Source organism: Pseudoalteromonas sp. NZS100, assembly GCF_015864815.1.
Lineage (GTDB): Bacteria > Pseudomonadota > Gammaproteobacteria > Enterobacterales > Alteromonadaceae > Pseudoalteromonas > Pseudoalteromonas distincta.
This window is the reverse complement of sequence record NZ_JADYWM010000014.1, coordinates 57672-115092: the sequence shown is the minus strand read 5'-3', so window position 1 is coordinate 115092 and position 57421 is coordinate 57672. Positions and strand designations below refer to the sequence as shown.

The following is a 57421-nucleotide window of genomic DNA, read 5'->3' as shown; positions in this document are numbered from 1 at the left end:
TTCAATCTGAGCCATGATCAAACTCTTCAATTAAAAAGTTTTATGTCTTTCGACAGCTCAATGAATTCTGAATTTTTTAATATCTTTCGATATTGAATTGACTGTGCCGAAGCAACTTATAAATAAGTTACTTCTGTTGGTCACTCAGTTTTCAATTGAGACTCTAATTTGTTTGCCTCGCTACCTAAGTAGTTTGGCTGTTAGAACTCAATCTGTACGAGTGCCCACACAGATGATTGCTTTATATTGTTAAAGAACGTTGCGATTATAAATTTAAACTTTATCTCGCTAGGGCTGCGCATATTACGCTTTCCTATTTTTTTGTCAACACTTAAATTTAAACTTTCTAAAAAGATTCAATCTAAGTTTTACTTAACACCCTGAGTTGTTCGTGCCTCGCTATGCGTTGGCGTTTCCCGTCTCAGTGGGGTCGCATTATAGGGAGATCCGAAAACAGATCAACCCTTTTTTGAAGAAAACTTGAAATAATGTGCTGTTAGCACATATTTACATCGAAATGGTTACTTTAAACACTAAAAAGGCCCTGATGGGCCTTTTTAATTAGTTTACTATGAGCTTCCAGCCAAGTTTTCCTTGCTGTTTAGACTCTTGTTGCAGCTCACTGGCCATTAATGGATGATCTTTTAACCAGTTACTTTCAAACTTAAGGTCTAAGACTTCATTTTTAGCAGTTAACTCAAACTTAGGCAGTACATCATCTTGTCTGCGCATTGATAAAATGACTGCTATTCGTAGTAATCTCACTATATATTGCGCTAATAGACTATTTACGCCGAGTGAATTAAAACAACCTTTTGGAAAATCAGATCGATGTGCATCTGCTACCGCTACTATTAATTTATGCTCTGACTGTGAAAAACCAGGCATATCGGTATTTTCCAAAATATAAGCGGTATGTTTATGGTACTGCTTATACTCTATTAGTAATCCAATCTCATGAAGCTGCGCTACCGCTTTTAATAGTGGTAACCCATTTAAGCTTTCAATCGGCCAATCTTTATCAATACTCAGCGCTAACTGCATTGCCAAGCTTGAAACTCGACATGCTTGTTTTTGATCAACATGATAACGGCTCATAAACCCATCAACAGTGCGTTTGCGAATGTCGTTATTATGAAACTCCGGAACCATGCTATATAAAACACCTTCACGCAGTGCTCCACCCGCCAATCCCATTTTTTCTATTTCAAGAGATTCAAATAGTGCGATTAAGATTGCGAGTCCTGATACAAATACCAGTCGACGGTCTTCACTTAACCCTGGAAGGTCTAGCGCTGCAATAGTGCTAAATGCAATTGCTTGATCTTTTATAGTGTTGAGCTTTTCAAGTGTAAGTAAGTCGTCAAGATTTTGCGCGACCATAATTTCTTGAATTGCTTGTACTGTACCAGAAGCTCCAGATGCAATTTGCCATCCAGCTGCTTTATACTCTGGAGAAATTTCATCAATGACTGTACGAGCCGCTTTTATTGCTGCGTTAAAGTTACTCTTACTTAGTTGGCAATCTTTAAAATAGCGTTCAAGATAGGTAACACACCCCATATTGAGGCTTTTGTAATGTAGGGCATCAAATGCTTTACCAATTACAACTTCTGTACTTGCACCACCAATATCAATAACAAGCTGTTTGCCAGTACAAGATGAAGTATGGGCAACACCTTTATAAATTGTGCGCGCTTCTAATTCTCCGCTAATAACATTAATGTTATGACCTAGAATTTTTTCGGCATGATTTTTAAATACGTCGGCGTTAGTTGCTAAGCGTAAGGTAGCTGTTGCTACTATGGTGATGTTTTTGTCTGGGATATCTTGTAGACGCTCAGCAAAAAGGGCAAGGCATTCCCAGCCTCGCTGCATTGCTTCAGTGCTTAATACGTTTCCTTTATCAAGCCCTGCGGCTAATCGGACTTTGCGTTTAACACGTCCAATTGTTTGTAGACCGCCAGCAATTGATTTGGCAATAAGCATATGAAAGCTATTTGAGCCCAAATCAATAACTGCGTACACATTTTTTTGCGGTTTAAGTTGCCCCACCGTTCAAAAACCTCTAGTTACTACTACTTATACAAACGGTCGCTTACGACCGTCCTTTTTGGTAACTATTATTTGGGCGACGTCCGCTGTTATTACTACGGTTACGTGGACCTGTTGAATAGTTGCGCTTTCTTTGAATAATAGGCTGAGTTAAATCATCTAGCAATGCTGTTTTATCATAATGTGATAAAGGAATGCTGTGCTCTATATATTCTTCAATTTCATGCAGGTTGTATGCATATTGCTCACATGCAAAACTAATTGCGTGGCCTGATGCACCAGCGCGGCCAGTACGGCCAATACGATGAACATAATCTTCACAATCGTCAGGTAAATCAAAGTTAAACACATGACTTACTTCTGGAATATGAAGACCACGCGCTGCAACATCGGTCGCAACTAAAAAGTCTAAATCACCTTTGCTGAATTGCGCTAATATAGTTTGGCGTTTTTTCTGGTTTACATCACCAGTAAGCATACCTACACGATGACCGTCTGATTTAAGCCAAGCATATACTGTTTCACAACTGTGCTTGGTATTTGCAAACACGATTGCTTTCTCTGGCCATTCTTCTTCAATTAAGGTTAACAACAGCTTAATTTTATCTTCTTGCGAAGGATGAAATAGCTCTTCTTGAATACGTTTACCCGTTTTAACGTCAGGTTCAATTTGAACATGCTCTGGGTTTGTCATGTGCTCAAAAGCTAATTCTTGTACGCGGTACGATAATGTGGCAGAAAATAATAAGTTTAAACGCTTTGATGTATCTGGCATACGATCGAACATATAGCGAATATCTTTGATAAAACCTAAATCGAACATACGATCGGCTTCGTCCAGCACGACTACCTCAATTTCATTAAGGGTGTAACAGCCTTGCTTATACAGATCAATTAGGCGACCTGTAGTACCAATTAAAATATCAACGCCTTTTTCTAGTTGTGCACGTTGTTTTTCGTAATCTTCGCCACCATATACTAAACCTAAGTTAAGATTACAGTGCGGCGCTAAAATTTTAGCATCTTTGTGTATCTGAATCGCAAGCTCCCGAGTAGGGGCCATGATCAGGGCTCTTGGATGTTTACTAGGTGCTTTGCTAGATTGTAATAACCGATGGCACGTGGCGGTTAAAAACGCCAACGTTTTGCCTGTACCCGTTTGAGCTTGGCCCGCGATATCGCGTCCATCACAAATAAAAGGTAGGCATTTTGCTTGAATAGGTGTGCAATATTCAAACCCATTCTCGGTTAAACCGGCAACCACTTCCGGTGCGATAGCAAAGTCTGAAAACTTTTTATCGGTTAAATGTGTCTTAGTCATAGCGTTTAAGCATAACGTTTAAACTTGCAATAAGAAACAAGAGTGTTTAAATACGCACTAAATATTTCGCCTAACTAAATCGGAGAGCGCAATGAGCGAGAAAATAATCCAAATTACTGACGATAGCTTTGAAGCTGACGTATTACAATCAGACAAACCAGTACTAGTAGATTTCTGGGCTGAATGGTGTGGACCTTGTAAAATGATCGCCCCTATTCTTCACGAAGTTGCTGATGAATACGACAGCCGTGTGACTGTTGCTAAATTAAATATTGACCAAAATGCTGGCACACCGCCAAAGTTTGGTATTCGTGGTATCCCTACTTTACTTCTTTTTAAAGATGGCCAAGTAGCTGCAACGAAAGTAGGTGCTCTTTCAAAAACTCAACTTATCGAGTTTTTAGAAAACAACATCTAACGGTAAGCTAGAACAATAAAAAGGGCTTTTTTGCCCTTTTTTAAATTTATTTTGTATAAAGACTGGACGCTTTGCCAGTGAACTGCTAGTTTATAAAGCCAACTAATCCTTAGTTATATTCAACAAACCTCACTCAACGATCAAAGCGATTTTGAGTATGACAACTGTAATAAAGAACCCACCAATATGCATTTACGCGAATTAAAAGACAAGTCGATTAAAGAGCTTGTAGACTTAGCTGAGTCCATGGGGCTCGAAAACGTAGCCCGCTTAAGAAAGCAAGATATCATTTTTGCCATTCTTAAATCCCATGCCAAAGGCGGAGAGAATATCTTCGGCGGCGGTGTATTAGAGATTTTACAAGATGGTTTCGGCTTCTTAAGATCATCAGAAGCCTCTTACTTAGCTGGGCCAGATGACATTTATGTTTCACCTAGCCAAATTCGCCGTTTCAGCATGCGTACTGGCGATTCAATTTCAGGCCTTATTCGTCCACCTAAAGACGGTGAACGTTACTTTGCTTTACTCAAAGTAAATGAAGTTAACTTTGATAAACCTGAAAACTCTCGAACTAAAATTCTTTTTGAAAACCTTACCCCACTACATGCAAACGAACGTTTTCGCATGGAACGTGGTAACGGCAGTAAAGAAGATATTACAGCCCGTGTACTTGATTTAGCATCTCCTATTGGCCGCGGCCAACGTGGCTTGTTAGTAGCTCCGCCAAAAGCGGGTAAAACAATGCTACTTCAAAACATTGCACAATCAATTACGCATAATCATCCTGATGTAACATTAATGGTTTTACTTATTGATGAACGTCCGGAAGAAGTAACAGAGATGCAACGCCTAGTAAAAGGTGAAGTTATTGCATCAACGTTCGATGAGCCAGCTTCTCGTCACGTACAAGTTGCCGAAATGGTTATCGAAAAAGCAAAACGTTTAGTTGAACATAAAAAAGATGTTGTTATCTTATTGGATTCAATCACTCGTTTAGCACGTGCTTATAACACCGTTATTCCTTCATCAGGTAAAGTACTTACTGGTGGTGTTGACGCTAACGCATTACATAAACCTAAGCGCTTCTTTGGTGCTGCACGTAACGTTGAGGAAGGTGGTAGCTTAACAATCATAGCTACAGCGCTTATCGACACTGGCTCTAAAATGGATGAAGTTATCTACGAAGAGTTTAAAGGTACTGGTAACATGGAACTTCACCTTAACCGTAAAATTGCGGAAAGACGTGTATTCCCTGCTATCGACTTTAATCGTTCAGGCACTCGTCGTGAAGAATTACTAACAAAACCAGATGAGCTTCAAAAGCTTTGGATTTTACGTAAAATTGTTCATGACATGTCAGAAATTGATGCGATGGAATTCTTAATCGATAAACTATCGATGAGCAAAACCAATGATGAATTTTTTGATTCGATGAGACGCCAATAAAGCGTCTTAGCTGAATAAAAAAAGCGCCTTAGGCGCTTTTTTTATGTCGGGATTAAACACAGTTTAACTTTCATTATACTTTTTAAGTACACTCTGCAACGTATCAACGAGCGCTTTAAAGTCATTCGCACTACTTTTTTGGGTCCTGCGTAAAAGGGCTCTATCTAAACTTTGAGCTGATTGCGCAATTTCATCTAAACCAAACATTTGCGCCGCTCCTAAAATGCGATGGCTATCTTTTTGTAGCGCGGCTAAATCTTCACTTATAAAATGCTGAGTAATCGTTTCACTCTCCAAAGCAAAGCTTTGCTTAAAACTAATGACAAGATCGCTCATATCAACTTCATTTTGCTTTGTAATTGGCTGATCTTCTGCACTATATAGGTGGCTGGAAAGCGCTTTATAAAATGACTCTTTATCTATCGGTTTACCTAAGTAACCACTAAACCCTAACTCTAAATAGCCATCCACTTCATGACTCATAGCATTTGCAGTTAAAGCAAAAATAGGCTGCTCAAAACCACACTGTTTTAATAGCTGAAAAGCAGAACGCCCATCCATCACAGGCATTTGAATATCGAGTAGCACTAAATCAGGATACTCTTTTAAGCACTGCTCTACCGCTTGCTCACCGTTTTCAACGGCAATAACCTCGAGCCCCATTGAACGTAAATAGCGGCTTATTAACCTTCGATTATCAGGGTGATCTTCTGCAAGTACAACACGCCCTGCCAATTGCTTATTTACCTTTGGAGCACTTTGAGTTTCAATCAGGCTTTGCGATTTATTTACTTCTGCGCACGGTAAAAAGAACGAAAACTGACTGCCCTTTTTGTATTCGCTTTGTACACTGATATAACCGCCCATCATCGCGGCTAATTGTTGCGATAAGCTAAGGCCTAACCCTGTCCCCCCAAAGCGACGGCTAATACTGTTATCAGCTTGGCTAAAGCATTCAAAAATAAGCTTTAACTGTTTAGAGCTCATACCAATACCGGTATCTTTTACAATAATCACTAGCCCTTGTTCACTCTTATTTAAAGCAATAATGATTTGGCCAGCGTGAGTAAACTTAATAGCATTAGCACATAAATTTATAAGAATCTGTTTTACGCGTATTAAATCCAGCTTAGTGTAAAACTCATTACCCACTTGATTGTCTAAAATGAGGCGTAGATTTTTTGCTTTTGCTTGAGTGATAAACATTGCATGTACGTCATTTACAAGCTCTACAATATCAAAGCACGAAATATTTAACTCTAATCTATTGGCTTCAATTTTACTTAAATCGAGCACGTCGTTTATTAAGCTTTTTAAATGGTCACTGTGACGCTGAATTACTCTTAGTTCATCTTTAAGTGACTCAGGCTCATATAATTCATTAATTAAAGCATCTGTTTGCCCTAAAATAGCCGTTAGTGGAGTGCGGATTTCGTGGCTAATATTGGCCAAAAACTGGCTTTTAACATCGTTAGCTTCTCTTAGCTCCTGTGCTATTGCCTGTAACTCGGCAGTGCGCTGCGTAACTTGCTCTGTTAACTGCTGCTTAGCGCGTTTTTCTGCGCCACGGCGGTAAAGCGCAATACCAGTTACAACAACCAAAAGTAATAGTAAAAAAGAGAATAAAGTAAGCTGAGAACGCTGCGACATTTTTAGCTCTTGCACACGTCGATCTTGTTTAAGTTTTTCTATCTCTTGGTTTAATTGGGTTGCTTTAAATTGATGCTGAAGTACCGCTAGTGCATTTATAATTGCTGTACTTCTGAGCTTTCGTAGCTCACTAATATATTCTTGTTGCAAGGCCATTGCGCTTGAATAATCGCCTTTACTGGCTTCAAGTAGTGCTTTAGTCCCTAAACCCTCCCTAATTATTCGCTCACTGCCATATTCGTGGGCAAGTGAAATAGCTCTATCTAAACTTATTTTCGCCTCTTCTAAGTTGCCTTTAACAAACTGAATTTTACCAAGTGCATGTAGCGCATTAAGCTCTAAATTATGGTTACCTATTTTAAGCGCATAGTACTCACCTAATTTAGCTTGCTCGTACGCTTCATCTACTTTTTTTAACACTAAATTAGTATTTGCCAAGTTGGTATATTGCGTAGATAACTTATTGTAATCATTGGCTGAAATATAATAACGCAGCGCTAGCTGGTAATAATGAAGTGCCAAGTCAAATTGATTACTCTCCATATGAGCAACACCCATATTGTTGTATACCTGCGCAATACCGCTTTTATCATCTAACCGCTGATAAACTTTAAGTACATCTTGATAAAGACTAAATGCACTATCGTAGCGTGATAAGCGTATATAAACGCCTGCTATATTAAGTAATATGTCGGTTTGATCTTGCTCACTACCGTGCGCTTCGTAAATAGCTTTTGCCTTTAAGTAAAACTCTAGGGTATCGCCTAGCTTATTCATATTAAAATAAGCCAAACCAATATTATTTAGTAAATTTGCTTGTTCAAGTAGTTGTTCATTTTTTTCAGCTAATACTAGGGTGCGGGTATATTCACTTATGGCCTTTTGAAATAAGCCTTGGTAAAAAAGTGCTACACCTTGCATTTTTATTGCACGAAAGTGCTCGTCAGGAAAGAAAGTATCTGAAGTGTTTTTTTCTAATAATTTAAAATAGTGTAAAGATTCTTTAAAATTATCAGCCGATAACGCACTATTACCTAATGCCGAATAAACAGCGACACGCTCTTTTTTAGAAACGTTTTTATTAGCAAGTAACGTATTTGCTAATTGTAATTTAGGCTCCCACTGCACTTCGTTTTTGAATTGCTCAAATAACGAATCACTATTTTGGGCATAGCTAGGAGCTATTAGTACACAGCATATAGTAAATAAGAGGCATTTAAACTTGCCCAGCATAATTTTAATCCTTCAAACCGTTACTTATATCAGTGTAATCTTTATTGAAGATACACTAACTACTAGGGCCTAAACAATGCTTAACCCACTGATTGATGAGATTTTTGAGCTGATATTAACAAGGCAGGTTTGGCAAGTTCATACTTTAGCAGCAGAACTGACAAACCGCAGCGCAATAACAACACTCGATAAAAGCCCTGAACGTGATTTATTTAAACGTAACTTTTTAATTATGAATGCATTGTACCAACTGCAGGCACAATTACGCCCTCAAAGTTTACTCATTTCAACTCTGCATATCGAGCTTTTAGAAAAAGAAGATAATAGTTTAGTAACAACGAACGAAAATTTGCGAGATTATTATTTAGATTGGCGTAATTACGATACCGGTGAAGAGAAAATTGATGAGCTTTTGAATAGTTTTTGGCGTCAGTTTAAAACGATATCACCACAACAAGTATTAAATGACAATGAATTTAAAGCGTTGGCTTTAGAATGGAAGTTACCTGAAAATTTCACTCTTAAAAACGTTCAAAAGCGCTGGAGACAACTTGCATTACAGATGCACCCAGATAAACCAAATGGTTGTGAAGTTAAGTTTAAAAAAATAAAATTACAATACGAGCAGCTAAAGGTAGCTGCTCGCTAATTTGTTAATTTAGCTATTTAAATTAACGAGTAAGGCGACGAGCGCGTATTTTACGCCCTTTAATGTTGCCTTCGGTTAGTTTGCGAAGTGCTGGTTTTGATGAGTTACGTTCAACAGCAACAAATGCTACGTTATCAAGTACGTTAATTTTACCTACTTGACGACCTGCAACCCCATCCTTACCTGTCAGAGCACCAAGAATATCGCCTGCACGTACTTTTTGCTTTTTACCTGAATCAATCATCAAAGTAACCATTTCAGGGCGGTACGGCGGTTTATCTAATAAATTAAACGGCGGCATTTGCTCTGGAGTAATATCACGCTCGTAATGATCGCCAATTTGTGCAATTTTAAACGCTTCAGCTTCACCGTAAATAGAACAAGCAATGCCCTTTTTACCAGCACGTCCAGTTCGGCCAACACGGTGAACATGTGTTTGCGTGTCATGTGCTAAATGGTAGTTAATAACCATATCCATGTCATCAATATCTAAACCTCGTGCAGCAACATCGGTTGCAACAAGTATTGAAGCACTTTTATTTGAAAAGTGAATTAGCGTACGTTCACGATCGCGTTGCTCTAAATCACCGTGCAATGCAACAGCGCTGAAGCCTTCGTCAGCTAAATCATCACACACTTGTTGAGTTTCTACTTTGGTATTACAAAATACAACACAGCTTTGTGGTGTAAATTTAAGAAGTAATAACTTAAGCGTTGGATAGCGCTGCTTATTGTTATCCATTTTGTAGAAGTACTGCTTAATTGTGCTTTTGGCTTGCTCTTCTTCTACTTTAACCATTTCTGGATTTTTAAGTACACGCTTAGCAATTGCTTCAATAGCTCTTGGGAAAGTAGCACTAAATAACAATGTTTGACGATTTTGTGGAATACGCTCAATAATTGCATCAAGTGTGTCTTGAAAACCCATATCAAGCATTTGATCAGCTTCATCAAGCACCAATGTTTCCACATCATCTAAACGTAGAGTACCTTTACGAATATGGTCATCAACACGCCCTGGCGTGCCAACAATAATATGCGCGCCATGTTCAAGTGAACCTATTTGCGGGCCAATTGAAACACCACCACATAACGTCAATATTTTAATGTTATGAATGCCGCGCGCTAATTTACGCATTTCTACCGCAACCTGCTCGGCAAGTTCGCGAGTCGGACACAAGACTAAAGATTGAATACGAAAGCGTTTTACGTTTAATTTAGCTAACACACCCAAGCTAAACGCAGCAGTTTTACCTGAACCGGTTTTTGCCTGAGCAATGATGTCTTTACCAGCAAGTACAGGCGGCAAACTTTGCGCTTGTACAGGTGTCATGTGGGCATAGCCAAGTGTTGATAAGTTATCAACGAGTCCAGCCGGTAAAGCCAAAGATGAAAAAGCAGTTGAAGTCACAGTAAGTTCCATAGCAATAAAATAACATGGGAGAAAGCCCCACTAATATGCAGCTTATAATAGCAGAATTCGTAATTGGCAACCATTAACAAACACATTATAAAACATGTTAATGAAAGGCGTTGAAAATGATAGTAGTTTGCATTAAGATCGCGATTGTTTTTTACATACCTGCGCTGGAAGCAATTAATGAAACTGAATTCTATTTACATAGCACTATTAGCAAGCATTACAACAAGCACATATGCAAACACTACCGACCTTGAACGCATAGAAGTAAAGGGAAGCTACTTTAACGATTACAAAGTAGATAACGCTAATGGCGCAATGAGAACATCAGCTTCATTACTTGAAACTGCACAATCTGTCACTGTAATAACCGACACTATTATTAGCGAACAGCTTGCCACTACACTTGGCGAAGTACTCACAAATGACGCAAGCTTAACTGCAGGCTCACAACAACGAAATCGTGAAGTATTTAACTTACGCGGCTTTGAGCTAAGCTCATCGACAGGTTATTTACGCGACGGTCATCAGCATTGGTCGCACTATCAGCAACCAATCGAAATTTTGCAACAAGTTGAAGTAATTAAAGGCCCATCAAGCATTTTATATGGTCAGTCAGGCCCAGGTGGCTTGGTTAACATGGTAACTAAAAAGCCTACAGCACAAACATTATTTAATGCCAGTGCCGATGTAGATCAGCATGGGTCAACGCGCTTTATGGTTGATGCTGCAGGTGCATTAACTGAATCAGAAGATTTACGTGCTCGCGGGATTTTAGTAAAGCAAGACGTTGACTACTGGCGTGAATACCAAAATGGTGAAAACCGTGAGCGTGACCGCTTTTTAGGTGCTTTAGTTGTAGATTACGATATTAGCGATAACGCATTAGTACGTGTGCATTACGACCGCACAGATGACGAAGCAGGTTTAGATACTGGTGCATGGATAGATGATAATGCTAATGTAATTGGTAGCGATAAAACAATCCGTGATATGTCTTGGGCGTTTACCGATATTACCGTAGAAAACCTAGGTGTAGACCTAGAAGTATTTTTAACCGATAACTGGCAAGTAAAACTTGGCTATAACGAACAAACGTTTGAGCGCCAACGCTTTGAGTCAGCACCTCGCATGCCTAGTGGCTTTGCTGAAGGTGACAGCTATGAATCTCGTCCTTACGACCGTTTTGACGATTGGCAATTTAAAACTGCATTTATTGATTTTATTGGGGAATTTAAAACAGGTAGCTTACAGCATCAGTTTTTAATTGGCGCAAACTCGCTAGATTACTACTACGGGCAACGCCGTACTTCTGCTGACTACTTTGATTTTTCTGCAGGACAAGCAGAACCATCACGCCCATCTGTAAGTTATAAAACAGATGATACAGTAAGCGAAACTGAATACGACTATTACGGTATTTACGTTCAGGACTTAATTTCGTTCTCACCACAATGGCAATTATCGCTAGGTGGCCGTTACGATAAACAAACACGAGAAGGTGCAGATAACGAGTCATTTGTACCAAAGGTAGGTGTGCTTTATCATCCAAATACTTCGGCAACTATATATGCTAGTTACTCAGAAGGTTTTGAGCCTCAAGGTAGTGAAACTCTGATTGATGAAACCGATGTAAATAATGGCATGAAGCTAGATGCCATTACCTCAGAGCAAAGAGAGATTGGTATTAAATGGCAATTATTTGATGACCGTTTACTGCTTACAGGTGCAATTTTTGATATTAGTAAAGAAGGCACACTTGTTAGCGAACAGCTTGAGACACCTATTGGCTCATTCACAAGTGAAACAAACCAAGTGGGTGAACAACGCCATAAAGGTGTTGAAGTAAGCGCACAAGGTGCTGCTACCGACCGCTTATTTGTTATGGCATCAACTATGTATCTAGATGCTAACTTTGAACGCGATGAAGTATTGGAAGGTAAGCGCCCTACCGATGCACCAAAATGGTCGGCATCTCTGTGGACTCGTTATGAATTAAACGACGCCATTGCCATTAACGCTGGCGCTTTTTACGAAGGCGAGCGCTTTGCAGATAGCGATAATACAATTACTAAAGATGCATATACACGTGTTGATGTTGGCGCCACTTATAAGTTTAACTTAAGCAATACCGATATTAACTTACGCCTTAACATCGAAAACTTATTTGATAAAAGCTATTTAGGTGGTGGCGGCACGAGTAATGTAACTGTTGGCGAGGGCACAAATCTTCGTTTAGCAGCGCAATTTAGCTTTTAATTAAATGCTTAAATAACAGCTTTAAAATATAGCCCGCGTACATTTACGCGGGCTTTTTTATATCTAAACGTTTATACCTAACAGCATTAAACCTATTACAAAGCCTATTCATCTCATCTATTTTTTATCATGTTTGTTACATGTTCTAATAGCGCTAATTATTAAAAAGGCTTACCCAAATGAAAAAATTAATTACCGCACTGCTGCTTACTAGCAGTATGGCTGCAAACGCTAACAACGCCGAATTTACCCAAAAGCAATTACAACAAGTCAATGAAGTGCGCACCTCTGCTCTAAATAGTGATTTAAGCTATAAATTACTAGAGTCATTAACAACTGAAGTAGGACCTCGCTTACCTGGTACTGAAAATGATAAAAAAGCAGTGGCATGGGCTAAATCTAAATTTAATGAGCTTGGTTTTGATAAAGTATGGCTTGAAGAAGCGACTTTTCCTGAATGGCGCCGTTATAGCGAAAGCGGAAAAATACTAACACCAAGCGAGCAACCTCTACATTTAACTGCATTAGGTAACAGTATAAGCACGCCTAAAGGTGGGATCACTGCATCAGTAGTCTTGTTCGAAACACTTGATGAGTTAATTGCAGCACCAGCAAATAGCCTAAAAGGTAAAATTGCGTATATTAATTACCGCATGAACCGCGATATAGACGGGAATGGTTACGGACCTGCTGTAAAAGCACGTGGCACAGGCGCTATAGAAGCGTCTAAAAAAGGGGCTGTTGCCTACATGATGCGCTCGGTAAGTACTGGTCATCATCGTTTTGCACACACTGGCGGTAGTTACTACAAAGAAGGTGTTACAAAAATACCTAATGTAACCATTGCTAATCCAGATGCCGATCAAATAGCACGACTCATTGCTTTAGATAAAGACGTATCGGTAAATATTAATGTGCAAACCGAAAGCCTTGGTGAAGGCACTGGTTATAACGTTATTGGCCAATTTAATGGTACCGAAAACCCTGAGCAATATGTATTAATTGGCGGGCATTTAGATTCTTGGGACTTAGGGACTGGCGCACTAGATGACGGTGCAGGCGTTGCGCTAACAATGGCAGCCGCTAAACATATTAGCGATGTAAAACGTCCTAAGCGAAGTATTCGTGTGGTACTTTTTGCAGCTGAAGAGCTAGGTCTTTGGGGTGCAAAAGCTTATTTTGCAGAGCATAAAAACGAGCTAAGCAATATTGTTGCAGCCGCTGAGTCTGATTTTGGCGCCGATGTTGTATATGCTTTTGAATCGAACGTAAGCGCAGAGTCACTTCCTGTAGTTCGCGCTATAGCAAAAGAACTTGCGCCGTTAAATATTGAGCACATTGGTAAAAACCAAGCGAATGGTGGCCCCGATCTAATTCCACTTAAAGCAGCAACGTCAGCGCCTATTTTTGAACTTGCTCAAGATGGAACAGATTACTTTGATTACCACCATACAGCTGACGATACGCTTGATAAAGTAACACCTGCTAAGCTTCGTCAAAATACCGCTGCATATGCTGTATTTGCTCTAATGGCTGCCGATGCAAAAACCACTATCAAGCCTAAAGCTCAAAATAAGTAATAACAGACATACTTACTTACAGTTTGTAGCTTTAACTAACACGCTTCTTGTTTTACCTTTAGGTAATTAAACAAGGAGCGTGCTTTATGTTACTTTTCAACACGAGTGAATCATTTCCACATTTTGCACAAACAACACGCTGCCCTCATTGTCAAAGCGACGCCTACCATTTAGTAAATAAAAGCCGCTATTTACGGTTTAGTATTTTACCTATGCTTGCCTTAAAATTAAGTTATAAACGCGAGTGCTATCAATGCGGAAAAAGCGAACCTGTAAAAATAACGCAACTACCGTTAATAGAAAAACTAAGCCTACCTAAATACTTTATTGGTGTATTTTTATTACTTTGGATTGTTTTATTTGTTTATCAACAGCACCTTAATAGCGAGACTCAAAAGAAAAACTATTTAAATACGCCTAAAATATATGATACCTACTTAGTACACGCCGACAAATTTACACACGAGCCCTGGACCCTAACCAATTTAAGAATTGCTCAAGTTTTAAATTTTGACGAACAATTTATTACCTTTCAGATAAGCAACTACAGCTATAAACGTAATAATAGTATTACTTTGGCAATGCGTACTAGCCAGCTAATTCAAGACAATTACTTTTCCACTAAAACAATCACCCTCCCTCGCGATGAAGTAAAGCGTTTGTATAAAGACGAAGCTATTTACGACGTACTGCGCCCTTATGCCAACATCCTTTATGGTGGGTTTGTGATGCATCCTCCCAAACCTAAGCCACTATATAAAGGCTTAAAGCTCGATAAAAACAATCAACAAGGCATTATTTACTTTAAAGATGGTTTGTTTGTTGAAGCATTTAATAGCTTTAAACAAGCTGCTGAAGCGGGCTCTCAATGGGGGCAATTAAATTTAGCGCAAATGTATCGTGATGGTCAGGGAATAGATCAGGATCAACAGCAGGCTATTTATTGGTACAAAAAGGCTATTGAGCAAAAAAATACTAAAGCACAATTTGAATTGGAATCTCTTTGTAAAATAGCTAGCTGTGAATGAGTGAATTTAAATATAGCTGGCGCAACAAGTACGCCAGCTATAAACTATTTTTTAAATAACTTTGTATAACCTACATGTATAAGCACAACAACTAAGCCGGCAATAACACCTAGCAAACCATCAAACAAGAGAGGCGCTAATACTTCTCCTGTGCCGCCAGCAACAGACTGAGCATAGCTCGTTACATCGACTTGAGTATGATGCAGTAACTCAACACCATGCACTAAAATCCCGCCGCCTACTAAAAACATTGCAATGGTGCCCGCAAATGCTAAAAACTGCATCAACCTAGGCGCTGCTGCGAGCAAGCCTTTACCAAGTAACTCTTTAAATTTATTAGCTGACACTTTAGATTGGTTGAGTAAATAAAGTCCTGCATCATCCAGCTTTACAATACCGGCCACCAAGCCATAAACGCCAATCGTCATTATAATTGCGATAACACAAAGCACTAAAGCTTGATTAAGCAATGTAGCACCTGCCACAGTACCTAAAGTAATCACAATAATTTCGGCAGAAAGAATAAAGTCGGTTCTTATTGCCCCTTTTATTTTTTGTTTTTCGTACTCAACTAAATCTAATTTCTCACCCTCGTCTACCGCTTCACTGTTATGAGGCAAAAACTTAGCAAATACTTTTTCAGCTCCCTCAAAACATAAAAACAAACCACCCATCATTAAAAGCGGTGTTATTAACCAAGGCAGCCATACGCTTATTAATAAAGCAGCGGGTACGAGTATCGCTTTATTTAAAAATGAGCCCTTTGCCACAGCCCAAACAACCGGTAATTCACGCTCTGCTGCTACACCTGTAACCTGCTGTGCATTGAGCGCTAAGTCATCGCCTAATACACCCGCTGTTTTTTTTGTTGCTACCTTACTCATTGTCGCAATGTCATCAAGTAAAGTGGTTATATCATCTAATAACGTTAAAAGGTTAGTGCCTGCCATAAAGCTTCCGAGCTCAAGAAATATTGCTATAAACATAACTTAAAGCGCTACTTTCACCAACGGTTAATTTTGCTTTGTTATTCTTACATTAGATTAAAATTTTGCCCTGTGTTTTAACTAACGTTTAAAGAAGATGGGAGGAAAAATGAAAGTATATTTAGCATTAATCGCTATTTTACTAAGCTTAACCGCATGTAGTGATTTAAAAACCAGTACTGCTTACCAATGCGATGATGAGAGCGTAAAACTCAATATTATTAATAATTCTGAAGCCGAACTTATCTTTAACAATAAAGTGCATGTACTTAATCACGAAAAAAGTGCATCAGGGAATAAATATATAAGTGAAGAGGTACTGTTTTGGGGTAAGGGCAATGAAGCCATGTTAATCATTGCAGGTAAAAAAAGACAGTGCACTAAGGCTTAACATAAAAGCAACCAACAAATCACAATAATGCTACAATAATTAAAGACCCATTATTGTGATGAAGTTATGCGTTCAATTGCGATCAAACATAAAATAATTTTAGCCTTTACAGCCATTGGCATATTGGTGCTAACAAGTAGTGTATTTTTTTATTGGTCATTAAACAAAATTAGCGTTAACAATACCCGTACCGAAAAATTAGCGGTTCCGGTACAACAGTTCAGCAAAGATTTAAGGCTATCATTACTGTCTATTACCAAATTTAACGCCTTAGCTTACAGCCAAGCAAACCTTGATTTACTTCAACAAAATAAAAAACAGGCGCAAGTTGAGCAACAACAATTTAGCGATATGCTCAATTTGTTAAGCACCCAACTAAATCAACAAATAACAATGCAAAATTTACTCACCAGTACCAACGCAGGTTTCGAGCAACTGACTGAAGTAAGTGTCGCAATGTTCAGCGCTAAAGAGCTTAAGTTTGTAGCGCAAAATTCCACCATAGAATTATCAGCAACGTTTAACGAGCAACTTTACAATTTAAGTTCTAACTTACTTGATATAGAACTTTTAGAAGTGCCTGTAAAACAGCAGGCATTACTTAATGCTATGTTTGGAACAGCGACCCGTATAGACGATTTATTGTTTAACTTAAGTAATAATATAAAAAGCATTACTCAAACTACAAGTATCAATGATTTAAATAGCCATCAGCAAGATACCCTATTTCTACTAGATAACATCCAACCTAATTTCACCTATTTAGAGCAACAAGCGCTACCTTTTAATAATGCGTTTAATGCTAAAAATTTAACGGCTAAGTTTAATCAATTAAGAGAGTTACTTAACAACGATACAGGAATTTACGCCCAACAAAATAAAGTACTCAAAAGTGCTATTGCTGCGGCTCAAAATTTTGAACACTTTCAACAGCAATTTATAACAACAGAAGGTCAGCTTATTGAACTTAATAAATTGGCTGATGAGCGCTTTAATGCCTTACAAACTAATGCAAAGGCCGCCATAAATACAGGGATTAGTTCTGTAGTAATTATTACGATTGTTTTAATTATATTGATTATCGCTATCTCTATTTTTACAACTCGCGCAATGCTAAAACCGCTTAAAAAAGTAAACAGCGATTTAGCCCGAATCGCCTCAGGTGATTTATCAAAGCGAAGCCGCCCACGTAGTAAGGATGAATTTGGTACTTTGCTAAATAACATAAATAGACTCAGTGAAGACCTTACTAACCTAATTGGTGCAATTAGTAGCGACGCCCACGAACTAGACAGCAGCGCTATTAAAACCAGTGAAAAAGGTCAGCAAATGACGGTTGTTGCACAACAGCAGTTAAAGCGAAGCGCGCAGGCAACATCGCTTGCACAAAATATGCTAATCAACTCACAAGCGGTTTATGAACAAGCAGATAAAACATCAAGTGAAATAACAAACGCATCGCAATTTGCAAATGATGTAAACGAGATTGCTAATCAAAATAGTCTAAGTATAGAAACTTTATTACAGCGTCTTGATAAAGCAGTAGGCAGCACAGAAGAGCTCGCACAGTACACTCAGCTTATTGAAGCCATTGTTGAAACAATTAGTAGCATTGCAGAGCAGACTAACTTACTTGCACTTAATGCTGCAATTGAAGCAGCGCGAGCGGGTGAAAACGGACGCGGGTTTGCTGTAGTTGCTGATGAGGTTCGATCATTAGCTGCACGTACACAAACCTCGACTAGCGAAATAAACACCATGATCCAAACATTGCAACAACACACTAAAACAACTCAAGAACACATTACTGATGGCCAACACCAAGCCAAGCAATGTGTTAAAAACAGCACTGAACTAAATAAAGCCGTAGAGCGTATTAAAAGCACATTGTTGTCTGTTAATCAGATGAGTGAGCAAATTGCTCATGCATCACATGAGCAATTGACTAACAGTGGCGACATTCAACAAATAATGGCAAAGGTGACAGAGCAAGCAACCTTGAATGCCCAAAACGCGACAACCCTAGCAAGCGAAAGTGAAGACGTAAACCAACTTGCACACTCTTTAACGAGTGCCGTAGAGCGCTTTAAGTTTTAAGTGCAAGTAATGACTTGGCTTGCATGAAATGGGTATAATACTTTAACTCTTTTGCTTAATAGCGGCCCACAATGAAATATAAAGATCTACGTGATTTTATCGATTTGCTTGAAAAAAAAGGCGAACTTAAACGTATCACCCAAGAAATCGACCCGTATCTTGAAATGACCGAAATATCTGATCGCACCTTACGTGCAAAAGGTCCTGCGTTATTATTTGAAAACCCAAAAGGCTACGATATGCCGGTGCTTACCAACTTATTTGGTACACCAAAACGCGTAGCAATGGGCATGGGCCAAACAGATGTTAGCGAGCTTCGCGAAGTGGGTAAGCTACTCGCTTTTTTAAAAGAACCTGATCCACCAAAGGGTATTAAAGAAGCACTAGGCGCTATACCTATTTTTAAGCAAGTGCTTAATATGCCTGCAAAAGAAGTTAAAAAAGCACCTTGCCAGCAAGTAGTTTTAGAAGGTGATGATGTAGATTTAACTAAATTACCTATTCAACATTGCTGGCCAGGTGATGCAGCGCCATTAATTACTTGGGGCCTTACCGTTACTAAAGGGCCTTATAAAAAGCGCCAAAATTTAGGTATTTATCGCCAGCAATTATTAGGCAAAAATAAAATAATTATGCGCTGGTTGTCACATCGTGGTGGCGCGCTTGATTTTCAAGAATGGTGTAAAGAAAACCCAGGGCAACCCTACCCTGTATCGGTAGCATTAGGTGCCGATCCTGCCACTATATTAGGTGCCGTAACGCCTGTACCTGACACTCTAAGCGAATATGCATTCGCTGGCTTATTACGTGGCAGCAGAACCGAAGTTGTAAAATCTATTTCAAATGACCTACAAGTCCCTGCCAGTGCAGAAATAGTACTTGAAGGTTACATAATGCCTGGTGAAATGGCGCCAGAAGGCCCTTATGGTGACCATACCGGTTACTATAATGAAGTCGATGACTTTCCAGTAATGACGGTCACTCATTTAACGCATCGTAAAGATCCTATTTATCACAGCACATTTACCGGCCGTCCGCCTGATGAGCCTGCTATTTTAGGTGTGGCACTTAATGAAGTGTTTGTGCCGATACTACAAAAGCAATTCCCTGAAATTGTCGACTTTTACCTTCCGCCTGAAGGGTGCTCATATCGCATGGCGATTGTAACAATGAAAAAACAATATCCAGGCCATGCTAAGCGCGTGATGATGGGAGTTTGGTCGTTCTTACGCCAGTTTATGTACACCAAATTTGTAATCGTCTGCGATGACGATGTTAACGCCCGCGATTGGGAAGATGTTATTTGGGCTATAACAACCCGAATGGATCCAGCGCGTGATACAACATTAATAGAAAACACACCTATTGATTATCTCGATTTTGCATCACCAGTCTCAGGTCTTGGTTCAAAAATGGGAATGGATGCTACCAATAAATGGCCTGGCGAAACCACCCGCGAATGGGGCGAGCCTATTGTTATGGATAAAGACACCAAAGACCGCGTAGATGATATTTGGGAAAGCCTTAATATTGTTTAAGTGTTTATATGTAAGTACATATCAGGCTATAAAATAACCCTGCAGATATGCTAGAATCGAGCTATTCGATTGCGTATCTGCTGTTACAAGCGCTGCTAAAAGGTAAAAAATGCAAACATTAAAAGCTGAAGTTGTAGCTATCAGCCCACTTACAGAATTTGTTCATAAAGTAATTTTAAAGCCACAACAACCGGTGACCTTTGAAGCTGGCCAATACATGCAACTCGTATTAGGCGAAAAAGACAAACGTGCTTTTTCTATAGCTAGTCGCCCTTCACAGTGCGATGCAATAGAACTGCATATTGGCGCCTCAGGTGCCGATTCGTATGCAATGCAATCGTTAGAGCATTTACGAAACGCCCATACCACAGGGCAGTTAGTAGACATTGAAGCTGGCTTGGGTATTTCACAGTTGCGCCTGCAATGTGAGCGCCCTATTATTTTACTCGCCGGTGGTACTGGTTTTTCATACGCAAAATCAATGGCTGATCATTTAGCTGAAATAAAATGCGACCGTCCTGTGTTGTTTTACTGGGGCGTAAAAGAAGAATCTGCTTTATACGCACATACAGAAATGCAAACATGGGCAGATAGCCATGAGAACTTTAAGTTTATTCCTGTAGTAGAAAATCCATCTGCTAATTGGCAAGGACACACTGGCTATGTACACAAAGCAGTAATGCAAGATATTGTGTCACTAGAACCATACGATATTTATATGGCAGGTCGTTTTGACATGATAGGTATTGTCCGTGATGACTTTATTACTCATGGTGCAATTCGTGAAAACATGTACGCAGATGCATTCGCATTTATCAAATAATTGAAATTTACTTTCAGTTATAAATAAAGGCACCTAATCGGTGCCTTTATTTTTATAACAACAAACATTTAATAGTTAAAACCTATCAACTCCATCAATATAAACAATTTCCTAAATCTCTATCTATAAACCATACTTTGTATAGAACATCAGCGGGAGAGACCCAAATGCTAAATACAAAAGTAAAAGATTTTATGCAACGCAAATTGCCAAATATCACACCAGATACAGAAATGACGACAGCCATAGCAGAACTACAAAAATTTAAACTACTTGGCGCACCAGTATTTGATAAAGATAAATGCTTAGTTGGATTTATATCAGAGCAAGAGCTGTTAAAACCACTTACGCAAAGCAGTTATTTTTGTGATGGGATGGTTAAAGTATCGCAGCTTATGCAAACAGAGGTAGTGACCGTTAGCGGCGATACCAACATTATTGAGCTTGCACAGCAGATGCAGCCTGGTAAACCAAAAAACTACCCTGTTGTAGAGGGTGTTAAAGTAATCGGTATGATCAGCCGAGCAGACGTACTTAAAGCGCTTTACGATAATTACATAAGCTGCCAAACACACTAAATTGCAGATACAAAAATGCCGCTTATATAAAGCGGCATTTTTAATGCTCTTAAATTAACGTGCGCTAGCGAGTGCTAAAAGTTCTTTTTTATCGCCATCGCTTAAAAATGCTATTTCTAACGCATTTTTTTGAGCTTTTTCCATATCAGCTTGAGATAAGCCTGCTTTAGGTGCAGCAACGGTATATTCATACTCAATTTCAATACCTTCAACCGCAGGATCATCAGTATTAATACACGCTAAAATACCATGATCTAAAAACTGTTTAAGTGGGTGCTTAGTTAAATCGTTTACTGTACTGGTTTGAATATTACTTGTTAAGCATGACTCAATACCAATACGGTTATCGCGTAAATAATCCATTAGTTTTGGATCTTCAATTGCTTTAACGCCATGCCCTATTCTGCTCGCACCCAACTCATTAATTGCTTGCCAAATACTTGGAGCACCAAGTGCTTCTCCAGCATGGACAGTCGAAGCTAAATACGCATTTCGTACTTGTTTAAAGTGCTCTACAAACAACTCACCCGGGAAGCCAATTTCGTCACCGGCTAAATCAACAGCAACTAAATCATTTTTAAATGCGAGTAATGCATCAAGCTCTTTTTGACACGTTTTTACGCCATAAGTACGCGATAAAATACCAATCAAGTTAGCTTTTATATTTGCGCCCATTGTTGCTGATTTAATACCATCAACAACTGCCTCTACAACGCCTTCTGGGTGTAAACCTTGGCTTTGTGCCATGTAGTAAGGGCTAAATCGAAGCTCCACATAATCAAGACCTTGTGCTTGTGCATCTTCAATGTTTTCAATTGCGATACGTCTACATGCATCGTAGTCGCCAAGCACAGTAACTCCCCAATCTAACTTTTGTAAAAAAGCCATGAGGTTTGGTTCAGGATCAATAACTTGAACATGAGGGATTAATGCTTCAACGTTATCTGCAGGTAGCTCTATATTAAACTGTCGACCAAGTTCTAATATGGTTTGCGCACGTACATTACCGTCTAAATGGCGGTGAATATCTAGCAAAGGTAATTTTCTATTGATCATAATAGCAACCCAGTTTAGTTAAATTTGCGCGCATGATACGCAGATACAGTTATTTTTCAAGTCTATATGATTTGCGGTAAGTTTTAGCGGTCATATGTCTGCTTTTTGTGCAAAAAAATGATACAGCTTATTTTCCTGATAAGTGATGCCAAAGAGTTTTAAAAAGCGTATTTGCATCAATAGGTTTGGTAATATAGCCATTCATTCCACAGGCTAGTGCCTTTTTAACGTCATCGTCATGGGCGTTCGCCGATAGCCCTATTATGGGTAAATCAATTAACTCTAAATCACGACGAATTACTTTTGTTGCTTTGAGTCCATCCATTTTTGGCATTTGAATATCCATAAGAACAATGTCGTAGCTATTTTCGGCTAGCTTTTCTATGGCTTCAAAACCATCGTTAGCAATGTCGGCAATACAGCCTTTCGTTTTTAAAATAGCATTAGCAACATGCTGATTAAGTGGATTATCTTCTACTAAAAGTAATTTATACCCTGTAAATGATAATGTACTTACGTCTATTTCGTTGTATTGCTGCTGAATTTGCTCAGCCTTTGGTAAAGGTGATATTAGCGGCAAACTAAATGTAAATGTAGAGCCTTTACCTTCATAACTAACTAAATCAATTGCACCACCCATTAACTCAACCAGTTTTTTGCAAATACTTAATCCTAAGCCTGTACCACCATATTGGCGTGAGGTTGAGCTATCAGCTTGTGCAAACGGTTTAAACAATTGTTTCTGTGCTTCGCTACTAATACCAATACCCGTATCGTTAATACTAAAATAAGTCATTTTTTTCGATTGCCAAATTTTCAGAGTGATTTCACCTTCCCCTGTAAATTTAACCGCATTATTGAGCAGATTCAGCAGCACTTGTTTTAAGCGAATTGGATCGGTATTGATGACCAAATTTGATGTTTTATCAAAATCGAGACTTAACTTTATTGATTTAATGTCAGCCTCAAACTGAAGTAAATTAAGCATTCCATCCGCTAAACTCGCTACATTAATAGGCTCTTGCATTAAGTCTAGCTTGCCTGCTTCCATTTTTGAAAAGTCGAGCACATCGTTTAATACCCTCAGTAAAACACCAAGTGCCCCATCTGCTTGCTCTATGTAACTTCTAGCTTGTTGCCAATCGTTTTGCTGGAGCGCTAAATAATGCAGCCCTTTTATACCGTTAATAGGGGTGCGGACTTCGTGGCTCATGTTTGCTAAAAACTGCCCCTTTATATGACTCGCTTCATCTGCTTTTTGTTTTTCTTTGCGTAGTGTATGTGTTTGCTTGGCCACTTGTTCGCGAATTTGTATGTTTGTACCAGTAACTGAAATCAAAAATGTAATCAGTAACCACACAAACAACATACCTACTATTTGTGCAAGCCAATATACTAACCAAGACGTTCTAACTATTGGCTCATATAACTCAACCTGCCACATACGCTTTCCAATCAACAATTGATATTCTTTAAATAGCGCTTGCGAATTAGCGGTATCTGCAATATAAATTGCCTGCTTTTTCCCTGGTACCGTTGTATCAAAAAAACTAGCTGAAATTGAGTTGTTGTGATCAAATAATAGTTTTTGCGATAAGCGTTTCAGACTGACTATCGCTGCCACAAAGCCTTGAAAATCATCTTCGGTAGAGGACTCTCTAAAAACAGGATATAAAAAAAGCACACCGTGTTCGGCTGTATTTTGGACCAAGTTAATTGGCTCACTTAGTGCAAGTTCATTAAGCTCTTTCGCTTTGCTAAGCGCTGCACCTCTTACTTTACTAGAAGCTAAATCAAACCCTAAAACATCTTCATTACCTTTTAAGGGATATACGTACTTTACTGGAAAGTAATTACTACGCGTACCTGCAGGTTGCCAAGCTCCATCTAGTGACTTTTCTTTTATGTATAGAGGTTTGCCTGTGGCTGGATTTTCATGTGTTTCTAAATCTGCGAGTTCATTTGCTGGTATATAAGGTATCCATTCAAAAGCCAGAATTTCTTGGCTGTAGTCCAACTGCTTTGAAGTAAATTGTTTAAACTCTTTAAAATCCACGTCACTACTACTAGCAAAATATGTACCTAATAAGCCTAAATGAGCAGTAATACCATCGAGCTTTTGGCTTATAGCATTTTGCACAGAAAGTATTTTGGCTTCTTGCTTTTGAATATCTTTTTCTTTTTTAACACTAGCAGCGCCATAAAAACTAACGCTGATCAGTATGTAAATTAATAGCGAGGGTAAAATTACCAGCATACGATGGCGTACTTGTGTGTAATTAAAAGCGGCGAGTACTAAAGGTGTAAATATAAGTACGCCAATACTGTCGCCAATCCACCATGCTATAAAGTTATCAAAAATAGCATTGGTCGGAATCACATTATTCAATGCTAATAAACTTGTTCCTACACCTGCAGCAATAACACAACATATTGGCCCCGCTACTATTAAGCTTTGAACACTGTGTTTTAAAGAAGATAAATCCAACGGCGCTTTTATAACATTCACTATAATTTGTCGGCCAATCCAAGCCTGTAAAACAGAGGCTAAAGTAATGCCTATAGCTTGTAAAAGCACAATAAAATGAAAAATATCTACGGTGCGTTCAAGGTGAGTTAAGTTAGTACAAAAAGCCCCAATAATAAGGCCAATAAATGACTTACGTCCCCAAATTAAAAAGCTCGCTAAAGCAATTCCTGAGGGCGGCCAGGAGGCGACCGCATAGCCATCTACAGAAAGAAGTGAGTTGCTAAAGTATCCTGTAAAGAAGTAAGCACAAGCCAAGCTAAGGGTTAATATTAAAAATTTTCTCAAAGCTTGTGCTCCTGAACTACAAAAAATGCTAAGTAGTTATAGTGTAGTCATTTATTGATATAAAACGAGCGCCTTTTCTGCCTGTGCACTATTTTTATAACTCAACACAGCTTGTTCAGAGAACTGTTTTTTATTTTCACTATTCAGTGCTTTATCAAATATTCTAGCTGCTAAGTCATAATCACCCTTAGCATTAGCAAGGCAAGCTAGCGCAAGTAATAGTGAATTATTTGAATCATCCTTCTTAAGGCGTTCTTGAATGCTTATTTGCAACTTAGCTGCATCGGCTGCTGTTGCTTTACTTAATATATTTGCAAGCTCTAAGTGTTGCTCACTATGCTTAACCATCTTAATTAAGTCACTTTCAATAACAGCCAATTGACCTGCTTGCGCCATTTGCATTAAATATGCGGTGTGGGCATGAGCTTGCAGCTTTTTCGGTAGCTGTTTATATTTTTCACTCAGCTTGTCTGCATCTAACGCATTAAAATAAGCACTAAATAACTGCGTCCACTGTGCATCAGTAAGTACTTTTTTGCGCAGTAAACGCGGCAAAAAGTCTTCCAGCGCACTAAAGTGTTGTTGCTGTACTAATACTTCTGCATAAAGTTTTAACTCAAGTGCGGTGGCTTTTTTAGCTTCTGCGCTAATACGCATTTGTGATTCAATCGCGCTACTGTCACCACTTGCCAACCATAGCTTTGCTACTTTTAATTGATGCTCTGGGCTGATTTCAAATAAACGCTCAAGTGCTTTATCTGTTTGATTATTAGCAAGCGCTACTTTTGCAAGTAATGCTAAGCGAATATCTTCAAACTTATCTGGTACGCTATTACCCAATAAAGCCTGTTCTACATGCTCGTAATCATCATTAATAGCACTCCACAACGCCTGTTCAATAGCTGCTTGTTTGCGCTCTTGGCTACGTGCAAAAAAGCCATGCTTAGTATTATGATAAATCGATAATAAATAACGGATTAATTTATATGTTAAATATAAAACAACAGCGGTAATGACTGCCATTATACAAAACGATACTATCGTGCCTTCTATCGTCGTATTGTTAAATGAAATAAGTACATAACCTTTTTCATCTAGCACAAATGGAGTAACCGCTAGTACAACAACAATAGCTACAATTAAAATAATTAGCCCTATCATTGCGCCCACTCCTTAACCTTTTGTGTACTGTTTAAGGTTACTTTTGGATTAAAGTTAAGCTGCTCTTTTTCAAGTTTAGACAACGCTTTAAGTACCGTTTTAGTTGTGTCATCGTCTTGCTTAAAGTACTCACCAACTAAACGTTTTGCTTCACTTAAGGCGCTAAAGAAAATACTCGCCTGCTTACTCATAAGTGCATCTTGTGCCTGAGTTATATTAAGCTTGATTCGTTGATTTATTAAATGGCGCTCTTGATCCGTAAGTAATGGCTCAATGGAAACACCTTCGTGCTGACGAATAGTAATAAAGCTATCCACAATTTTATTCCAGCTATTACTCAAGTTTTGCTGCCAATCACTCACGTCACCACTTAAAGCATTTTCATCTATTGCAGCTGCTTCTTCTGGTAAATTAACTGCATTAAAAACTAAGTCGTCAATACTGCTTAGTACACTGTTTAGCTGTAAATAAATAGCCTCTGTTGCAACAGGTTTAAGGCTATCAAGTGTTTGTATATCTTGCATAATCGCTTGGCGAACTTCAACTGTTCCTGGGTGCTCACTAAGTAATCCATCTAAGCGCTTTAAAACAGCACTAGTGCCTTGGTAGTCTTTTTCAGCCCATAGTTTAAACTCAGCCATACGCTGTAAGCTGGTTACTTCTTGCGGGTTTAACGATGAGCCTTGTTGCTGCGCCTTTTGCAAGGCCGCTTTTAGTTCTTGCTGATTTTGAACTGCACTTTCATTTAGGGCTGCGGCAACTTTTTCTTCACTATTAAACAGCGCTTGTTGCAAATTAGATTGCGCCGATTTAAGTGCTTGCAGCTCCTGGGTGAGTAACTTATTTTGCTCGCTTAACTCATTAACGGCTAAGTTTTGCGCCTTACCAGCATTTAATTTTTGATAAAACTCGTATCCAACACCAGAGGCCACAATTAACGAAATAAGAAGCGCAAGTACTGCAACCTTACTTATTTTTTGTTTACTTTTGTCTGCCGTATTTTTTGTAGCTGTAGGCTCTTGCTTAGTTGATTTAGCAGAGGTCGTGTTAGCTATTGTTGGTGTGGCTTTTTCTGCCGTTACTGGCTTTGACTGTTCGCTCATGTTGCTACCTTGCTGATTTATGCAGGTAAACATAGCATTATCGCTAGCCCCTGCTGCAATGTGTATATTAGCCGAACTTACCTGTTGCAGCTTTAAATAAGCGGCTATACGCTCGCTAGCAACATAAAATCGGCACTGTTGTAACCATTGTAGTTGGTGTGCAGTAAGGCTTTTAAATATAGCATCAACTGCTGCATTACTTGTTATGACTATACCGTGTACATTCTGGCTTTTCCAGTGGTCTGTCCAGTTAGAGGTAATACTCTCTGTCGGTTCACGTTTGTACACAACACAATTATTTAAAAAAGCACCGCGCTCTTTGAGCGTTTTAGCTAACTCAGGGCGGCCACCTTGGCCCTTAACTAATACTATATTACAGCCATCCACCTCGGCGAGTGATTTAAGCGCAAGTAACCCTTCTGAATCATACTGCTTTGGTACTGCTGCGCGCACACCAAATTGCTCATATATAACATCGGCTGTTTGTTGTCCAACCGCATAAAACTGCGCTTTGGTATTTATATCTGGTTTTAATTGCGAAAGTGCACTGACTGAATCTTGCGATATAAATATTATTTTATCTGCATTTAATAGTGGACTAAGCTCAGTGCTGGAGGGTGTTAAATGCGTTATTTTTAATACCGGAAATAAAGACGCCTGATAACCCGCTTGCTCAAGTTGCTGTGCAAGGGCTGCGCCTTTTCCTTCGGGCCGAGTTATCAGAATATGTGTCATTTATGCGTCTCTATAAACTTCAGCTAATATTTTGTCTGCACCTTGAGCTAGTAATTTTTTAGCAAGCTCAATACCTAGTTTTTCTGCGTCATTTACATGGCCTGTTACTTCGTCGCGTAAAATTTCGCTGCCATCAACAGCACCCACTAAACCACGTAAATGCACTTGTTCGCCATCAACCAATGCATAAGCACCAATAGGAACTTGGCAACCACCTTCTAAATAGCGATTCATCGAACGCTCTGCGTTTACGCGAATACGTGTTTGTGTATGCTCAAGTGGTGCAAGTAATGCTTTAGTTACTTCATCATCAATACGACATTCAATACCTACAGCGCCTTGACCATTTGCTGGTAATGACACTTCTGGCTCAATGTAGTCAGCAATACGCGACTCCATTTCTAAACGAATAAGCCCTGCAGCCGCTAAAATAATAGCATCATATTGGCCGTCATCTAATTTACCTAAACGCGTATTTACATTGCCGCGTAAATCACGAATATCTAAATCAGGGCGAAGTGCCTTAATTTGGCACTGGCGGCGTAAGCTCGAAGTACCAACAATAGCGCCTTGTGGTAGGGCACTTAAATTAGCGAAATTGTTTGATACAAACGCATCGCGTGGATCCTCACGCTCACAAATAGTATGCAGTGCTAGCCCTTGAGGAAACTCTACTGGAACATCTTTCATAGAATGTACGGCAATATCAGCTCGGCCATCTAGCATGGCTTGCTCTAGTTCTTTAACAAATAAGCCTTTACCGCCAATTTTGGCCAATGGCGTATCTAAAATTATATCCCCTTGTGTCGACATTGGGACTAATTCTACGCGCACATCTGCATGAAAACGCTCAAGCTCTGCTTTTACAAATTCGGCCTGCCAAAGTGCTAGAGCGCTTTTGCGCGTTGCGATGCGTACTAATTTTGTTTTTTCTGTCATAGGGGTATCCAATTAATTACTGCGTTTAGCCAGTTTTAGTCAGCTAAAATTCTAAATTCTTTTTGGGCAATTAAATTACCTTGCTCATCAACTACATCAACACGCCAATGACCTGTTTGTGTGTTCATTATATTTTTTGTTGAGTACGTTCTGTAACGAGGCGAAGTAACATTAAGTGTAATTTCAGCCATCGTTTCACCTTCAAACGACCAAACATGCTTAACTTGCTGGCCTTGAAGGTTTTTAATCTCGCTAAAAAACGATAACCCTTCCTCAAACTGGCTTAACCTAATATCAGCAGCAAACACATTAGTAGGCTCACGCTTACTTACTTTACGAGTAAGTACCGCACGACTAATTTTACCCGTGTCTATTTGCGCGCCCAATGCCACACTTGCCACATGTGCTGTAGAGGAAAAACCTTCAGTGCCACTCAATGCGCCATCATCACTTTCTAACTCTAAAAGTAAGTCACTTTGACTAGCAGGCTCAGTTACGTTTTGGGCTTCTGCGGTTTCTTCTTGCACATCATTATCAAGGTTTGAGTTTAACTCTGTATTAATACTTTCGCTTTGATCAGTAACAATATCGTTGTTAGCCAACAAAGCCGAGGTATTATTTACAAGGTCTACTTCGGCAGGTGTATTACTTGAAATGTGAGTCTCATTTTGCTCAGCTAACAAAGGTTCAATACTCGCTTGAGTTACCTCTGCAGACTCAGCTGGGGTATTGTTTACTGATGATTGAGGCTCAACATCCATTACCTCATCGCTTGTTTGGTTTTCAGCGTTACTGCTAAAACTTAAGAATTGTTCCTGCTCATTTGGGTGCTCACCTTGCTCTGCATTAACAGAGGTGGTTAAGCCATAAACAACTGCTGCAGAGGTCATTAATACCAACATAGCAATACTCACAATACGACGCCAATTCCACTCGTAGCTTACCGTTGGTACGCTCTGTTGTAATTCGCGTTTAACATTTGCTTTTATAACTATTTTTTGACTCATATTGACCTCAGCGGTTCCAAAATTAGCTTAAACGAGCAATTAACCATTGGCGAATAGCTTGCAATTCTTCTGCGCAAACTTGATGAGCCATTGGATATTCTTGCCAGCTTACATCCATGTTATGTGCTGTTAATACTTCAAACGCATTTCTACCCGCACTGTGCGGTACAACGTTATCTTGGCTACCATGAGCCATAAATACGTTTAAATCAGAATGCTTTGCTTCATCAGCAAATTTGTGTGGCACACACATATAAGTAGAAAGCGCCATAACACCCCCAAGCTTTTGCTCAAAGCGCGGCGCTAAATGCAAAGACACAACACCACCTTGAGAAAAACCAGCTAAAATTATTTTATTAGCAGGAATGCCATTAGCAATTTCTTTATTAATTAACTCTTCTACCTTTGCAGCAGAATCTCTTACGCCTTGTTCATCGGCACGCTTATCTAATTCTATAGACTTAATATCGTACCAAGAGCGCATTTCCATGCCACCATTTATGGTGACCGGTTGCACTGGCGCATGCGGAAAAATAAACCGTATACCAAGCTCGCTTGGTAAATTTAGCTGCGGGGCTACTGGCGCAAAACCATCCCCAGAGTCACCTAAACCATGTAACCAAATAACCGTTGCTTTGTGTTCACTTTGGGCTGCATATTCTACAAATTCTAAACTCATAGTGATGATTGCCACTTAACTTCTTGGCCTGCTTGGCGAGTTGAGGCTTCATTTATAAACGCCCAAAATTCAGCGCCAGAGCGGTTATCAATCCATAACCCATCACGCATTTCAAAATGATGTCCGTTAAACTTAGTCGCAACCCATACTTGATGAAGAGGTGCTTGCTTATTGATCACTATTTTACTTTTATCAGGAAAAATAATTTCTAAAATACCTTGTGCCGATTCATAATCTAAATCAGCTTCGCAATCATCAACCTGCTCTTCAATAGTGAACATAAGAGCTTCGGCTAATTGGTGATATTCGTGTTCAGTCATTGTTATTTCCTTTGCAGGCGAGCCGCCTAATATTGGGTACGTTTTAGCTTTAAAAATGTGCAGCTAGTGTAACAGGAATAAAATCATCCGCGAATAGCTGCATTTTTTAGATATTCTGTTACTCTGCGATTATAAAGCCAGCAACCGTATTAATCTAATGAAAGCGACACATACCTTACAATTAAAAAGACTATTAATAAGCACTGTACTGTTAAGCGCCTTAGCTGGCTGCGGACAAAGCGGTCCGTTATATTTACCAGAGCAACAAACAGAGCAAAACCAACCTCAAAATACAGCTCAGCCAACCACTACCGCTGAGCAAGCCAAAACACAGCAAAGTCAGGAGTAATAAATGGATTATTTTAATTACAAAAACAACCAATTATTTGCCGAAGACGTCAGCGTAGCAAGCATAGCGCAGCAATACGGCACGCCGTGTTATGTATACTCGCGTGCTACATTTGAGCGCCATTACTTAGCATTTGCTAACGCCACTAAAAATCATAAAAGCTTGGTATGTTACGCTGTAAAAGCAAACTCAAATATTGCCGTACTTAATATATTAGCGCGCTTAGGATCGGGTTTCGATATTGTATCTAAAGGTGAACTAGCGCGTGTAATTAAAGCGGGAGGCGATGCTTCTAAAGTGGTTTTTTCAGGCGTGGCTAAAACGTCTGACGAAATAGCTTACGCATTAAAACTGGGCATTAAATGTTTTAATGTAGAGTCGGCGTCTGAGCTTGAGCGTATTTCTGAAGTGGCTTGCGAGCTTAACCTAGAAGCGCCTATTTCTATTCGCGTAAACCCAGACATAGATGCAAAAACACATCCGTATATTTCTACCGGTTTAAAAGAAAATAAATTTGGTATTGATATTCAAACAGCAGTGAGTGTTTATCAACAAGCAGCGGCTTTACCTGGTTTAAAAGTGATTGGCGTTGATTGCCATATTGGCTCTCAATTAACGCAAGTTAGACCTTTTTTAGAAGCCCTTGATAAATTAATGGCGCTTATTGATGAGCTAAAAACCAACGGTATTGAGCTAACTCACTTAGACATTGGTGGCGGTTTAGGCGTGCCATACGACAACGAGCAACCACCACACCCAAGTGAATATGCAGCGCAAGTTACCGAACGCTTAGCTAACTACAAACATCTTGAACTTATTTTTGAACCAGGACGCGCAATTGCAGCTAATGCAGGTATTTTGGTTACTCAAGTTGAATTTATTAAACAAAACCAAGACAAGTTTTTTGCCATTGTCGATGCGGGTATGAACGATATGCTTCGCCCTGCGCTTTATCAAGCGTGGCAAAAAATTATTCCGGTATCCGTTCGCGATGACGAAACACCTACTCACAACTTTGATATTGTGGGTCCGGTGTGCGAAACCGGCGACTTTTTAGGAAAAGACCGTGAACTAGCGCTTAAACAAGGCGATTTACTTGCACAACGAAGTGCGGGTGCATATGGCTTTACCATGAGCTCAAACTACAACTCGCGCCCGCGTGTTGCAGAAATAATGGTAGATGGTCAGCAGCATCACCTTATTCGTGAACGCGAAACTATTGAAAGCCTTTATCAAGGTGAGAAAGTTTTACCATAAACGTTTTTGTCTACTAGCTGCTCTGTGGCATGATTAGCACAGAGCAAAACCGAATTAGAGCGCTATGTTAGTTAATTTTTCCAAAATGCACGGCTTAGGTAACGACTTTGTTGTGATTGATAACATTACACAAAATGTTTTTTTGTCGCGAGACCAAATCAAAAAACTGGCAGATCGCCACTTTGGCATTGGCTTTGACCAATTGCTGATGGTTGAAGCACCATATTCACCTGATCTCGACTTTCATTATCGAATTTTTAATGCCGATGGTACCGAAGTAGAACAATGCGGTAACGGCGCACGCTGTTTTGCCCGCTTTGTACGCATGAAAGGCCTTACTAACAAGCACAAAATTAGTGTATCGACTAAGTCGGGCAACTTAACGCTCTACATAGAAAAAGACGGTCAAGTAACTGTTAACATGGGCCATCCTAATTTTGAGCCAAGTAAAATTCCGTTAAAAGCCAGCAAACGCGAGCTTACTTATATTATTAGAACGCAAGAACACACTGTATTTAGTGGCGCGGTATCTATGGGTAACCCACATTGCGTGCTAGAAGTTGACGACGTAACCACCGCGCAAGTTGATATATTGGGTCCATTACTTGAAAACCACGAACGCTTTCCGCAAAAAGCGAACATTGGCTTTATGCAGGTTGTATCGCAAGAACACATTAAGCTAAGAGTGTGGGAGCGTGGCGTTAACGAAACCTTAGCCTGTGGCACTGGTGCATGTGCAGCAATGGTGATTGGTCATATGCAAAATAAATTATCAACAACCGTTCAAGTAGATTTGCCGGGCGGTACTTTGCAAGTGCGCTGGAGTGGTGAAGGTCACCCGGTACGCATGACTGGTCCCGCAGAGCATGTTTTCGACGGACAAGTAGCACTATGAGCGAGCTAAGTACAGAGCAGGTTATTAATTACTTACAGCAACATCCTGACTTTTTAGTTCATCACCCTGAGCTACTCGCACAACTTGAGCTGCAACAGCAAGCTCAAGGTGCAACGTCACTAGTACATATTCAGCAACGTCAATTACGCGAGCACAACACGCTTTTAAAAAGCCAAATAGATGCTATGAGCAAGCATGCAACGCAAAACGAGCTCGTATATCGTTTGTTTAGCCAATGTCATCGCCAGCTTTGGAATCATGACGATTTTGACACTCTTGCAAATAATCTACGCAATATAATCTGCTCAAGTGAAGATGTTAACGACTGCAAATTAGTAAAATACAATCCCGAGTACGACGAGCTTATTGCGCATCGCCTTACCCATTCTGGGCATTATTTAGGGCGAATTAATAAACAAGAGCGCGAACAATTATTTAGTGAAGATACACAATCCGTCGCTATTTATTTAATTGGCGACACCAAGCACCCTATCGCTATTTTGGCGTTTGGTAGCAATAACGTAAACCATTTTGAGCCCGCGCAAGATAACCTGTTTGTGCTCGACTTTATAAACGCATTACACCTGCGGTTACAAAAACTAGCATGAGTGACGATGCGCCTAATATTACCGCGCTAAGCGACCACTGGCGTACACCCATAACGCTATTTAGCGATTATTTAAAGTTTGAAAAACAATATTCAGCGCACACAGTTAATCAATACGTAAGCCAACTTGGCTTTGCAGCCCTATATTTTAGCAAACTATGTGATGACTGGTTTGGCGTACAAGGCGAACATATTCGCCGCTACAGCATGGCACTGCGATCAAAGCAATTAAGTGGCCGTACAATTAGCTTAAAGCTCAGTTGTATTCGCAGCTTATATAAGTTTTTAAAAGCAAAAAATATTGCCGAGCAATCGCATTACCATAATCCGGCTATAGGTATAAAAGGCCCTAAGTTTGCAAAGCCCCTACCTAAGAATCTCGATGTAGATCAAATGGCACGCTTGCTCGAAATACCCGACGACGAACCTCTCGCTATTAGAGATAAAGCAATGATGGAGTTAATGTATTCTTCAGGGCTGCGTATAAGCGAGTTAGTTGGCGCTAACATGCAAGATATTAGCGCTGCCAATGGTGAAATTTTAGTGCGTGGTAAAGGCAATAAAGAGCGATTAATTCCGGTGGGCAAAAAAGCGTTAGACGCATTAAAAAAATGGCTCACAATACGCCCTCAGTTTGCAAAGCCCGATGAAATAGCAGTATTTTTAAGTAGCCAAAAAAACCGTATTTCGATTCGCCAAGTGCGCCTACGCATGCAAGAGTGGGGAATAAAACAAGGTATTAGCTCGCAGGTTCACCCGCATAAGCTGCGCCACTCGTTTGCGTCACATATTTTAGAATCATCTGGTGATTTACGCGCTGTGCAAGAATTACTAGGGCACAGCAGTTTGTCGGCTACACAAGTGTATACGCATTTAGATTTTCAACATCTAGCCAAGGTGTACGACAACACTCACCCTCGTGCAAAAAAACGAACTGATTAGGTAAATAAATATGATCCGATTTAATCGTGCTATTAAGCCATTTTCTGTCATGAGCTTTGATTTAGACGACACTCTTTACAACAATCACCCCATTATAAAAGCAGCGGTTAAAGCGCAGCAAGATTATTTAAACGCGCTCCCTAGCTACTTAGCCCATGGCCCAAAATACTGGCAACAATGCCGCAATGAAGCCGTATTACAGTTACCTGAACTTGCTGATAACGTCACTAAATGGCGCCAACATACATTGCGCTTAGCCCTTTCTAAACTAGATTTGAATGAGCAAGAGGTAGAGTACCATGCCGATGCTGCCTACAACGCCTTTGCCGATGCGCGCAGTAAAATAGTGGTAACCGACGACGTACTAAAGCTGCTAGATAACTTAGCCCAGCACTTTACGCTGGTTGCTATAACTAATGGTAATGTTGAAATTGAACGCTTTAACTTACACAATAAATTTTCGCTCGTGTTACAAGCCGGTATGCACGGTAAAGCAAAACCTCACAGCACCTTATTTGATAAAGCCGCCGAGCACTTAAACGTTGCTAAAAGTGAAATTTTACACATTGGCGATAGCCTAGATACCGACGTACAAGGCGCAAATAATGCCGGTTGCCAATCGGTATGGTTAAACGATCAAGGCGCCAATTATGCTTATAAAGGGCTGGCTGATATTGAAATAGCCAATATTCATGCCTTAACGCACTTTATTAAATAATACCAATTGCATTAAATAAGAGGTCACAATGAGCCACTATACCAAGCTAATTACCTTGCTATTAATTGGCTCACTTAGCCTTAACGCTTATTTATTGTGGCCGCAGCCCGCGCCAACCAAAGTACAAAAAACGCAAGGTGCTGAAAAAAGCATATCGCCTAAACAACAAAATACGCTATTAAATACGGCAAAGCAGCAGTTTAAAAAACACCAATTTGAAGCCGCACTTAGTAGCTATCAACAACTCAAAAACAGCAATCCAGAAATCGCAAAAAACCTTTATTCATCGTGGCTGATACAGCTTAAAACATGGCTAAATAGCAATTTATTACTCAGCGAATCATTTCTCAATGCGCTATTAAATAACAGCCCTTATAACGTAGAGTTACTTAATTTACAGGTTGAGTATTTAATAAATAGCGAGCAAACACAAAATGCCATTATTGCTTTATTTGAGCTTAATTCATTACAACCTGCTGATCAGCAAAGTAATGTAAATACACGTTTAAATACGCTCACTCAAAACGAATTACACACATTAACTGAGCAACAAAATTGGCAAGCTATTATTGAGCAAACACAAATTTGGCTTGATTATAAAAGCGATAACGCGCAGTTTTTATATCCGCTTGCGTATGCCTACTATCAGCAAGGCGATTTAATTAGCGCACAAGCAACCCTTGATCGAATGCCAAACCAGCACAATCTAAAAAGCCAAGTGCAAACACTGCAAGCGATGATCAATAAAGCACAATCGCAAGACGACTTCGTTGCTTTAACGCCTTACGGCGCGCATTACTTAATAAACACCGAAATAAATAATAACCTATCGACCGAACTAATGATTGATACAGGCGCAAGCGTAACCTCGCTACCTACAAATATTATTGAGCAAATTTCGCCACGACCTTTGTATTTAGGCGATGTAACGGTCAACACAGCTAATGGTCAAATTGTTGTAAAGCGTTATCAAATTGAATCGTTTAAAGTGGGCTCGCAAATTATTTATGGTTTTGAAGTGCTAAGCATTGAAAACACCCGTGGGCAAGGTTTACTAGGAATGAACTTTTTATCGCGATTTAAATTCAATATAAATCAGCAAACAGATGAGCTAGAGTTGAGCGCTAAATAATTAAAAACCCAAAGGTAACACATGACACTAAATAACTATTTAAAAGCACTTGCTGAAAACCCAAAAAGCATTCAATTTACCGATACAATGGCCGTGATTGAAGCAAATTACGACTTTACTGCATGTGGCTTTAATAACCATGGATTACTTAGCGCTGCGAGTGAGAACAACGGCTCGTGTAAAATTTTTGCGTTTGCTAAATTAAACGATTTAAGTAAACAAAATACGTTGGATTGTTTTGGTAAGTTTTACCGAGAAGACGTGCTGCAAAACCCAAAAGGCAATGATCACATGAACATTCGCACGTTTATGTTAGCACCAGAGACAACACCTTTTTTAGGTATTACCTTTGAAGGCGAGCCACTAAAGGCAAAATAGCCAGCAAAAATTAAAGTGGTTTTTCCATAAAGTAACGCGTACCTGAGCGTGGGTAATTATTAAGTTGATACTTAACACTATAACCGCGCTTTTCATAAAAGGGTTTTGCTTGAAAATCAAGTGTATCAAGCTGAGCAGTTGTAGCACCTAGCTCAATAGCTGCTTGTTCAAGTGCCATTAGCAGTTTATCTGCAAGCCCTTTACCTCGTGCAATATCGCTACACCAAAGCCAACTAATCATCAGCCAATTTCCAAACACACACCCACTAATACCGGCAACAAGCTCGCCCTGCTCATCAGTAAATTTATAGCCTAATGGCAGCCTTTGCGCATCAAAATGCTGGGCGTTAAATTCAACCATTTGTGCGCGAAGCGCTGAGTTTAACGCATCGGTATTATCTACTTTTAATTGATACATTTATCGCCCTTAAAAAGCAGATACTAGCAAATTAGCTCAATCAATAAAGATTATTTTTACCATAAGGTACTTCAAGCATATTGCTGCTGGTTTTATCCGGCTGACCGCACATTTCGTCGTAAGCGCTTGTTTGCCTTAACATCATCTGTGCGTACGCTATTTTTTCAAAACGCTTTTGTACATGCAGTGGGCTGAGTGCTCTTAAAAACTCACCACTGTCTTCTGTTACATAATATTCAACGTTATTAATCATCACTGATACTTGATAAAGCGCCATATCTAACGAGTGAACAATAACTTTTTGTAGCGGCTCGTGCTTTTTTAACTGTGAAAATTTAATGCCCATCATGTTTACCTTTTTGTATTTAGCATTATCGATACGCAGCTTTGCTATAATCACGATCAAATTTTTATTAGCCGCTGGCGTCACACGTTATGAGCACAAAAATCCGACTCGCTAAATATATTGCCCATGCAGGTATTTGCTCTCGTAAACAGGCATCGCGCTTAATTGATGAAGGTGTGGTGACTGTAAATAATCGCCCAGCAAATCATATAGATCACGTTGACGAGCAAGACACAATAATAGTGAACGAAAAAGAAATTAAAGGAGCTGCCGATTTAGTTTATTTTGCGTACCACAAACCAGTAGGTATTGACTGTAAATTAAATATTGATGACCCTGCCAGCCTTATTCACCATTTGCCTACACTTACCCGTGTTTACCCTATTGGTCGATTAGATAAAGACTCTCGTGGTTTGCTTATTTTGACCAACGATGGGGATTTTTGTAATCAACTAATACATCCTGACTTCCACCAGCCTAAACATTATTTAGTCACCGTAAATAAGCCTTTAGACGATGCTTTTTGTAAAAAAATGGCTGCAGGCGTACCCGTTGATAAACACATATCCCTGCCTTGTGAGGTAAATAAAATAGCCAGTAATCAGTTTAGTATTGTTTTAAAACAAGGGCTAAACAGACAAATACGTAAAATGGCGCATTACTGCGGATACAAAGTTATTGATTTATTTAGAGTGCAATTTAGTGACCTCACCCTTTCAAAACTAAACCTACCTGAAAACCAATATATACAAATTAATAAAAACGATATTTCAAAAATCTAATACCAAGTCACTTAACTACATCTCAAAAAGTTAAAAATAAACTTGCAAAAATAGATTACGGGTGTAGTCTTAAATCAAAGATTACACTTGTAGGCGATAAAATGATTGAATTATCAAAAGCAGAGTTTGACGTGCTCGACGCACTTTGGATTAACTACCCCGCCACCGCGAGCCAAATAATTGAGCGCTTAAGCGACGATAAGCAATGGCACGAAAAAACCATTAAAACCCTGCTAGGTCGACTAGTAAAAAAAGGCGCACTTACATTTGAAAAAGAAGGTCGCCAATATATTTATACTCCCTGTATGGAGCGCGCCGACTACACCTTAAAAGAAAGCCAAAACTTTATTGAGCGATTTTTTAGTGGACGTATTGCGCCACTTGTAAGTGGTTTTGCTAAATCGGAGCAGCTTTCTCAGCAAGATATAAACGAGCTTAAAAAAGTTATAGATGACTGGGAAAAAAACCAAAAGTAAGGGATTAACATGGCTATTCAAACTGGTTTTAATTGGTTGATTGAGCAGCAATTACTATTAAGCATTTTGTTTTGTGGATTTATTTTACTCGAGCGATTTGGTTTAAAAGCCCTTGGCTCGCGGTTTGTATATAAATTAGCATGGCTATTACCTGCGGCATTGGTTATTGCTAATTTACCAAATGCGATTAAACCACTGCAAAATAGCAATATTAGCCATTACTTAATCACCCCTAACCAGCCTTTTATACATGAAATGGGTATTAGCTGGGCGCTCATGTATGTACTTATTACCGCAGGGTTATTAATAGCTAGCTTTATTACGCATACCCGCTTTATTAAAAGCCTGCAGTTAACTGAGTTAACCCAATTTGAAAGCACTCTTACCGCTGATGTTAAAACTTATACCAGCCAACATGTAGCCACGCCAATGGTGGTCGGTATTTTAAACAGCAAGCTGGTGTTACCGAGTAACTACAATACCCAGTTTGATAAAGCCACATTAGCGCTTATTTTAGAGCACGAAAACGTACACATAAAACGCAAAGACAACCTAACAAACGCACTTATGTTACTACCTACTATTTTACTTTGGTTTAACCCACTAGCTTGGTTTTGTTACGCAAGCATGCGCCGACTACAAGAGTTGACTTGTGATGAACGGGTACTTGCCAATAAAACCACACAACAACATATTTTATATAGCAAAGCCTTAATAAACTGCGCGGCAAATGCGCCCACAGGACTTATGGCTTATTCACACTACGGAGATAAAAAAACCATGTTACAACGACTTACTAATATAAAACACAGCGGGGAGCGTTCAAAGTTTGCTAAAGGTGGCTTATTACTTGTAGCCGCAAGCATGCTAAGCGGCTTAGCGATTGCAAAGCAACCAGAGGCAATGACTAAAGAGGATCACATTTCACCAACAATACGCATTGAACCTGCTTACCCAATACAAGCAGCCCAACAAGGGATCAGCGGCTCTGTTGTATTAAAATACGATATTGCAGCAAACGGTAAAACAAAAAACATTAGTGTTATTCAATCAAAACCTAAAGATGTTTTTGATAAATCAGCGAAAGAGGCACTAGCAAAATGGAAATATAAAGCATCAGATTCAGGTTTTGAAGATGTACTTGTGCAACTAGATTTTGCGATTAATAGTGAAGTGGCGCCTACCGATTTAATTGAGCGAATTAAAGTATCGCATTAACGCCACGAGTTGTTCAAGACTACAAAGCAAGCGCCCTTTTAGGCTGCTTGCTTTGTGGTTTTACGCTATAAACCTACAAACTCACCACAATCATGGCAATGGCTGTACCCAAACCAATAAACCACACTAATGAGCGAATTATATCTAGGTTCATATAGTAAAATACGCAATACAAAATACGCGACACAATATGCGTAACCGCTAGCGTTTCGGTCACTGCACCTACAGAGTTAGTGCCCAGTACAACTGCAATAGCGACAGCAAAAACAGCAAGCGATTCAAAACAGTTTTGATGAGCAGCGAGCGCCCGTGCACCAAAGCCGGTTAATTTTGTTTGTTGCGCCCTTGGATGTTTATTGTCGTATCGACCTAATTTTGCCATTGCTATAGCAACCGGCACTTTTGCAAAGTAAGGCATTAATACCGCAAGTAATGCACATACAACTAATGTTGTCATAATTTATCCTTTTGATGTTTCGGATAATTTAGCATAAGCGTAATAAAAAAGCCGCCAGATACGTTTTATGACAAACGCTGGCGGCTAACAATAACATCAGACCTACTATAGCTAAATTTATCCTCAAACCCGTGCGACATAATGTCGCAGATGATGAATATTCAACATCATAGTTAATGCATCGCTTTACTTCACAAAGCTTGTTAACTTTACTGCCTTACATTTTAATGATGACGACCATGACCTGGATATTTTTCACTTTTTTAGCCGCCTTCATGCAAGCATGGCGTAATGCCCTGCAAAGTAAATTAAGCAACGATGTGAGTGTTGCTGGCGTAACTCTCTCCCGCTTTATTATTGCAGGCCCTATTGCTGGCGTGTATTTATATGGTTTGTATCAATATCAAGATACAGCCATGCCTACGTTTAATAATGCCTTTTGGGGATTTATTGTAGGCGCAAGTGTGATGCAAATACTTGCCACTGGTTTAATGGTTAATTTATTTAAAATGAATAATTACGCTGTAGGTGCTGGTCTTGCCAAAAGCGAGGCATTAGTAGCTGCCATTTTAGGTGTATTATTTTTTGGCTCGGCACTTTCTTTACTCGGTTGGCTTGGTGTGTTTTTTGGCGCTATCGCCGTATTGCTACTCAGTGGCATAACAAGCGTTAAACACTTTAATGCTAAAACAGCATTACTAGGACTGGCTTGTGGTACTTGCTTTGCACTTACATCGCTGTGGGTACGAGAAGCGAGCTTAAATTCAGGATTATTATTTCCTCACTCAGCAGCTTGGGTTTTGCTGTTTGTAATTAGCTTACAAACACTAATACTACTGGGCTATTTATTATTAAAAGAGCCAAAAACGCTCAGTAAACTGTGGCAATACAAAGGTACTACAGCCGCAATTAGTGTTTTTAGTTGTGTCGGTTCTATTGGCTGGTTTAGTGCAATGAGCTTACAGCACGTTGCTTACGTTAAAACACTTGGACAGGCTGAAGTGTTTTTTACCATGCTAATTGCCGTTCTTTGGTTAAAGCAGCCACTTAAGAAACAAGATACTGCTGGCTTAATACTCATAGCCATTGCTGCTGTTTTGGTTATGTTGCCGAATTAAGGGCATAAAAAAGCGCAGGCTTTTATACCTGCGCTGTTATAATTTTTATAGCTTTAAGAACTGGTTCTAAGAGCTGATTTTTAGTGTTATCACGCCACTAATAATCATTAATACTCCTGCAATACGACCAAATGTAGCTGCATCGTTATAAAACAATATACCCACTAAAAACGTACCGGCGGCGCCAATACCTGTCCATACGGCGTATGAGGTACCCATTGATATTTGCCTTTGTGCAAGCCACAACATAAAACCACTAGCGACTAAAAATACCACCGCTATTGCTATGCCTTGCCAGCGTGTATCAGCGTTTTGCGAAATTTTTAAGCCAATCGGCCAGCCAATTTCAAGTAACCCAGCAATAATTAAGTACACCCACGCCATTAAACGTCTCTCTTTTTAACAATCACTTCGTATAAATCTTCGCGGCGATCTTTTAAATTACGCACTGTGCCTTCGCTGTGAAGTATTTTAAGCTTATCCATATCAAGGTCACTAAATAGCAGCATTTCGGTGTTTGGTGTGGCTTCGTTAAGTGTTGCATCGTGCGGGAACGAAAAGTCCGATGGCGTTAATACCGCCGATTGTGAGTACTGCACATCAAGGCTTTCTACCTCAGGTAAGTTACCTACTGAACCTGCAATAACCACATAACATTCGTTTTCTATTGCACGCGCTTGTGCACAGTGGCGCACACGTAAATAACTGTTTTTGGTATCAGTCCAAAATGGCACAAACAGAATATCTAACCCTTGTTTGGCCAATATGCGTGAAAGCTCAGGAAACTCTACATCATAACAAATCTGAATACCTACACGACCGGCATCGGTATCAAACACGGCAATTTTATCGCCGCCTTGAATAACCCAATCGTTTTGCTCATGCGGGGTAATATGTATTTTACGTTGCTCGTCTATCTTACCGCTACGATGGCATAGGTAACTTACGTTATAAATTTTATCATCTTCGGCAAGTGGCATAGAGCCGGTAATAATATTGGCGTTGTATTCTATTGCCATACGCGACATGGCGTTTTTAAATGTTTCGGTGTATTCCGCTAAATAGCGAATCGCTTCTGTTTGATTACTTTGATTTCCTAGCCCCATTAGTGGCGCATTAAAAAACTCAGGGAATAGTATAAAGTCACTTTTGTAGTCAGATACGGTATCTACAAAGTATTCAACCTGCTTTAGCATTTCTTCAACCGATTCAACACAACGCATTTGCCATTGCACAGCACCTACTCGCACGATTGATTTAGTTGACTCAAGTACCGTGTCGGTTGGCTCATACATAATGTTATTCCACTCAAGTAAAGTGGCGTAACCAACAGACTCTTGATCCTCCGGTAAATACTTTTTAAGCAAACGCTTTACCTGAAAATCGTTAGATAGCTGAAAGCTCAAAATAGGATCGTATAATTCTTTTTGATCTACTTTTGCAATGTATTCCATTGGCGTCATTTCACTGCTGTGATTGTAATAACGCGGAATACGCCCACCAGCTAAAATAGCGCGTAAGTTATATTGGCGGCACAATTCTTTACGGGCATCATAAAGGCGACGACCTAAACGCATGCCTCTGTGACTTTCGCTAATAGCAACATCTAAGCCGTATAGCGCATCGCCGTCGGTATCGCTAAATACACGGTCGTGACCGTCTGCAATATCTTCGTATGTATGCGGGTTTGAAAAACGCGTGTAATCAACCTGTACGCTTAATGCTAAGCCCACCAGCACGCCGTCATCCACAATACCTATTTGCCCTTCAGGAAACTGGTCTATTAATCTAAAAATGGTATGACTTGGCCACGCACCGCCTAAGTCGGGATACGCTTGATCCATCAAGGTTTTAATTTGCGGATATTGCTCTCTGGTTAAGTTACAAATTTCAAGATGGGTTTTTTCTGCCGACATACACAACTCCTTTGGGCATAAGAAAATAAAAGCCGAATGTACGTTAAAGTACACTCAGCTTTGTATCATGTTTTTTACGTTACGCGTACTACTTTAAACTGCGATAAAAAAGTGTGGTTACTTTCTCTTTTGGTAACCAGCCTGCGTATTCAAGATTCAGCTCAGCCAATGGATCGGCTTTAAGTACTTGCTCTAAGCTTGCATTATTTTGCATTGCTTTTAGCATTACGTCTTTCGCGTTTTGAACTAGCTTACCATACGCTATCAGTCCTGAACGGTCACTTACCTTGCCGTGTCCTGGTATTACTTTAGTGTTGTCGTCAATTTGATTAACTACATCGTTTACTGCCGCTAAAATACCATCAACGCTGCCGCCGCTATCTACATCAACAAACGGTAAGCTGCCAAAATTAAAGTAGATGTCGCCCATGTGCACTATGTTGTCGTTACTAAAAAAGATAACCGAATCGCCATCGGTGTGTGCATGTTCGTAATGCACTACATGGGCGTGTTCGTTATTAAAATGTAGTTTTAAGTCGTGACCAAAACTAATGCGCGGTAAAAAGTCTGACCCTTCGCCGTGCTGCTCTTCTAAACGTTTGTGTACATTGTCGTGCGCTATAACATGCGCACCCGCTTTAGCAAAGTTCTCGTTGCCACCGGTATGATCGCCATGATGGTGAGTATTAATAACAAACTCTGCACTGCCTGGTTTTAAATCACTAATGGTTTTTTTAATATCATCTGAGAGTTTGGCAAACTGATCATCAATAATATAAATGCCATCATCGCCTACACTTGCTGCAATATTACCGCCTTGCCCAAATAGTACGTATACATGCTCACTTAGTTTTTGTGCTGTTACTGGGCCATCGTCTGCTTGCGCTGTAGTGCTTAGTAATAAACCTGTTATTAATGCGGGTAGTATTTTTTTCATTTTTGTTCTCTGTTGTATGAATTAATAAATATAGAACGTTTTTATCACTATTTAAGCTCACTCACTTATCACTTAAACGTTATTTAATAGGACTTATTACTATTTGATGCATAAGTGTTTGCGGCAATAAAGGTGTATGTTTACCCTCTACGTAATCACTAAACCCCGCTCTGTAAAATTCAGAAAGAGGGTGCCCCGATTGCCCACCAGGAATAGCTAAAATTGCATGCTCTAGATGCCCAGGTTGAGCAATAAAACGCTGTGATGCGCCAAAACTACGCCCTTGTACGGCGGGCATATAACTATCTCCAAAACCTGCTGCTGTGGGCATATTTAATAACTTAGCAAGTAACGGCATTTGCTTTGCAAACGGATGCTCTATCACTAACTCATTTACCTTGCCCCACTGCCAGTTTTGTACGTTATTGCCAAATTGTTCTGTAAGCTTAGTAATAGTTTGGCTAAATGCTCCTTGTAACTGCTCATCCCAGCTTTTAAATTGTGGGTTTATCCATGTGTCGGGCTTGTTGTTTATAAGCTGCCAAACAGCGGGCTCTAAATCTCGTTTTACATATTTAAGTGTGCCTTGTTGTTTATTTAATTCATCTTCCATATTACTAAATAAAATATTAATCACTGCATCGCGGTAGCGCTTAACTAAGGTATACCCTGTGGAGGTTGAACACGCACATTGCTGCCAGTTTTCAAGCGCTGTTATATATTGCTGATTTTTAGTTATATCGGTTTTTAATTGCTTTAATAACAGAGCATGCCAAGGCATTAAAAAGCGAGCTTGATTATCAAGTTGTAATGCGTAAAAGTCGCTCTCAGCAAATGTTTGTTTTTCAAATAATCTATCGCGAATTTGGCTCGAACGTGCGCCGAGTGCATAGCCACCATTACCAAAACGCGCGTCATCCTCAGCCGATACCACGCGAGAATTACCAGTCCATAATCGACCGTTTTGCGGGTTTTTAATAAAAGGGCGTTGTAATTCATTTTGCTGCCAAAGCGCTGAGTAGTCATCGGCATTTACGCCAAGCTCACTTGGCGCTTTACGAGCCGGTATACCGCCCATGTTTTTCCACGCTGCGCTACCAAGGCTGTCTACCACCATAAGATTTTGCACCGGAATGCCCACATCGCTTGCTACAGCAAGTGCATCATCTACCGTTTTGGCTTGCTCTAATTTTAATAACTGCATATTAACGGCATAAGGCTGATGGGCTGCCCAGCTCAACGCATAAGGTTTTTCGTTAATATATTTTACAGGTCCGTATTCACTGAGTATTAATGAATAGTTTTCAACCTCCCCATCGGGTAATGCAATCGATTCATCTACTTGCCATGTTTTACTATCATCGTTTAATGCAATCCAATCGGCTGTATCTAAATAACCGTTAGTAAATCCCCATGCAACATTGTTGTTAGTGCCAACAACAATGGCAGGTGCGCCGGGCAGCGATACACCGGTTACCTGAGTCTGCTCACCACTGTGCATGTAATTTAATTGTGCCCTGTACCAAATTACAGGTACTGCCATCGATAAATGCATATCATCCGACACCATACCAGCCTCTGTTTTAGTAAGCGCCCCTGTAACAGCCCAGTTATTACTGCCGCGCTCTTGGTTGGCTTCAATACTTTTAACTATATGCTTTGTTTGAGTTGGAAAGGTAGGTATGCCGTCGCTATAAGGCGCTAATTTGCTGCCATCAAGCGCGGCTTGGTACTTACTCGGTTGCGTTAAAAAATCAACCATTTGCTTTGTGTACGCTTGCTCAATTTGAATAAGTGCTTGGTCGCGCTCAAATGTGGCACTTTGTAAATCTAGGTACATGCTAAATATCACAAGTAGGCTGTCTTCACTTTGCCATGGCTTTTGCGCTGCACCGGTTAGTAAATACTCAAAGCTTGAATACCCTACTTGCGCTAAACCTTCGTTTACACCTTGAGCGTAACTTTTAAGTAATTGCTTATCTGCATCAGGCAGGGTTTGTAAAATAATTTGGCTGCGTTTACGTAATTGATGAAAACGCATTTTTTTATCGAGCCCCAACGCTGCTTCGCCAAATAATTCACTTAACTCACCTGCGGCATTACGCCTTAGTAAATCCATTTGAAAAAATCGGTCTTGGCCATGCGCATAACCTAAACCATAGGCAGCGTCGTTTCGGCTATCTGCATTTATTACTGCTTGCCCTAGTGCATCGCGCGAAATTTTTACAGGCTCTACCACCGCGTTACTGCGTCCGTTTCCATCAAGAGCGGGTAAACTTAAACTAAGTACCCCATAAACAACAGCGGTACTTGCCAGCCCTAATATCACAATTAATAACAACAAGCGTTTGATTACTTTAAACATCACCGTTTCCTTTGCACGTTTTGACCAAGCGTTAAGCACATATAATAACCACAGTTTTATTAAATAATAATGTTCTTGCTCGCAAAGGGTGAAATAAACATCAAAATCCACGATAATGTCAGCTCCACACATCGTGCAGAACTAGTTGAGATCAATATGACTGAAAAAACATTTATCAAAGGTAAAGACCGCGACCTAGAATCGTCAATCTCTACCATGCAAAACAAGCTTAAAGCCCTAAACATTAATGTTGAAGAAGCGCTTTGGCTTAACCCTGTAGCTAACTGTTATTCGGTTCATATAAAAGACAGCGACTGCGGTGTTATGTTTACCAATGGTAAAGGCGCTACCGACAAAGCATCTATTGCTTCAGCACTAGGTGAATACTTTGAACGTTTAAGCTGTAACTACTTTTTTGCAGACTTTTATCTAGGTGAAGAATTTGCTAATGGCGAGTTTACTCATTACCCAAGCGAAAAATGGTTTAAAGTTGAAGGCGATGAAGTGCCAGAGGGCATTATGGATGAAAGCTTATGGGATTACTTTGACCCTGAGCGCGAACTAAACGCATCACACCTTTTTGATTTTAACTCAGGCAATATCGATCGTGGTATTTGTACCCTGCCATACACACGCCAACGCGATAACCAAGACGTATACATTCCGGTAAACGTTATCGGTAATATTTTTGTATCTAACGGTATGAGCGCAGGTAACACCAAATTTGAAGCTCGCGTACAAGGTTTATCAGAAGTATTTGAGCGCGCTATTAAAAACCGCATCATCGCCGAAGGTATTTGTTTACCAATCGTGCCTGAAGATGTTGTTAAGCAATACCCTAAAATTCACGAAGCGTGTGAAGAACTTCGCAGCCATGGCTTTCATTTACGTATTGCCGATGCATCACTTGGGGGCAAATACCCTGTAATGAGCGTAACGCTTATTAACCCAACAGATGGCTCTGTATTTGCTTCTTTTGGTGCTCACCCATCATTTGAAGTTGCGCTTGAACGTACCGTGACTGAGTTACTACAAGGTCGTCGTCTTGATCAGCTAGATGTATTCCAACCTGCAACATTTGATAACGATGAAGTAGCAACACCAGAGAACATTGAACTGCACTTTATTGATTCAAGCGGTTTGATTTCGCATGATTTTTTCCGTGCAAAACCTGATTTTGAATTTGTACACTGGGACTTCAGCGGAACAACTGAAGAAGAATATAACTTCTGTACTGATCTAATTCATAGCATGGATCATGATATCTACATCATGGATTACACGCACCTAAACGTATACGCGTGTCGTATTTTAGTACCGGGCATGTCAGACATTTACCCTGTTGATGAGCTTATTTGGCGTAACAACAACGAAGGCGCTAAATTCCGCGAAACATTCCTATCGCTTGATCAGTACGATGCAGAGCAATGGATGGAAATTTACGACAGCCTTGAAGAAGCAGGCCACAGCGATATTATCCGCGCCGCAGAATTTATTGGCCTTGCAACCGATGCCGACACACCATGGCACACACTGCGTATAGGTGAGCTTAAAGCGCACCTATGTTTAGCTGCAGGCAGCGAAGAAGCCATTGATTGGGTTGACTGGATACTTCATACAGGCCAAGTAAACGAAGAGGCAATGCGCCACTTCCGCTGTTTAAAAGCGATTCTTGAAATTAAATACGATGATGAGCGCGAATACGCCGATTACCAAGATGCATTAGGCTTAATGTTTGGTGCTAATAATGTAGCGCTGGCTATAGAAATTGCCGAAGGTAAAAAGCAGTTTAACGGTTTAACTTTCCCTGGTTTATCGCTTGAAGGCTTTAAAAAGCATGCGGCGCTACTTGATGGTTACCGCAAGCTACATGTAGCAAAGCAAAATCACTGGGCGCGTGAAGTTAGCGACTCGTAGCTCGCTAAACTACTAATTATAAAAAATAAACGGCGCATTTGTTAATGCGCCGTTTTCATTTGTGTAATAAATTAGCTATAGTTAATTTGCCTAAATTAACGCCACGATGTAGCTAATGCCACCATCTAATAACAATAAAAAAACGAACGTTCATAACTTTAAGTTGACCTTTTGGTTATCGCTTACGCTAACTGTACTAGTTGGTATCGTTCTTGATCGTATTAACTACAATCGTGTTAAAGATGCTCATCGCCTACAAATCCTTTCTGAAGTAAGTACATATCGAGCTCAATTAGAATCTATTTTAGTTTCTAATATCCAACTAGTTCGAGGTTTAGGTGTTGCCGTAGCGGCGCAGCCTGATTTACAACAAACACAATTTGAACAAATTGCCCAACCACTATTTAAAACCTCAAATGAGCTTCGCAATATTGGTGGCGCTCCCGATATGGTAATTCGCATGACTTACCCCTTAAAAGGTAATGAAAAAGCACTCGGTTTAAACTTTTTAGAAGAAAAAAACCAACGCGCTGATGCTATTAGAGCTCGCGATACAAATACCATTGTAATGGCTGGCCCATTAAAATTAATCCAAGGTGACATAGCACTTATAGCCCGCGTTCCTGTTTATATACCGCCAGATAATCGCTTTTGGGGATTACTTTCAGTTGTTCTCAACATTGAAAAAGTCTATGAAAATTCAGGTATTTATGAGCTAGAAAAAGAATACAACGTCGCTTTACAAGGCAGGCATGGACTTGGCAGCAAAGGGGAGTTTTTTTACGGTAATCAAAACATAATAGAGCAAGACCCCCTTGAGTTTACGTTAAGCTTTCAAGGTGGCAATTGGCAACTTTACGTAGCACCTAAAATAGGTTGGAGCCCACCAAATTCAGCTGTATGGCCACTTAGGCTATCAATTATAATTATTTGCGGGTTATTAATTTGGGCCTTTTTATTCTTTTTGAAAATGCTTAATCGCCAGCAACAAAACGAAAAAATGCTTGAGGCAATGAGTGATCTAGCCCAAATAGGCGCATGGTCATTTAATTTAGAAACGAAACAAGTGTATTGGTCTGATATGACCAAAAAACTATTTAAATACCCATTAAATAGCCAACCAGAATGGCCTAAAGATTTAAATTACTTTAAAAAAGGCACTAGCAGAGAAACAATTAAACCTTTAATTGAACGAGCTATAAAATATGGTGAAAGCTACGAAGTTGAATTAGAAGTAATGGATGAAGAAGGTGAATCTGTTTGGGTACTCGTACATGGTGAAGCAGAACGAAAAAATGGACGATGCACACGTATTTTTGGCTCATTACAGAATATTGATACCCGTAAAAAGATTGAATTAGAAAATAATAAAACAGCATTACACAACGAAATTTTAGCCTCCCTTACCGTTAATAAATTAATATTAACTGGGCAACTGAGCCAATCAAAAGATATTATTACTGAAGCAATCTGCCAAGCATTTGATATTAAACGTGCCAGTATTTGGTTTTTTAATGAAGACAAATCCCAACTAAGCCCTTTTGCCATACATAGTAAACATTCGTCTAGTGATAAAATTGACTCTATTTGGCTAAGAAAAAATCTTCCCGGCTTTTTTAATGCAATAGATCACCAGCCTGTATTTAATGTGCCTGACGCCCAAGAACACCCAATACTTGAGCCAATTAAAGAACAGTATTTAATGACTCTCGAGATTAAATCAATGCTGTGCGTAATAATCCCTGCAGGAAGTGGCGCTATAGGAGTCGTTTGCGCAGAGCAATGCCAATCAAAACGCTACTGGTCTAAAAACGAAGAAAGCTTTTTAATTGCCGTTGCTGCGTTAATAGGCAGCTTGCACTCAAGCCAACAGCGAATTGAAACCGAACAAAAACTAGTTTCTGCCAAAGAAACCGCCGAACAAGCTGTTGAAGCTAAAAGTGAATTTTTAGCGAGTATGAGCCACGAAATTCGCACCCCAATGAACGGTGTTTTAGGTATGCTTAACATAATTAAGCAAACTCAATTGGACCTGCAGCAAAAACATCATATTGAACTTGCTCAATCATCAGCTCAATCTTTGCTTAATATAATTAATGACATATTAGACTTTTCTAAAATTGAAGCCGGTAAGCTCGATATTGAAAACGTGCAATTTAATTTACCTCGGTTATTAGGCGAAGTGGTGGAATCCTTTGCTTTAAAGGTAGAACAAAACAATACAAAACTTATTCTAGATGCTACTCAAATAACTGTTAGTGAGATAATTAGTGACCCTAACCGCTTGCGCCAAATTTTAAATAACTTAATTGGCAACGCGGTTAAATTTACTATTGATGGCGAAGTAGTCATTACTGCCAGAATAGATGAAACAACGGATGGCTCGTTCCTACAGTGTTCGATTATTGATACTGGTATTGGTATTGACCCTAAAAAACAAGCGTCGTTATTTGACTCATTCACACAAGCCGATGCTTCAACAACACGCCAATTTGGGGGCACAGGGCTTGGCCTTGCCATAGTAAAACAATTGTGCGAACTGATGAACGGTGAAGTGAGTGTAAACAGTATGCAAGGTGAAGGAAGTACATTTTCTTTCACAGTACAAATACAACCGCGCTTAAGTAAAGAACAAGATTTACCGAGTCATTTAATTAAAAACAAACATATTTTAATTATTGATGAGTGCTCGTTAAATGCTAACACCGCTAATAAGCAGCTCACTGTTTGGGGTGCAAAAGTTAATTGTATACATAACTATCTTGAGGTTGATGATTACTTAAGTAATGTAACCACCCACCCTGGTGCTATTTTAGTTGATTACTACTTTTTTGAAAAAGCCCCACAAACGCATATCACCGCGCTCAAAAACTTTATAAATATGCATAGTTGCAAGTTAGTTATTATGGCGCCAATGAGTTATTCACCAGAGGAGTCTAAAGTAGGTATGGAAGTCGACTGTATGATTTTCAAACCTCTCACACCGTCTGATTTGTTTGACTCACTCACAAACGATAAATACATTGAACAACAGCAGCAACAAGCACAACTGCAAAACAAGCTAACTAAAGCGCCAGTACTCGATTCATCAGAACCACAACTATTGCTTGTTGAAGACAATAAAATAAACCAAGTGGTTGCCTCTGCGCTATTAAAGCAGGCGGGTGTTACTTTTGATATTGCCGAAAATGGACTTGAGGCAATTGTAAAGCTCAATGCAAAACAAGGTAAACCATATAAGCTAGTTTTAATGGATTGCCAAATGCCCGAAATGGATGGCTACCAAGCCACTAAAGCCATTAGAGAAGGTGATGCAGGTAAAGATAATGAAAATATTACTATTATTGCGCTAACAGCCAATGCCATGCAGGGCGATAAAGAAAAATGCCTAGCCGCAGGCATGAACGACTATTTAAGTAAGCCTCTCGATTTAGCTGCATTACAACCAAAGCTTCAACAATGGCTTGGCATTCAATAAAGGTGTAAGCTAATAAAATACGCTTACTAATTTGAGATTATTTATGCAGTTATCAACAAATCAACAACGTATTCTTGGTTGCCTATTAGAAAAACAAAGCACGACGCCAGAGCATTATCCGCTATCGTTAAACGCTCTCGTGAACGCATGTAACCAAAAGTCTAATCGCGATCCTGTGTTAAGTCTTACAGATGAAGATGTGCAAAACGCACTTGATGAACTAATAGAAATGCGTTTGGTCACAATAGATGAAGGTCTTTCGGGTCGTGTAAATAAATACGATCACCGCTTTTGCAACACTGAATTTAGTAATCTGCAATTTTCTGCTCAGCAGCGTGCCATTGTTTGTTTATTACTTTTGCGTGGTGCTCAAACCCCTGGTGAATTAAGAACCCGCAGTGCTAGACTTGCTGATTTTAAAAACGTAAATGAAGTAGAGGCAGCGCTCAATAAACTGATTGAAAGCGAGTACGTCACAAAGCTAGAGCGTGAAGCTGGTAAACGTGACAGCCGATATATTCATTTATTTGGCGAACAACAAAATAATCCTGCCGATGCCTTTGTTGCTCTACCAAGCGAAGTAATTAAAGACAAAGAATTAAGCGATTTACTTGAAGAAGTAGAAAAATTAAAAGCAGAGCTTCGCCAAATAAAAGCTCATTTAAAACTTTAATTAACTAAAACTAAATCACATAATAAATTTATTGCGTATCACATATTAAATTTTATAAGGAGCTGGCAATGCGCGCCGAAATTATGGCTGAAATGAAGGTTCAGCCAACGATTGATGTAAATGCTGAGATAACTCGCCGAGTTAATTTTATTAAAACACGTTTGGTAGCAGCTCATTCACGCTCGTTAGTACTGGGTATTAGCGGTGGTGTTGACTCATCAACCTGCGGCCGCTTATGTCAACTTGCTGTAAACGAGCTAAATAAAGAACACGATACTGACAAGTATCAGTTTATTGCAGTGCGCCTACCTTATGGTGTACAAGCTGACGAAGATGAAGCACAAATGGCGGTTGATTTTATTCAGCCAAGTAAACGTATGACCGTAAACGTACAACCTGCGGCTGATGCATTGCATGAGCAAGCGATAGCTGCCGTAGTTGGCTGTGGTGAAGCACTGCCTGAGCAAGCTCAAATAGATTTTATTAGAGGTAATGTTAAAGCGCGTCAACGTATGGTTGCTCAGTACGAAATTGCAGGTTTTTGCCAAGGCTTAGTAGTGGGTACCGATCATAGTGCTGAAAACATTACTGGTTTTTATACTAAATTTGGTGACGGCGCGTGCGATTTAGCCCCTCTGTTTGGTTTATCAAAACGCCAAGTTCGTGCACTTGCTACTGCACTAGGTGCGCCAGCTTTATTGGTAGATAAAGCACCTACAGCTGATTTAGAAAGTGACCGCCCAGGTTTAACAGATGAAGAAGCACTTGGTTTGAGCTATGAGCAAATTGATGACTTTTTAGAAGGTAAACCTGTGTCTAATGATGTTGAACAAAAGCTTGTAAGCATTTACACGCGTACACAACATAAGCGTCAACCAATTCCGACAATTTACGATTAATATTTAGTAGCTAAAATAAAGCAATTAATGCCTTTGAGGATTAATTGCTTTTTTGATCGACAGATTAAGAAGCTGCGTATATTTTAATAAATTAACGCTTTGAATTTTATAATACCAATTGCATTAAATTAGTGAGCTATTATAGCCCTATGAAATAGCGATAGAACGATGATATTTTTAATTATATTGGTATAACTACCCGCCAAAGAGAACACTGCCTTATATGACATCGCCCATTTTAATTACCGGCGCAGGCCAACGTATTGGTTTAGCACTCGCTCAGCATTATATAGCCCAAGGGCAGAGTATTATTATCACGTATCGTACTCGTCACGCCGCTGTTGATAAATTAGAGCAACAAGGTGCTGTATGTATTTATGCCGATTTTAGTACCGATGAAGGTATTAGTGCATTTATAAATGCGCTCAAAAAGCATACAACATCGCTGCGCGCTATTGTTCACAATGCATCAAGCTGGGACTGCGAAGCTAACAACCCTGACTTTGCAGCACTGTTTGATAATATGATGCGTATACATGCCAAAACACCGTATTTAATTAATTTAATGTGCGCAGAGCTGCTTTTAAACTATCAGCAAAATGAAAAAGTACCTGCCGATATAATACACCTTACTGATTATGTAGTTGAAACAGGCAGCCCTAAACACTTAGCTTATGCAGCAAGTAAAGCAGCACTCGACAACCTAACCAAATCGTTTAGCGCTAAATATGCGCCAAATATTAAAGTGAACTCGGTTGCTCCATCGCTCATTATTTTTAATGAACATGACGATGAGCAATATCGAGCTAAGACTCTTAAAAAATCATTAATGGGCATTGAACCCGGATGCCAAGAAATTATCAATAGCATTGATTTACTATTACAAAGCCACTACATCACAGGGCGCTCTTTGCCTATTGATGGCGGTCGTCATTTAAAGTAAATATAAATAAACTGAGATATTTATGCACAATGAATTAAAAGAAAGTTATGAAAAAATCATCACCGCTGTAGGCGAAGATGCTAACCGCGAAGGCTTACTTGATACGCCAAAACGTGCTGCAAAAGCAATGGAATATTTAACGCAAGGGTATCGTCAAACGCTTGATGAAATAACTAATAAAGCAGTATTTACATCTGACGCCGACGACATGGTGTTAGTACAAGACATAGAGCTCTACTCTATGTGTGAGCATCATTTACTGCCTTTTATTGGCCGTTGCCATATTGCTTATATACCAAACGGTAAAGTATTAGGCTTATCTAAATTTGCACGTATTGTTGATATGTTTTCACGCCGTTTTCAAATTCAAGAACAGTTAACGCATCAAATCGCTAAAGCAGTTGAAGAAGTTACTGGCGCTAAGGGCGTAGGCGTTATTGTTGAGGCAAAACACATGTGTATGATGATGCGTGGTGTAGAAAAGCAAAATTCAAGCATGCGTACATCAGTAATGTTAGGTAACTTTAGAAGCGATCCTAAAACACGTAACGAATTTTTGCAGCTTATAAAAGGTTAACCCTATGGCTAATGCAATCATTAACGTTACTAATTTACGCCTGCGTACGTTTATTGGCTTTAACCCCGATGAGCGTGAAAAAAAGCAAGATGTAGTGATCAATCTAGAGATTCACTACCCTGCTGATGACGCGTGTAAAACGGATGAAGTTGACCAAGCACTTAATTATAAAGTGATCACCAAAGAAGTTATTAGCTTAGTAGAGCAAGGGCACTTTTTACTGCTCGAAAAATTAGTTGCTGAAATTCTTGCCGTTTGTCACGCACACCCAAGCGTTCATTACGCTAAAGCACGTGTTGATAAACCACATGCACTGCGTTTTGCCGACTCAGTGTCGTTAACGCTTGATTGGGCTAAATAAGCAATTAAAAACTTATTTAAAAAAGCTTTTCGAATCCTACGGCAAGGGCGATAACCGCTAAATAGCGAGCGCCTTTGCCTAGTGTTACTAACAGTAAAAAGATACTAAATCGTACTTTAAATATGCCTCCAATCACCGTTAATGGGTCCCCCACAACCGGTAACCAAGCAAATAACAAACTATACACTCCATATTTATTAAATTGCTTTTGTGCGCTATCAAGCCCTTTTTGCGATACAGGAAACCATTTTTTATCTTTAAAATGCAGTACCTGCGTGCCTAACCAATAATTAACACAGCTCCCCAACACATTTCCAAGTGTTGCTACACACCACATAAGCCATAAATTAACTTTATCTTGAGTAATCATTCCCACCATTATTACCTCAGAAGAGCTAGGCAGTAATGTCGCAGATATAAATGCGCTAATAAATAACGTGAGATAAAGCATAATGCCCTTATGGCTAAACGTAAAAACCCAGCCTATAGCTGGGTTTATAATACCAATTTTATTAAAAACATGAGCATTCTAGCGTATCAAATAACTCACTAACTACGTTAAAAATTATTTATATAGAACAACTATGTATCATAATTTTAGCCTTGTTATTGAGCTATTTTCTTATCGCTATAATAGATCACTAATTTAATGCAATTGGTATAAAAATAAACTGTGTGTTTATTTTATCAAATTTAAACTAAACGGGTAATTAAACTCTTTACCTTCATTAGCTTTAATACTTGCCATTACAACCATTACAAACCCAAAAATTGCCACTATAGGTAGTAATATTAAGCCGACTGCTACAAACATCAGTACAAAACAAACTACATATGCAATTGCCATCGTTATTTGAAAGTTAAGCGCCTTTTTACCGTGCACGTCAACAACTGGCATTTCATCTCTTTTAATTAACCACACAATTAATGGCCCAATTATTGAGCCAAACGGCACCACAAACCCAGCAAGCGCAC

The 57421-nt window shown here is 39.5% G+C and carries 52 protein-coding genes (1 of these 52 running past the window's edge); 30 read left to right on the top strand and 22 right to left on the bottom strand.

What is annotated here, in order from left to right:
- Positions 1 to 561: 561 nt before the first annotated feature.
- Positions 562 to 2055 (bottom strand): guanosine-5'-triphosphate,3'-diphosphate diphosphatase, encoded by a 1494-nt coding sequence (gppA, locus tag I6E69_RS14745; RefSeq protein ID WP_002960939.1) that lies wholly within the window; start codon positions 2053 to 2055, stop codon positions 562 to 564.
- 43 nt (positions 2056 to 2098) lie between these two features.
- Positions 2099 to 3376 (bottom strand): ATP-dependent RNA helicase RhlB, encoded by a 1278-nt coding sequence (gene rhlB, locus I6E69_RS14740; protein ID WP_002960940.1) that lies wholly within the window; start codon positions 3374 to 3376, stop codon positions 2099 to 2101.
- Positions 3377 to 3467: 91 nt separating this feature from the next.
- On the opposite strand from rhlB, the gene trxA reads away from it, so the two are divergent.
- Positions 3468 to 3794: a thioredoxin TrxA gene (gene trxA, locus I6E69_RS14735; protein ID WP_002960942.1), complete on the top strand. Its 327-nt coding sequence runs from the start codon at positions 3468 to 3470 to the stop codon at positions 3792 to 3794.
- Positions 3795 to 3980: 186 nt separating this feature from the next.
- On the top strand, positions 3981 to 5240 hold the full coding sequence (gene rho, locus I6E69_RS14730) for a transcription termination factor Rho (RefSeq protein WP_002960945.1): 1260 nt from the start codon (positions 3981 to 3983) through the stop codon (positions 5238 to 5240).
- Positions 5241 to 5303: 63 nt separating this feature from the next.
- Here the strand turns inward: rho and I6E69_RS14725 are convergent, their stop codons facing one another.
- A complete protein-coding gene (locus I6E69_RS14725; RefSeq protein ID WP_197121544.1) occupies positions 5304 to 8123 on the bottom strand; it encodes an ATP-binding protein in 2820 nt (939 codons plus the stop codon).
- 76 nt (positions 8124 to 8199) lie between these two features.
- Here I6E69_RS14725 and I6E69_RS14720 point away from each other — a divergent pair, with 76 nt between their 5' ends.
- The gene (locus I6E69_RS14720; RefSeq protein ID WP_197121543.1) at positions 8200 to 8772 is read left to right on the top strand and encodes a DNA-J related domain-containing protein; all 573 of its coding nucleotides are present in this window, start codon (positions 8200 to 8202) and stop codon (positions 8770 to 8772) included.
- A 22-nt stretch (positions 8773 to 8794) separates the two neighbouring features.
- On the opposite strand, the gene dbpA is transcribed toward I6E69_RS14720, so the two are convergent.
- On the bottom strand, positions 8795 to 10183 hold the full coding sequence (dbpA, locus tag I6E69_RS14715) for an ATP-dependent RNA helicase DbpA (protein ID WP_002960948.1): 1389 nt from the start codon (positions 10181 to 10183) through the stop codon (positions 8795 to 8797).
- Between the two features lie 189 nt (positions 10184 to 10372).
- On the opposite strand from dbpA, the gene I6E69_RS14710 reads away from it, so the two are divergent.
- The 3 genes from I6E69_RS14710 (at position 10373) to I6E69_RS14700 (ending at position 15059) form a co-directional block, all read left to right on the top strand.
- Positions 10373 to 12451: a TonB-dependent siderophore receptor gene (locus I6E69_RS14710; protein ID WP_197121542.1), complete on the top strand. Its 2079-nt coding sequence runs from the start codon at positions 10373 to 10375 to the stop codon at positions 12449 to 12451.
- 179 nt (positions 12452 to 12630) lie between these two features.
- Entirely contained in the window at positions 12631 to 14031 is a 1401-nt protein-coding gene (locus I6E69_RS14705; protein WP_197121541.1) for a M20/M25/M40 family metallo-hydrolase, read from the top strand.
- 86 nt (positions 14032 to 14117) lie between these two features.
- Positions 14118 to 15059 carry a tetratricopeptide repeat protein gene (locus I6E69_RS14700; protein WP_197121540.1) on the top strand — a complete coding sequence of 314 codons (942 nt, stop codon included), beginning with the start codon at positions 14118 to 14120 and terminating at the stop codon, positions 15057 to 15059.
- 44 nt (positions 15060 to 15103) lie between these two features.
- On the opposite strand, the gene I6E69_RS14695 is transcribed toward I6E69_RS14700, so the two are convergent.
- Positions 15104 to 16009: a DUF808 domain-containing protein gene (locus I6E69_RS14695; RefSeq protein WP_197121539.1), complete on the bottom strand. Its 906-nt coding sequence runs from the start codon at positions 16007 to 16009 to the stop codon at positions 15104 to 15106.
- 145 nt (positions 16010 to 16154) lie between these two features.
- On the opposite strand from I6E69_RS14695, the gene I6E69_RS14690 reads away from it, so the two are divergent.
- The 5 genes from I6E69_RS14690 to I6E69_RS14670 all read left to right on the top strand — a co-directional run bounded on the left by I6E69_RS14690 (position 16155) and on the right by I6E69_RS14670 (position 21472).
- Positions 16155 to 16436, top strand: a complete 282-nt coding sequence (locus I6E69_RS14690) for an MliC family protein (protein WP_182724818.1) — start codon at positions 16155 to 16157, stop codon at positions 16434 to 16436.
- 66 nt (positions 16437 to 16502) lie between these two features.
- On the top strand, positions 16503 to 18533 hold the full coding sequence (locus I6E69_RS14685) for a methyl-accepting chemotaxis protein (protein WP_197121538.1): 2031 nt from the start codon (positions 16503 to 16505) through the stop codon (positions 18531 to 18533).
- A gap of 71 nt (positions 18534 to 18604) precedes the next feature.
- Positions 18605 to 20071, top strand: a complete 1467-nt coding sequence (ubiD, locus tag I6E69_RS14680; protein WP_002960958.1) for a 4-hydroxy-3-polyprenylbenzoate decarboxylase — start codon at positions 18605 to 18607, stop codon at positions 20069 to 20071.
- 109 nt (positions 20072 to 20180) lie between these two features.
- Complete coding sequence (gene fre, locus I6E69_RS14675; RefSeq protein WP_002960960.1) at positions 20181 to 20894, top strand: NAD(P)H-flavin reductase; 714 nt, start codon at positions 20181 to 20183, stop codon at positions 20892 to 20894.
- Positions 20895 to 21061: 167 nt separating this feature from the next.
- The gene (locus I6E69_RS14670; protein ID WP_024594621.1) at positions 21062 to 21472 is read left to right on the top strand and encodes a CBS domain-containing protein; all 411 of its coding nucleotides are present in this window, start codon (positions 21062 to 21064) and stop codon (positions 21470 to 21472) included.
- Between the two features lie 54 nt (positions 21473 to 21526).
- Here the strand turns inward: I6E69_RS14670 and add are convergent, their stop codons facing one another.
- The 8 genes from add to cyaY form a co-directional block, all read right to left on the bottom strand.
- On the bottom strand, positions 21527 to 22528 hold the full coding sequence (gene add, locus I6E69_RS14665) for an adenosine deaminase (protein WP_197121537.1): 1002 nt from the start codon (positions 22526 to 22528) through the stop codon (positions 21527 to 21529).
- A 127-nt stretch (positions 22529 to 22655) separates the two neighbouring features.
- A complete protein-coding gene (locus I6E69_RS14660; protein WP_197121536.1) occupies positions 22656 to 25343 on the bottom strand; it encodes a CHASE domain-containing protein in 2688 nt (895 codons plus the stop codon).
- Positions 25344 to 25394: 51 nt separating this feature from the next.
- Positions 25395 to 26504, bottom strand: a complete 1110-nt coding sequence (locus I6E69_RS14655) for a heme biosynthesis HemY N-terminal domain-containing protein (protein ID WP_197121535.1) — start codon at positions 26502 to 26504, stop codon at positions 25395 to 25397.
- The gene (locus tag I6E69_RS14650; protein WP_138489809.1) at positions 26501 to 28342 is read right to left on the bottom strand and encodes a uroporphyrinogen-III synthase; all 1842 of its coding nucleotides are present in this window, start codon (positions 28340 to 28342) and stop codon (positions 26501 to 26503) included. The genes I6E69_RS14655 and I6E69_RS14650 overlap by 4 nt, the downstream gene beginning before the upstream one ends.
- On the bottom strand, positions 28343 to 29281 hold the full coding sequence (gene hemC, locus I6E69_RS14645; protein ID WP_138489810.1) for a hydroxymethylbilane synthase: 939 nt from the start codon (positions 29279 to 29281) through the stop codon (positions 28343 to 28345).
- Between the two features lie 35 nt (positions 29282 to 29316).
- The gene (locus tag I6E69_RS14640) at positions 29317 to 30288 is read right to left on the bottom strand and encodes a DUF2914 domain-containing protein (protein ID WP_197098917.1); all 972 of its coding nucleotides are present in this window, start codon (positions 30286 to 30288) and stop codon (positions 29317 to 29319) included.
- 22 nt (positions 30289 to 30310) lie between these two features.
- A complete protein-coding gene (locus I6E69_RS14635; RefSeq protein ID WP_039486876.1) occupies positions 30311 to 30967 on the bottom strand; it encodes an alpha/beta hydrolase in 657 nt (218 codons plus the stop codon).
- Positions 30964 to 31287, bottom strand: coding sequence for an iron donor protein CyaY (cyaY, locus tag I6E69_RS14630; RefSeq protein ID WP_002960979.1), 324 nt, complete (start codon positions 31285 to 31287; stop codon positions 30964 to 30966). Before cyaY ends, I6E69_RS14635 begins: the two co-directional genes overlap by 4 nt.
- 157 nt (positions 31288 to 31444) lie before the next feature.
- On the opposite strand from cyaY, the gene I6E69_RS14625 reads away from it, so the two are divergent.
- From I6E69_RS14625 to I6E69_RS14590, 8 genes are all read left to right on the top strand, one after another.
- Complete coding sequence (locus I6E69_RS14625) at positions 31445 to 31636, top strand: lipoprotein (protein ID WP_197121534.1); 192 nt, start codon at positions 31445 to 31447, stop codon at positions 31634 to 31636.
- A 3-nt stretch (positions 31637 to 31639) separates the two neighbouring features.
- Positions 31640 to 32893: a diaminopimelate decarboxylase gene (gene lysA / locus I6E69_RS14620; protein ID WP_002960983.1), complete on the top strand. Its 1254-nt coding sequence runs from the start codon at positions 31640 to 31642 to the stop codon at positions 32891 to 32893.
- A gap of 64 nt (positions 32894 to 32957) precedes the next feature.
- Positions 32958 to 33788: a diaminopimelate epimerase gene (dapF, locus tag I6E69_RS14615; protein ID WP_002960987.1), complete on the top strand. Its 831-nt coding sequence runs from the start codon at positions 32958 to 32960 to the stop codon at positions 33786 to 33788.
- Positions 33785 to 34396, top strand: a complete 612-nt coding sequence (locus I6E69_RS14610) for a DUF484 family protein (RefSeq protein WP_149594657.1) — start codon at positions 33785 to 33787, stop codon at positions 34394 to 34396. The genes dapF and I6E69_RS14610 overlap by 4 nt, the downstream gene beginning before the upstream one ends.
- The gene (locus tag I6E69_RS14605) at positions 34393 to 35337 is read left to right on the top strand and encodes a tyrosine recombinase XerC (RefSeq protein WP_024594613.1); all 945 of its coding nucleotides are present in this window, start codon (positions 34393 to 34395) and stop codon (positions 35335 to 35337) included. Before I6E69_RS14610 ends, I6E69_RS14605 begins: the two co-directional genes overlap by 4 nt.
- A gap of 10 nt (positions 35338 to 35347) precedes the next feature.
- Positions 35348 to 36055 carry an HAD-IA family hydrolase gene (locus I6E69_RS14600; RefSeq protein ID WP_149594655.1) on the top strand — a complete coding sequence of 236 codons (708 nt, stop codon included), beginning with the start codon at positions 35348 to 35350 and terminating at the stop codon, positions 36053 to 36055.
- 28 nt (positions 36056 to 36083) lie between these two features.
- Entirely contained in the window at positions 36084 to 37187 is a 1104-nt protein-coding gene (locus I6E69_RS14595; RefSeq protein WP_149594654.1) for a retroviral-like aspartic protease family protein, read from the top strand.
- Positions 37188 to 37208: 21 nt separating this feature from the next.
- Positions 37209 to 37565 carry a HopJ type III effector protein gene (locus I6E69_RS14590; protein WP_197121533.1) on the top strand — a complete coding sequence of 119 codons (357 nt, stop codon included), beginning with the start codon at positions 37209 to 37211 and terminating at the stop codon, positions 37563 to 37565.
- Between the two features lie 10 nt (positions 37566 to 37575).
- Here the strand turns inward: I6E69_RS14590 and I6E69_RS14585 are convergent, their stop codons facing one another.
- Positions 37576 to 37983 (bottom strand): GNAT family N-acetyltransferase, encoded by a 408-nt coding sequence (locus I6E69_RS14585; RefSeq protein ID WP_197121532.1) that lies wholly within the window; start codon positions 37981 to 37983, stop codon positions 37576 to 37578.
- A 40-nt stretch (positions 37984 to 38023) separates the two neighbouring features.
- Entirely contained in the window at positions 38024 to 38329 is a 306-nt protein-coding gene (locus tag I6E69_RS14580) for a DUF6482 family protein (protein ID WP_002961002.1), read from the bottom strand.
- 89 nt (positions 38330 to 38418) lie between these two features.
- Between I6E69_RS14580 and I6E69_RS14575 the strand changes: the two genes are divergently transcribed.
- The 3 genes from I6E69_RS14575 (at position 38419) to I6E69_RS14565 (ending at position 40805) form a co-directional block, all read left to right on the top strand.
- Complete coding sequence (locus I6E69_RS14575; RefSeq protein ID WP_197121531.1) at positions 38419 to 39111, top strand: pseudouridine synthase; 693 nt, start codon at positions 38419 to 38421, stop codon at positions 39109 to 39111.
- Between the two features lie 101 nt (positions 39112 to 39212).
- Positions 39213 to 39587, top strand: a complete 375-nt coding sequence (locus I6E69_RS14570; protein WP_007377323.1) for a BlaI/MecI/CopY family transcriptional regulator — start codon at positions 39213 to 39215, stop codon at positions 39585 to 39587.
- A 9-nt stretch (positions 39588 to 39596) separates the two neighbouring features.
- Positions 39597 to 40805: a TonB family protein gene (locus tag I6E69_RS14565; RefSeq protein ID WP_197121530.1), complete on the top strand. Its 1209-nt coding sequence runs from the start codon at positions 39597 to 39599 to the stop codon at positions 40803 to 40805.
- Positions 40806 to 40878: 73 nt separating this feature from the next.
- Here I6E69_RS14565 and I6E69_RS14560 read toward each other — a convergent pair whose 3' ends face one another.
- On the bottom strand, positions 40879 to 41262 hold the full coding sequence (locus tag I6E69_RS14560) for an MAPEG family protein (protein ID WP_024605945.1): 384 nt from the start codon (positions 41260 to 41262) through the stop codon (positions 40879 to 40881).
- Between the two features lie 230 nt (positions 41263 to 41492).
- On the opposite strand from I6E69_RS14560, the gene I6E69_RS14555 reads away from it, so the two are divergent.
- Positions 41493 to 42380: a DMT family transporter gene (locus I6E69_RS14555; RefSeq protein ID WP_197121546.1), complete on the top strand. Its 888-nt coding sequence runs from the start codon at positions 41493 to 41495 to the stop codon at positions 42378 to 42380.
- Between the two features lie 66 nt (positions 42381 to 42446).
- Here I6E69_RS14555 and I6E69_RS14550 read toward each other — a convergent pair whose 3' ends face one another.
- The 4 genes from I6E69_RS14550 to I6E69_RS14535 all read right to left on the bottom strand — a co-directional run bounded on the left by I6E69_RS14550 (position 42447) and on the right by I6E69_RS14535 (position 47598).
- On the bottom strand, positions 42447 to 42764 hold the full coding sequence (locus I6E69_RS14550; RefSeq protein WP_002962354.1) for a multidrug efflux SMR transporter: 318 nt from the start codon (positions 42762 to 42764) through the stop codon (positions 42447 to 42449).
- Positions 42764 to 44296, bottom strand: a complete 1533-nt coding sequence (locus I6E69_RS14545; RefSeq protein ID WP_024595458.1) for a bifunctional GNAT family N-acetyltransferase/carbon-nitrogen hydrolase family protein — start codon at positions 44294 to 44296, stop codon at positions 42764 to 42766. The genes I6E69_RS14550 and I6E69_RS14545 overlap by 1 nt, the downstream gene beginning before the upstream one ends.
- An 88-nt stretch (positions 44297 to 44384) precedes the next feature.
- The gene (locus I6E69_RS14540; protein ID WP_039486908.1) at positions 44385 to 45233 is read right to left on the bottom strand and encodes an MBL fold metallo-hydrolase; all 849 of its coding nucleotides are present in this window, start codon (positions 45231 to 45233) and stop codon (positions 44385 to 44387) included.
- Between the two features lie 79 nt (positions 45234 to 45312).
- Positions 45313 to 47598 (bottom strand): penicillin acylase family protein, encoded by a 2286-nt coding sequence (locus tag I6E69_RS14535; RefSeq protein ID WP_197121529.1) that lies wholly within the window; start codon positions 47596 to 47598, stop codon positions 45313 to 45315.
- A 156-nt stretch (positions 47599 to 47754) separates the two neighbouring features.
- On the opposite strand from I6E69_RS14535, the gene ycaO reads away from it, so the two are divergent.
- The 7 genes from ycaO (at position 47755) to folX (ending at position 56446) form a co-directional block, all read left to right on the top strand.
- A complete protein-coding gene (ycaO, locus tag I6E69_RS14530) occupies positions 47755 to 49515 on the top strand; it encodes a 30S ribosomal protein S12 methylthiotransferase accessory factor YcaO (RefSeq protein WP_197121528.1) in 1761 nt (586 codons plus the stop codon).
- A gap of 115 nt (positions 49516 to 49630) precedes the next feature.
- Positions 49631 to 52993 carry an ATP-binding protein gene (locus tag I6E69_RS14525; protein WP_197121527.1) on the top strand — a complete coding sequence of 1121 codons (3363 nt, stop codon included), beginning with the start codon at positions 49631 to 49633 and terminating at the stop codon, positions 52991 to 52993.
- A 43-nt stretch (positions 52994 to 53036) separates the two neighbouring features.
- A complete protein-coding gene (locus I6E69_RS14520) occupies positions 53037 to 53666 on the top strand; it encodes a YceH family protein (RefSeq protein WP_197121526.1) in 630 nt (209 codons plus the stop codon).
- 68 nt (positions 53667 to 53734) lie between these two features.
- Positions 53735 to 54565, top strand: coding sequence for an ammonia-dependent NAD(+) synthetase (gene nadE / locus I6E69_RS14515; RefSeq protein WP_197121525.1), 831 nt, complete (start codon positions 53735 to 53737; stop codon positions 54563 to 54565).
- 223 nt (positions 54566 to 54788) lie between these two features.
- Positions 54789 to 55508: a dihydromonapterin reductase gene (gene folM / locus I6E69_RS14510; protein ID WP_197121524.1), complete on the top strand. Its 720-nt coding sequence runs from the start codon at positions 54789 to 54791 to the stop codon at positions 55506 to 55508.
- Positions 55509 to 55530: 22 nt separating this feature from the next.
- Positions 55531 to 56085, top strand: coding sequence for a GTP cyclohydrolase I FolE (gene folE / locus I6E69_RS14505; RefSeq protein WP_002962341.1), 555 nt, complete (start codon positions 55531 to 55533; stop codon positions 56083 to 56085).
- 4 nt (positions 56086 to 56089) lie between these two features.
- Entirely contained in the window at positions 56090 to 56446 is a 357-nt protein-coding gene (folX, locus tag I6E69_RS14500) for a dihydroneopterin triphosphate 2'-epimerase (RefSeq protein ID WP_002962340.1), read from the top strand.
- Between the two features lie 16 nt (positions 56447 to 56462).
- Here folX and I6E69_RS14495 read toward each other — a convergent pair whose 3' ends face one another.
- On the bottom strand, positions 56463 to 56897 hold the full coding sequence (locus I6E69_RS14495; protein ID WP_197121523.1) for a YqaA family protein: 435 nt from the start codon (positions 56895 to 56897) through the stop codon (positions 56463 to 56465).
- Positions 56898 to 57125: 228 nt separating this feature from the next.
- Positions 57126 to 57421 carry the 3' portion of a DUF4870 domain-containing protein gene (locus tag I6E69_RS14490; protein WP_002962338.1) on the bottom strand. The gene runs 70 nt beyond the window's last position, so 296 of the gene's 366 nt are visible here — the last part of the coding sequence; its start codon lies beyond the right edge, outside the window; the stop codon is at positions 57126 to 57128.

Excerpts from the sequence above, each read along its gene's own strand:
- rhlB (WP_002960940.1), bottom strand. The coding sequence starts at position 3,376 with ATGACTAAGACACATTTAACCGATAAAAAGTTTTCAGACTTTGCTATC.
- trxA (WP_002960942.1), top strand. The coding sequence starts at position 3,468 with ATGAGCGAGAAAATAATCCAAATTACTGACGATAGCTTTGAAGCTGAC.
- rho (WP_002960945.1), top strand. The coding sequence starts at position 3,981 with ATGCATTTACGCGAATTAAAAGACAAGTCGATTAAAGAGCTTGTAGAC.
- I6E69_RS14725 (WP_197121544.1), bottom strand. The coding sequence starts at position 8,123 with ATGCTGGGCAAGTTTAAATGCCTCTTATTTACTATATGCTGTGTACTA.
- I6E69_RS14720 (WP_197121543.1), top strand. The coding sequence starts at position 8,200 with ATGCTTAACCCACTGATTGATGAGATTTTTGAGCTGATATTAACAAGG.
- I6E69_RS14710 (WP_197121542.1), top strand. The coding sequence starts at position 10,373 with ATGAAACTGAATTCTATTTACATAGCACTATTAGCAAGCATTACAACA.
- I6E69_RS14705 (WP_197121541.1), top strand. The coding sequence starts at position 12,631 with ATGAAAAAATTAATTACCGCACTGCTGCTTACTAGCAGTATGGCTGCA.
- I6E69_RS14700 (WP_197121540.1), top strand. The coding sequence starts at position 14,118 with ATGTTACTTTTCAACACGAGTGAATCATTTCCACATTTTGCACAAACA.
- I6E69_RS14695 (WP_197121539.1), bottom strand. The coding sequence starts at position 16,009 with ATGGCAGGCACTAACCTTTTAACGTTATTAGATGATATAACCACTTTA.
- I6E69_RS14690 (WP_182724818.1), top strand. The coding sequence starts at position 16,155 with ATGAAAGTATATTTAGCATTAATCGCTATTTTACTAAGCTTAACCGCA.
- I6E69_RS14685 (WP_197121538.1), top strand. The coding sequence starts at position 16,503 with ATGCGTTCAATTGCGATCAAACATAAAATAATTTTAGCCTTTACAGCC.
- ubiD (WP_002960958.1), top strand. The coding sequence starts at position 18,605 with ATGAAATATAAAGATCTACGTGATTTTATCGATTTGCTTGAAAAAAAA.
- fre (WP_002960960.1), top strand. The coding sequence starts at position 20,181 with ATGCAAACATTAAAAGCTGAAGTTGTAGCTATCAGCCCACTTACAGAA.
- I6E69_RS14670 (WP_024594621.1), top strand. The coding sequence starts at position 21,062 with ATGCTAAATACAAAAGTAAAAGATTTTATGCAACGCAAATTGCCAAAT.
- add (WP_197121537.1), bottom strand. The coding sequence starts at position 22,528 with ATGATCAATAGAAAATTACCTTTGCTAGATATTCACCGCCATTTAGAC.
- I6E69_RS14655 (WP_197121535.1), bottom strand. The coding sequence starts at position 26,504 with ATGATAGGGCTAATTATTTTAATTGTAGCTATTGTTGTTGTACTAGCG.
- I6E69_RS14650 (WP_138489809.1), bottom strand. The coding sequence starts at position 28,342 with ATGACACATATTCTGATAACTCGGCCCGAAGGAAAAGGCGCAGCCCTT.
- hemC (WP_138489810.1), bottom strand. The coding sequence starts at position 29,281 with ATGACAGAAAAAACAAAATTAGTACGCATCGCAACGCGCAAAAGCGCT.
- I6E69_RS14640 (WP_197098917.1), bottom strand. The coding sequence starts at position 30,288 with ATGAGTCAAAAAATAGTTATAAAAGCAAATGTTAAACGCGAATTACAA.
- I6E69_RS14635 (WP_039486876.1), bottom strand. The coding sequence starts at position 30,967 with ATGAGTTTAGAATTTGTAGAATATGCAGCCCAAAGTGAACACAAAGCA.
- cyaY (WP_002960979.1), bottom strand. The coding sequence starts at position 31,287 with ATGACTGAACACGAATATCACCAATTAGCCGAAGCTCTTATGTTCACT.
- I6E69_RS14625 (WP_197121534.1), top strand. The coding sequence starts at position 31,445 with ATGAAAGCGACACATACCTTACAATTAAAAAGACTATTAATAAGCACT.
- lysA (WP_002960983.1), top strand. The coding sequence starts at position 31,640 with ATGGATTATTTTAATTACAAAAACAACCAATTATTTGCCGAAGACGTC.
- dapF (WP_002960987.1), top strand. The coding sequence starts at position 32,958 with ATGTTAGTTAATTTTTCCAAAATGCACGGCTTAGGTAACGACTTTGTT.
- I6E69_RS14610 (WP_149594657.1), top strand. The coding sequence starts at position 33,785 with ATGAGCGAGCTAAGTACAGAGCAGGTTATTAATTACTTACAGCAACAT.
- I6E69_RS14605 (WP_024594613.1), top strand. The coding sequence starts at position 34,393 with ATGAGTGACGATGCGCCTAATATTACCGCGCTAAGCGACCACTGGCGT.
- I6E69_RS14600 (WP_149594655.1), top strand. The coding sequence starts at position 35,348 with ATGATCCGATTTAATCGTGCTATTAAGCCATTTTCTGTCATGAGCTTT.
- I6E69_RS14595 (WP_149594654.1), top strand. The coding sequence starts at position 36,084 with ATGAGCCACTATACCAAGCTAATTACCTTGCTATTAATTGGCTCACTT.
- I6E69_RS14590 (WP_197121533.1), top strand. The coding sequence starts at position 37,209 with ATGACACTAAATAACTATTTAAAAGCACTTGCTGAAAACCCAAAAAGC.
- I6E69_RS14585 (WP_197121532.1), bottom strand. The coding sequence starts at position 37,983 with ATGTATCAATTAAAAGTAGATAATACCGATGCGTTAAACTCAGCGCTT.
- I6E69_RS14580 (WP_002961002.1), bottom strand. The coding sequence starts at position 38,329 with ATGGGCATTAAATTTTCACAGTTAAAAAAGCACGAGCCGCTACAAAAA.
- I6E69_RS14575 (WP_197121531.1), top strand. The coding sequence starts at position 38,419 with ATGAGCACAAAAATCCGACTCGCTAAATATATTGCCCATGCAGGTATT.
- I6E69_RS14570 (WP_007377323.1), top strand. The coding sequence starts at position 39,213 with ATGATTGAATTATCAAAAGCAGAGTTTGACGTGCTCGACGCACTTTGG.
- I6E69_RS14565 (WP_197121530.1), top strand. The coding sequence starts at position 39,597 with ATGGCTATTCAAACTGGTTTTAATTGGTTGATTGAGCAGCAATTACTA.
- I6E69_RS14560 (WP_024605945.1), bottom strand. The coding sequence starts at position 41,262 with ATGACAACATTAGTTGTATGTGCATTACTTGCGGTATTAATGCCTTAC.
- I6E69_RS14555 (WP_197121546.1), top strand. The coding sequence starts at position 41,493 with ATGACGACCATGACCTGGATATTTTTCACTTTTTTAGCCGCCTTCATG.
- I6E69_RS14550 (WP_002962354.1), bottom strand. The coding sequence starts at position 42,764 with ATGGCGTGGGTGTACTTAATTATTGCTGGGTTACTTGAAATTGGCTGG.
- I6E69_RS14545 (WP_024595458.1), bottom strand. The coding sequence starts at position 44,296 with ATGTCGGCAGAAAAAACCCATCTTGAAATTTGTAACTTAACCAGAGAG.
- I6E69_RS14540 (WP_039486908.1), bottom strand. The coding sequence starts at position 45,233 with ATGAAAAAAATACTACCCGCATTAATAACAGGTTTATTACTAAGCACT.
- I6E69_RS14535 (WP_197121529.1), bottom strand. The coding sequence starts at position 47,598 with ATGTTTAAAGTAATCAAACGCTTGTTGTTATTAATTGTGATATTAGGG.
- ycaO (WP_197121528.1), top strand. The coding sequence starts at position 47,755 with ATGACTGAAAAAACATTTATCAAAGGTAAAGACCGCGACCTAGAATCG.
- I6E69_RS14525 (WP_197121527.1), top strand. The coding sequence starts at position 49,631 with ATGCCACCATCTAATAACAATAAAAAAACGAACGTTCATAACTTTAAG.
- I6E69_RS14520 (WP_197121526.1), top strand. The coding sequence starts at position 53,037 with ATGCAGTTATCAACAAATCAACAACGTATTCTTGGTTGCCTATTAGAA.
- nadE (WP_197121525.1), top strand. The coding sequence starts at position 53,735 with ATGCGCGCCGAAATTATGGCTGAAATGAAGGTTCAGCCAACGATTGAT.
- folM (WP_197121524.1), top strand. The coding sequence starts at position 54,789 with ATGACATCGCCCATTTTAATTACCGGCGCAGGCCAACGTATTGGTTTA.
- folE (WP_002962341.1), top strand. The coding sequence starts at position 55,531 with ATGCACAATGAATTAAAAGAAAGTTATGAAAAAATCATCACCGCTGTA.
- folX (WP_002962340.1), top strand. The coding sequence starts at position 56,090 with ATGGCTAATGCAATCATTAACGTTACTAATTTACGCCTGCGTACGTTT.
- I6E69_RS14495 (WP_197121523.1), bottom strand. The coding sequence starts at position 56,897 with ATGCTTTATCTCACGTTATTTATTAGCGCATTTATATCTGCGACATTA.